This is a genomic window from Janthinobacterium svalbardense (assembly GCF_002327145.1).
GTDB classification, from domain to species: Bacteria; Pseudomonadota; Gammaproteobacteria; order Burkholderiales; family Burkholderiaceae_D; genus Janthinobacterium; species Janthinobacterium tructae.
Map to the genome: position 1 here is coordinate 3,952,304 of NZ_CP023422.1, position 57,671 is coordinate 4,009,974.

The following is a 57,671-nucleotide window of genomic DNA, read 5'->3' on the forward strand; positions in this document are numbered from 1 at the left end:
TTTCGCACGCACGCAGTGGCTGTACGCGCTGCTGCGCGACTTCCCGAGCATCGCCGTCAACCCCGCCCAGCCGCAGGCCAACATGCTGCACCTGCACTTGCCCGTCTCGCGCGAGCGGGCCATCGCCATCCGCAACCAGGTGGCCGAAGAACACGGCATCTGGCTGTTCGGCCGCGCCAGCCACGCCGCCCTGCCAGGGCACAGCGTGGTGGAATGGTATGTGGGGGATCAGTTGCTGGAACTGCCGGACGATAGCGTGCGGCGGGCCTTGACCTTGCTGGATCACGCCATGCGTATTAAAGCCTGAGCGGCGCAGGTCTTGGTAGGTCGGGGTAGGTCGGGTTAGCGCACAGCGTGTAACCCGACAGCTTCCGCGCTACCACAAAGCAAAACCCATGCACCAAAAAAAAGCGCCAGAAGGCGCTTTTTTCCTTTCATGGCGGCCGGGTTGGCCGCCACTACCTGCTTAGAACTTGTAGTTATAAGCGAGACCGATCAACTGCATGCGGGTCTTGAACAGGCCCTTGGTGGTTTCACCGTTGCCGGTGCAGCCAGTCTTGACAGGCGAGCAGTCGTTTGTATAGTTGACCTCAGCATCCTTGAAGTCGATGAAGCTGTAAGCCAGGTCCAGCGAGGAATTGGCGTTCAGTTTCCAGTTCGCGCCGATCGAGTACTGCATGCGATCGCTGTCCGGCAAGGCCGGGTGGCGCAGTTCCGCGCTGCGTACGGGCGCCTGGTCGTGCGCAATACCGGCACGCAGCATCAGACTCTCGCTGTACTTGTAGTTGGTGCCCAGCGAGACGCGGTAAGTGTCTTTCCAGTTCTGGCGAATGCGCTCGGCGCCTTCGGCCGTTGGCGGGAACTGGATATCCAGGTTCTCCAGGCGCGAAGTGCGGGTCCAGGTAACGTCGCCCATCAAGGCCCAACGATCATCCATCTGGTGGAAGGCGTTGACCGACAGGGTTTCCGGCGTGCGCAGTTCGACCAGCGCCTCGGAATTGACCTTGTTCGAGGCTTTGGCGATGAAGGCGTTCACGGCAGGATTGCTCGTCACTTGAGAGAAGTCCCAGATGGTGCTGCCCTTGAGCTTGTGCGAAATCGACGAGCGGTAAGCAATACCGAAACGCGTGCCTTCGTTCAGCTGGTACAGGTAGCCGAGGTTGAAGCCAAAGCCCCAATCGTGGCCGTCCATCGAAGCATGGCCATCCTTGATCGGGCCCTGCAGCGCGGCGCCGGCAGCCATTGCGGCAGGCACGCCTTGCGTCTTGAGAATGTTGTTGATGAACGCCTGCGATGCGGTTGGCGCAAATTTACCCAGGAAAGCAACCGAACCCGGCACGTCCACGCCCTGGCCCAGTTCCGCCTTCATGTATTCGGCCGTCACGCCGAAACCGAACGAGTGATGCTGGTCCAGCTTGAACGCCACCGAAGGATTCAGGGCGATGGCTTCGAGCTTGATATTGGTGATCGCATAACGACCATACCAGTCATTGCCGTAATCGAGCTTGGCGCCATATGGCACGAACAGGCCGGCGCCGACGGTCCACTGGTCATTGATTTTCTTGCTGGCGTACAAGGCAGGCGCGACCACGGCGTCCGGCGCGTAGTCCTTGGTTGCAGCGTAAGGCGTGCGATTGCCTGCGAAGAAAGGCTTCGAACCCTCATCCGTGTAGGTCGAATGTGGCACGACGATGGTGCCGCCGCCCACGAACTGCGTGCCTTCCAGGCGCGACAGGCCGGCCGGGTTGTAGAAAATGGTCGAAGCGTCGGCCGCTTCGGCGCCGCTGGCATCGGCCGTGCCCTGGGCGGAAACGCTTTGCGAGCCAAAACGGTAGCCCGATGCTTGCGCGGTGGAGGAGATGCCGGCGAACGCGGCAATGATGAGGAGGGGCAGATATTTATGTTTCAAGTTAGTCTCTCTTTATTATATGAAGTGTCTTCGTCACATTGTCTCGGGTAGCTCAACCTCACCCGTCTTGCACTGTTCTTGCCGCCGTGAACTCCAATTCACTGACGGCATGAGCGAAGCATATAATATTTTTTAAAAAAAAGCGAACGTTCGCTCTTTTTGTGAAACAGCGTTGTTTTCCGCGCCAATCACGGGGCTTTAAGGAGGCAGCACGGGCGCTGGAAGCGGTATCAGAAAGCGCTGCTGCATCAGCCCCAGCATCTGTTCGGCCGGCACGGGGCGTGAAATGAAATAGCCTTGCACTTCGTTGCATTGCAGCGCGCGCAGGATGTCGAGCTGCTCGCGCGTCTCCACCCCTTCGGCCACCACGCTCATGCCCAGCGCATGCGCCATCGACAGGATGGCGCGCACGAATACTTCACCCTGCTCCGAGCGCCCCAGTTCCATGGTGAAGGCGCGGTCGATCTTCAAGCCATCCATGGCGAACTTCTGCAGCTGCGACAGCGAAGAATAGCCGGTGCCGAAATCGTCGACCAGCAGGCGCACCCCCAGCGCGCGGATGGCCGACAACTGCTCCACGGCGCGGTTCTGCTCATCCATCATGGCCGATTCGGTGATTTCCACCTCGATCAGCCGTGCATCGATGCGGTGGCGCGCCAGCGCGGACGCCAGTACCTGGTGCACGTCGCCACGGCCGAACTGGCGCGCCGAGACGTTGATCGAGACGGGCACCATTTCCAGCCCGCTGGCCTGCCAGCGCGCCATTTGCAGGCACACCTTCTCGATGACGACTTCGCCCAGCTGCGAAATCAGGCCGCTGCTTTCGGCCACAGGGATGAATTCCAGCGGCGGCACCATGCCGTGCTGCGGATGCTGCCAGCGCACCAGCGCCTCCATGCTGCACAGCTGACCGCTCATGGCGTCGACGCGCGGCTGGTAGACGACAAGGAACTGGTCCAGCTCCAGCGCCGTCACCAGGCTTTGCTCCAGTTCGCGACGGTTGCGGATGGTTTCGAACAATTCCGGCTGGAAGAAGCGGTGATGGCCCTTGCCCGCCACTTTCACGGCATACATGGCGATATCGGCATTCTTCAACAGCACTTCCGTCTCGGCGCCATCGCGCGGATACAGACTGATGCCGATCGAAGCGCCCATCTTGTGGCGTTCGCTGCCCAGGTAAAACGGTTCGTCGAAGGCGATGGCGATGCGCTGCGCCACCTGTTCGGCACGGCTGTCGTCTTCCACCGGGTCGAGCACGACGACGAATTCATCGCCGCCCAGGCGCACCATGTGGTCGCCCGGCCGCAGCACGCCCTTCAGGCGCAAGGAGGCGGCGCGCAGCACTTTATCCCCCTCGGCGTGGCCCTGCGTGTCGTTGATATCCTTGAAACCATCGAGGTCGATGAACAGCAGCGCCAGCATGTGCCGCGCGATGGCGGCGCGGCCCAGGGCGCCGGGCAGGAATTGCTGCAGCCAGTAGCGGTTGGGCAAGCCCGTCAAGCCGTCTTCATTGGCCAGGCGGCGCAAGTCGCGCTCGTGCTCCTTGGCCGTGCTGATGTCTTGCAGGGTGACGGCCAGGCGGTCGCCGCTGCGCACCAGGCGCCGGCGTATCCAGCGCAGCTTGAACGGGTTACCTTCCGGCAACTCGATCTCTTCCTCGGAAAAGCCGGACTGCATGGCGGCCCGGTAGTTATGGATCAGGTCGCGGAAATACGGCTCGTGGGCGCGCGACTGCAGGCGCATGCCCAGCAATTGTTCGCGCCGCACGCCAAAGTAGCCGGCGCCCGGCTCGTTGCAGTCGACGATCTCGAAGTCGAGGATGCTGCCATCCGTGCCGCGCAAGGCGGCAATGATGTAAAAGCCGTCGCTGGTGCCTTCAGTGGCCATGCGGTAGGCGTTGCGCACGCCTTCGGACTGGTGGTGGCGCCACGCCAGGCGCAGCGACAGCACGGTGGCGACGGCGGCAAAGGCCAGCAGCAGCACGCTGACGGCCAGCGCGATGCCGATGTAAATGGTGCGCGTTTCTTCGTACGGGTGCAGCATTTCGCCGTCCGACAGTCCGACCACGGCCGTAAACGGATAGGCTTTCAGCGCCTGCCAGCCGACATAGCGGCTTTGCTTGTCAGAAAAAGCGATCCTGCCGCCAGAATGCATGGCGCCGCTCTCCGTTTCCAGGAAGCTGGTGTCGAGAAACGGCGTGCCTTCACCGTTCTGTGTCGGCAGGACGCGCGAACCGAGACGCGTGCTGAACAGTTCCCCCTCTTCGCCCACCATGGCGGACATGCCGAACTTGCCGAAATTGACGCTGTTGTAAAATTCGCAAAAATAGCTGGAATGAAGGGAAATGAGCAGCACACCGTCAAAATTGCCATCCTCGTCTTCCAGCCGGCGCGTGAAATGCACGAGGCTTTCGTCGGCGCCGGGGGGTGCCGGGGCCGCCTCGATGGCCCTCCCCAGCGCGATACGCAGCGCGCTGGAATTGCTGCGCCAGTGACGCAGCAGGAAATCGCTGCGCTCGTTAACCCGCAACTGCTGCAGCGGCGCCGTGGCCGTCACGGGGTGGCCCTTGCGGTCGAGGATGGCGACGATGGCAAATTGCGGCAAGGCATACATGCCCTGCGTCTTCAATTGATCGAGGCGCAGCTGGCCGCGCGAATTTTCCCACTCATACTTGAGCTGCAAGGTCAGCTGGTCCATCTGTTCCAGCGTGCGCAGCAGATACTGGCCATACGCTTTCGACAAGGAAGACACGCTGTCGAGCGCCTGCTGCTGCGCCACCTTCCTTTCCGCCTCCAGCTGCAGCAAGGTGGCCGTCCACAGTACCGCGCACAGGACCAGCCCCAGCAAGGGCCAGGCCAGGATCAGGCGCAGGTTGGCCTTGAGAAAATCGGCCCTGCTCATCTCCACCACGGCGGCGTTATTATTATTTACAAATTGTCGCAAGAACATGGTGCAGCATCTGCCGTTTCTATGTATTTCTTGAAGGACACACAAATTACCACAGAGTCATGTTTGCAGGTGAAACGGCAGCGCATTTATGTGTGCGGACGACAGCTCGCCTGTCGCGGCTGCGTTACAATCACCATCCTTACCGTTGGAGAAATACATGCAGCAATATCAAGATTTGATCAAGACCGTGCTCGAAACGGGCAGCTGGCAAGACAACCGCACGGGCATCCGCACCCTGAGCGTGCCGGGCGCCATGATGCGTTTCGACTTGGCCAACGGCAACTTCCCTGCCGTAACGACCAAGAAACTGGCTTTCAAATCCGTGATCGGCGAATTATGCGCCTTCCTGCGCGCCTCGCGCAATGCGGCCGAGTTCCGCGCGCTGGGCTGCAAGGTATGGGACCAGAACGCCAATGAAAACGCGCAATGGCTGGCCAATCCCTACCGCGAAGGCGAGGATGACCTGGGCCCCGTGTATGGCGTGCAATGGCGGCAATGGCCTGCCTACAAGCTGCTCGATGCCGACCAGACCGCGCAGATTGCCGACGCGCAAGCGAACGGTTTTACCTTGATCGCCCCCCTCGTCGAAGATGGCGTGCAAAAAGTGCTGATGTACAAGGCCGTCGACCAGTTGCGCGAGTGCCTCGATACCATCATGACGAACCCGGGCAGCCGGCGCATCCTGTTCCACGGCTGGAACCCGGCCGTGCTGGACGCCGTCGCCCTGCCCGCCTGCCACTTGCTGTACCAGTTCATCCCGAACGCCAGCACGCGCGAAATCTCGCTGTGTTTATATGTACGCAGCAACGATATCGGCCTGGGCACGCCGTTCAACATCGCCGAAGGCGCCGCCCTGCTGCACCTGGTGGCGCGCCTGACGGGCTACACGCCGCGCTGGTTCACGTATTTCATCGGCGACGCACACATCTATGAAAACCACCTCGACATGGTGGAAGAGCAACTCAAGCGCACACCGTTCCCGGCGCCGCGTTTCGTCATTTCCGAACGCGTGCCCGACTACGCCAAGACGGGCAAGTACGAGCCGGAGTGGCTGGAAAAGATCGAACCGTCGGATTTCTCGCTGGAAGGCTATGAACACCATGCGCCCATCAAGGCGGCGATGGCCGTTTGATGGCGGTCGCACCGCTGGCCGCCCTGCACCGCAAGCTGTTTGACGAAACGGACGGCAGCAAGTTTGCCAGGCTGAAAGAGCGGCTGCTGAAAAAGCATGCGCCCGACGACCGGCTGGCCGTGCTGGACATTTTGACGGCGTATGCGCGCGATGGGCAACTGCTGCACTGGCGCAGCTTTTTGATGACAGATATCGTGCACCTGGTGGAAGGCAGTCAACACGCGGCCTTTTTCGCCTGGGCACTGGAGCAGCCCACGCTGGCGTACTGGGGCGTCGATGGCTTGCTGAAAAGTATAGGCGTGGAGGCGTATGCGCCGCTGGTGGCGCTGGCAGCGTCCGGCGCCACCAGCCTGGAAGTGCGCGCCAAGGCGATCAAGAGCCTGGCCGTATTCAGCCGCCAGCCGTTTGACCAGGGCTTGCCGACCGATCCCGGCCACTGGAAGGCAGAACAGCTGCGGCTCGATGCCGTGCTGGCCTGGCAAGCGGACGGCTACCCTGATGGTGCCGGCTACAAGGCGCCCGCCACGCATGAGACGCTGACCCGGCCGCTGTCGCGCCTGGAAATGGCAGCCACCTTCCTCGATCGAAAACTGGCGCTGCGGCGCCAGCGCGAACAGGATCTGGCGCAACCGTCGAACTGGCTGACGCTCGCCAGCGCCGCGGACATGGCCGAGATCGAGGCGCACTGGGTCTTGCCGGAGATCTACCGCCGCTTCCTGGCCTGGTATTCACCGCTGCGCGTGCATGTCGACGGCAAGCGCTTCCCGCAGGGCCTGCATCTGTACGGCGCGGCCGAGCTGGTGAAGGCCCAGCACGGCTACTCGGTCGATGCCGTGCACCATCACACCATCGCGGCCTGGCCGCCGAAGCTGGTGGTGATTGCCGATGCGGGCGGCGACCCATACTGCGTGCACCTGGAAGAAAGAAGCATCGACGGCGACTTGCCCGTGTACCGCGCCAACCATGGCACGGGAGAATGGCGCTTCGAACTGCATACGGACGATTTCATCGACTTCCTGCACGAGATCGCGCTGGCCGCCTAGCCAGCTTCGCCTCCCGGCCCACCAGGGCCGGCGCCGCCTGGACCGCCTGGCCCGCGTCCCCCAGGCGGACCGAAGCGGGGTTCCCGTTCGCCCTCTTTCGCCGCCGAGGTGGCGCCGCCGAGGCGGTACGACAGCCCCACATAAATCATCCGTCCATCGAAGCGGCGCGTGCTCGTCTCGCGCAGGGAAGCACTATTGATGACGGTTTCCATCTTGTTGCTGCTGAATACATCGGTCACGTTCATGACCAGGCTCAGCTGCGGCGTCACCGTATGGCGCCAGCTCACATTCAAAGTGTTGTTCGGCGAGCGGTAGCCCTGCCCCGACAGCATCTTGCCTTGCATTTGCAGGGCCAGCTGCAGCTGGTTCGCCGCATCGAACTGGTAATTGAGGCGCGCGCGGCCGCTCAGGGCATTCGCCGTGCGCGTGCTGCGGTTGCCCAGGTCGTCGGAACTGGTTTGCTGGCTGCGCGCCAGGTTGCCGCTCGTATTCAGGGTCAAGGATGGGGTCAGCTTGCCGCTGACGCTGAACTCCAGGCCGCTCGAATGGCTGCCTGCGCCGTTTTCGCGCGTGGTCAGCAGCACATTGTCGCTGATAAAGTAGCGGTAATCGACGATGGCGTCCGTGTCGCGCCGGTGGTAGGCGCGCAAGCTGCTTTCCAGGCCGGCGATCTTCGTTTCATAGCCGATCTCGAACGAATCCGTCTGCGTGGGTTTCAGCCTCGGGTTACCGGCCGACACATTGAACTCGTCGCGGTACACCACGTACGGGTTCAGGTCACCCGCGCTGGGGCGGCGCAGGCGGTGCGCATAGCTGAAGCGCACATTGCTCTCGTCGCTGACCTTATACGTGGCGAACAGGCTGGGGATGTAGTTGACGTAATTGTTGCCGGCCTCGACGCCGCCCGTGATCTGGCGCACGTTCAAGTCCGTGTACTCGGCACGCAGGCCGGCCAGCGCGCCCCAGCGTTCGCTCAGGCGCATCTGCCAGGAGCCGTACAGCGCGATGGTGCGCTCGTCGAGCTCGAAACGGTTGCTGCGCATGGGGTTGACAGTTGCCGCCAGGCTGGCCGGGTTGATGTCCGTATATAAAGTGTCGAAACTGCTCTGGTTATCGGCCACCTTGTAGCCCAGTTTGGCCGTGCCGCCCGCCAGCGGACGCTCGTAGTCGCCGCTGAAGTCGACGAGGCGGTTGCCCGTCTCGCTGTGCTGGCGCGCGCGGCTATCGAAGGCATGCACGGGCGCAACCGTGTAGGTGTTGGCGTAATCGCTGTCGCTCTCATTGGTCGAGGATGACACGCGCAGGTCGATCTTCAACGATTCGCCCGGCAACTCGCCCTTGTGGTCGTAGCGCGCCCCCCAGCTGTAATTGCGGCTGTCGCCGTTGCGCACGGTGCTGCGCACATAGTCGCCGATGGTGCTGCCCGTGCTGTCGCCATTGATGTAGCGGTCGAGCGAACGCTGGTCGTTGCTGCGACCGTTATACGACACGCTGGCGGCCAGGGTGTCGTTCGTGTTCAGGTTGTAGTTCACGGTGCCGTGCAAGCCCAGCGAGTCGTTCAAGCCATTGCTGGCGGAGCTTTGGCTGCTGGGGGCGAATGCGCCTGTGCCACGCTCCAGGCGCTCGCGGCTGACCTCGCCCACGGAATTGCGGCCGTCATGGCGCACATTGATGCCGCCCTGATAGCCCCACGGCCCTTCGTTGTAGCTGCCGGAGACGGCACTGTTGTAGCGCCCAGCGATGCCCGCATTCGCGTTGACTGTAGCAAAGCCGCCCGGCTTGCGGTTGCGCCGCATCACCAGGTTCAGGATCGGGCCGCCACCGGCTTCGTTGCCGAACTGGGCGCCGGGATTGTTGATCACTTCCACCGATTCGATATCGTCGGCCGCCATGGCGTTCAGGGTGGCGCCGCGCGCATCGCCCTGCAGCATGGCCGACGGCTTGCCATCGATCAATATCTGCACATTGCTGCTGCCGCGCAAGGACACGGAACCGTCGGGATCGACGGCCACGGAAGGTACATTGTTGAGCGCGTCGGCCGCCGTGCCGTTGCTGCTGCCCACATCGGACTTGACGTCGTAGACTTGCCGGTCGATGCGGCCCGTGGGACGTTCGGCCGTCACGCTGACGGAAGGGGGAGCATCGGCGAGCGGTACCTTGGCCGATACGGGTGCTGCTGCGGGCTTGACGACGGCGTCGCCGGTGACAGTTTGCGCCTGGACAGGGGCGCCGGAGACCAGCAGGCTACCGCCCGCCAGACAGTGGAAAAGGATTTTATACATTTGGCTAAAAAATAATCGAGACGCTACGGATGAGGCGCTACGCCGCAGCGTGAGGGCACAGGTGTGGGCACAGTGAAAGCATGCCACGACTCCATTGAGCAAAGCAAATGCGAACCATTGTTATTTACTTCAATTTACAAATCTCTTCCACTTGTGGTCGTATAGCCTCATCCGATGAACTTTGCGCTACCTTTGCGCTATCTCAGCAAGCCCTGCCCCCGCGCCAGTTTCAGCCAGCCCGGATATTCCGTCATCAGCAAATCGTACAGCTCCGCATCGCTGTGCTCGTCGGGCGAGCTGACGGAAAAGTAATTGGCATTGTCGACCAAGCGTCCCTGCAATTCGTCGAGTTTTTCCAGGAAGGGAAAGTCGGAATCAGCAAAGGCGGCGAGAAACTTGCTTTTCGACTTGCGCCCCTTGCCGATGCCCATGAATTGCCAGAAGATGGGTTCATTGCTGGCCCAGCGCAATTGCTTCTCCGTTGTCGCCTGGTCGCTCGTGCCGCCATCGGTAACGAACATGACGTACACGGGTAATTCCGCCGCGACGGGCCGCGTGCGCTCGCCGCCGGCCTTGTCTGGGAAATAAAACGCGCGGATCGCCTGCATGGCGGCGCCATAGCGCGTATCGCCTTCCAGCGGATGGCGCTGTATGGCCTGGCCCACGTAGCTATTGCAGTTGCTCAAGGCCATGGGCGCCGGATGGTGGACGTTCTTGCCGAACAGGAAAACATCGATCTCGCCATCGTCGTCGAACTTGCAGCCCAGGGCCAGGATGCGCTCGGCAAAGCGCTGCACCAACCCCTCTTTATATAGCCGTCCCATGGAACCGGAAATATCCAGGCATAAACACACCTTGGCCCGGTGCTCGGATAGGCCCACTTTTTGCAGCGACACGCCCGCCTGCTTGACCAGGCTGACCAGTTGCGGCGCCTCGCGTTCGACTCTCTTTTCCAGGTTGATCTTCGCCTGCTGAATTGCCGAAGCCGCGGCAGGCGCGGCCTGGTCGACTTCGCCGCCAAAGTGCTGCACCAGCGCATCGAGGCCGCCATTAAAACCCTGGCCCACGGCCATGCAGCGCCAGCCGCCATCCTTGCGGTAAATTTCTGCCAGCATGACGGCTTTTTCTTGCGCGAAATCAGACCCGGCAAAGGCGAAGCGGGCCAGTTCGCGCCCGCCCGCCTGCAGGCGCACATGGCCAGCTTGCAGCTGCGACATCACACCGCCGCCATCGATGGAGGCCGTCACGACGAGCCGGTCTATGCCGGCCGGCAAGCGCGCCAGCTGCAAGGCAAACTCGGCCGTGTCGCCAGCGCTGCCGGCACGCGCTTCCACGCCGCCGCACGGCGTGCGCGGCTGGTTGAAAAAGGTCATGTAGCGCTCGTCGGACAGCTTGCCCGCCGCATCGAGGCCAAAACAGGCCACGTCGAGCGCCAGCCCCTGCGCGGCGACGCCGATCTGCAGCACGCCATCGGGAACGAGATTGGCCAGCGGCAAGCGCTGACCCTTGGACAAGGTTTCCATCAGTGTCTCCTAGGCGATGTAACGGCGCGGATTGTCCGCGTTAAAATCATCTTCGTCTTCCTTGTCCTCGCCCTTGAAGACGACGGGACCGTTGAAGGCCAGCTGCAGGTTCTCGCCCTGCCAGCTCAGCCACGGCGTCGCTTCGCTGCCCGGTTCCGACGTCTTGCCGGACGGCTCCAGGATGATGCTGTCGGGCGTGATGCGCGCCATGCCGATCACATAGGTGTAGACCGTATCGTCTGCGGCTGCCTTCGACAGGCGGAAGTCGAAGTCGCACTCGACGATCTGCTGGCCGTATTGCATGACCATTTTCGGGCGCATGGACGCCACCGGGACGGCACCATTGGCCAGCGCCGAATACACGCTGAAGACGAGGCCCACCGTGCCGCCGTAATGTTGCGCCAGCGCAGGATTGACTTCCACCGTTTCCGTGGCCGGCTCCTTGCCCGCCGCACCGGCCACGTCGCCCAGGTGGCGCACGAAGGGCATGGCGTCAAAGCTGCCTGCCGTGTCCGGCGCCTGGATGAAGCGCATCTGGCCATTCGGCAAGAGGATGCCGACTCTTAAATCGAGATCGTCGTTATCGTCGTCGCCATCGCCGTTATCGACCCAGGTAGCCTTGACGGTGAGTTTGCTCGGCGCGCCGGCGCCCTTTTCCAGCGACACCTTGTGCGTCTGGCCCGCCTTGGTCAGCGAAATTTTCGACAAGGAAATTTTCGGCGCCGCAGGTTCGGGAGCTGCCTGCGCCACTTCACCGCCGAAATGCGCGACCAGCGCGTCCAAGCCGCCATTAAAACCCTGGCCCACGGCCATGAAACGCCAGCCGCCATCCTTGCGGTAAAACTCGCCCAGCATGACGGCTGTTTCTTGCGAAAAATCAGCACCCGCATACGCGTAGCGGGCCAGTTCGCGCCCGCCGTCGAGCAGGCGCAGGTAGCCGCTGGCCAGCTGCGCCATGCTGGCCGCGCCATCGATGGCGGCCGTGACGACCAGGCGTTCGATGGAGGCAGGCAAGCGTTCAAGCTGGTAACTGAAACCGGCCGCATCGCCGCACGGCGCCGAGGTTTCCACACCGCCGCAGGGCGTGCGCGGCTGGTTGAAGAAAGTCATGTAGCGGTCGTCGGACAATTTACCGGCGGCATCGAGGCCGAAACAGGCAAAGTCCAGCGGCACGCCCGCGCTGGACAGACCCAGTTGCACGACGTTGCCCGTGACGAGGCCGGACAGCGCCAGGCGCTGCCCCTTGATCAGGTTTTCCATGGGATCAGGTAAATAAGAAGGGAGATACAAAGGAGAAGCAAAACCGGGCAGCGTGGCCGCCCGGCAAAGGTACGCCCTTTCAGGCGTCAACATGCTTTTTAAGCATTAATACCAAAAGAACGGGCCAGTGGACCCAGGCCGCCTTTGAAACCCTGGCCGATCGCCTTGAATTTCCATTCGCTGCCGGCGCGGTAGATTTCGCCGAAGATCATGGCCGCTTCCGTCGAGCCGTCTTCCGACAGGTCGTAGCGGGCGATTTCCGCGCCATTGTCGCCATTCAGGCAGCGGATATAGGCCTTGCCGACCATGCCGAAGTTTTGCTTGCGCGCTTCCGCGTCGTGGATGGTGACGGCCACGGCGATCTTGTCGATGTCGGCCGGCACGTTGGCCAGGTCGACGGCGATTTTCTCGTCGTCGCCATCGCCGCCACCGGTGGTGTTGTCGCCCGCGTGGACGATGGAGCCATCAACCGACTTCAGGTTATTATAAAAAATGAAATCGGCATCGGAACGGGCCTTGCCATCCGCTTTCAGCAGGAAGGCGCTGCCATCCAGGTCGAAAGCGGCGCCATCAGTGGCGCGCGGGTCCCAGCCCAGGCCAATCACGATTTTCGTCAAGCCGGGAGCTTCCTTGCTCAGGTTGACATTGCCGCCTTTTTGCAAACTGATCGCCATGGTAATTCCTCTTTAATGTGGGGGTTGCATTCGGTGTTTCAGGTCACGTCGCCGGCACGCCGGCTTGATGAGTCATGAGCCTACCATAAAGTTCCTGCTTGCCAGCCGCGCACTATTGAAAATAATGCCATACGGAAAATACCGTGCTGCGATCCGGATGCGCAAAATGACGGATAATGCCGCTCGACAAAAATTTTCACCATCCTGTACCAGGCTTGTCCTTGAACAATACAACGATACGACTCGTTTGCATCCCCGGCACCTTGTGCGATGAACGCCTGTGGTCGCGCCTGGCCCCTGCCCTGGGCGACGCCTTTCAGCTACAGCACGTGCCCCTGCATCAGGCGCGCACGCGCGCGCAGATGCAATCGATGATTGCCAGCCACAGCGCTCCGCAAGCCCACCTGGTGGGCTTTTCGCTGGGCGCCTACCTGGCGCTGGAACACGCGCTGGCGCACCCGCAGCGTGTGCAGTCTTTGACTTTGATCGCCAATTCCGCCCAAGGTTTGCTGCCGGCGGAAATTAGCGCGCGCCAGCGCATCGTCGCCATGCTTGAGCGCAATGCCTATGCGGGCATCACGCGCCAGCGCCTGCGCGAACTGCTGCACCCGTCGCACCTGGACGATACCGCCATCACGGGCCTGATCCAGCAAATGGGACTGGACCTGGGCAAGGACGTGCTGCTGGCGCAATTTCTCACCACCATCAACCGCCCCGACCTGATGGCGCGCTTGCCGGAACTCGATTTCCCCGTGCTGATCGTGGGCGCCGAAGACGACAAGCTCGTCCATCCCGACGACCTGCGCGCCATGGCCGCCCGCCTGCCGCAGGCTACCTTGCACTTACTAAAAGACAACACAGGCCACATGATTCCGCTGGAAGCGCCGGGCGCGCTGGCCGAAGCCATGCGTGCGCATCTGGAGGCGGCCGGCAATTTCAACGATAATGACGGGCATCGGGCCATGCCCCAACCCTTTTCACAGAACCCATGAGCCATTTGACCATCATCGTCGCCACCGACCAGCAAGGCGGCATCGGCATCGACAACACCCTGCCGTGGAAATTGCCGGAAGACCTCGCGCACTTCAAGCGCCTGACGACGGGCCACCCCATCCTCATGGGCCGCAAGACCTTCGATTCCATCGGCCGTCCGCTGCCGAACCGCCGCAACATCGTCATCACGCGCAACCCGGACTGGCGCCATGACGGCGTGGAAGCGGTGTCGTCGGTGCAAGCGGCCATCGCCCTGCTCGATGGGGCCGAAGGCTATGTCATCGGCGGCGCCGAAATCTACCAGCAATCACTGGCCTTGGCGCAGCGTTTGATCATCACGGAAATCGGCCAGACGTTTGACTGTGACGCTTTTTTCCCCGCCGTGGACCATGCCGTGTGGCAAGAAACCGCGCGCGAAGCGCATGTCTCGGAGAAATCCGGCCTGCCTTACGCCTTTGTCACCTTGCAACGCAAAGCCTGATAAAGTTGATATGCATACGGACAGAATGTTGCTGTAATACCCCTGTCACACCGTTGCGTCACGCTAGCGCATGCTGGTGACGCTTGGCTACGATATTTTTTTCCCGCAGACGCCGCATTTCTGCGAGAATCCCGTTCTTATTTTTTTTCTGCGGCTGCCGGGTTGTACTACCGCCTGACCGTCGCGCCCTAGTCCGCCCCTCCACATAAGTCAGGGGCGGCTTGCTTTTTTGGAGACATGCATGAAATTTCGTTTCCCCATCGTCATCATTGACGAGGATTTCCGTTCTGAAAATACGTCCGGCCTGGGCATTCGCGCCCTTGCCGCCGCAATGGAAAAAGAAGGCATGGAAGTGCTGGGCGTGACCAGCTACGGCGATTTGTCGCAATTTGCCCAACAACAATCGCGCGCATCGGCCTTCGTGCTGTCGATCGACGATGAAGAGTTCGGTGCCGGTTCCGTCGAGGAAACCGACCACGCCTTGAAATCGCTACGCGCCTTCGTCGAAGAAATCCGCTACAAGAACGCCGATATCCCGATTTATCTGTACGGTGAAACGCGTACCTCGCGCCACATTCCGAACGATATCCTGCGCGAACTGCATGGTTTCATCCACATGTTCGAAGATACGCCGGAATTCGTCGCGCGCCATATCATCCGCGAAGCGAAATCCTACCTCGATGGCCTGTCGCCGCCGTTCTTCCGCGCACTGGTGCACTACGCCAACGACGGCTCCTACTCGTGGCATTGCCCCGGCCACTCGGGCGGCGTCGCATTCCTGAAGTCGCCTATCGGCCAGATGTTCCACCAGTTCTTCGGTGAAAACATGCTGCGCGCCGACGTCTGCAACGCCGTCGAAGAACTGGGCCAGCTGCTCGACCATACGGGCCCTGTCGCCGCGTCCGAGCGGAATGCGGCGCGCATCTTCAATGCCGATCATTGCTATTTTGTCACCAATGGTACGTCCACCTCGAACAAGATGGTGTGGCACTCGACCGTGGCACCGGGCGACATCGTCGTCGTCGACCGCAATTGCCACAAGTCGATCTTGCATTCGATCATCATGTGCGGCGCGATTCCCGTGTTCCTGATGCCGACGCGCAATCACCTGGGCATCATCGGCCCCATCCCGCTGCATGAATTCACGCCGGAAAGCATTGCCCGCAAGATCGAGGCGAACCCGTTCGCACGCGAAGCGAAGAACAAGAAGCCGCGCATTCTGACCATCACGCAATCGACCTACGACGGCGTGATCTACAACGTGGAAACCCTGCGCGAAATGCTCGATGGCAAGATCGACACCCTGCACTTCGATGAAGCGTGGCTGCCGCACGCCACCTTCCACGATTTCTACAAGAATATGCACGCCATCGGCAAGGACCGTCCGCGCGCCAAGGAATCGATGATCTTCTCGACCCAGTCCACGCACAAATTGCTCGCCGGCCTGTCACAGGCTTCGCAAATCCTCGTGCGTGAATCGGACACGGTCAAGCTGGACCAGGACGCCTTCAACGAGGCTTACCTGATGCACACCTCGACCTCGCCGCAGTATTCCATCATCGCCTCGTGCGATGTGGCCGCGGCCATGATGGAAGCGCCGGGCGGCACGGCCCTGGTGGAAGAATCGATCATGGAAGCGCTCGATTTCCGCCGCGCCATGAAGAAGATCGACCAGGAATGGGGCCAGGACTGGTGGTTCCAGGTGTGGGGTCCGGACAGCTTCAACGACGAAGGCATGGGCCAGCAGGAAGACTGGATGATACGCGCCGAGGATGACTGGCACGGCTTCGGCGACCTCGCTCCCGGCTTCAACATGCTCGACCCGATCAAGGCGACCATCGTCAACCCGGGTCTGTCGCTGGACGGCCAGTTCGGCGAGACGGGCATCCCCGCGTCCATCGTCACCAAATACCTGGCCGAGCACGGCGTCATCATTGAAAAATGTGGCCTGTACTCGTTCTTCATCATGTTTACCATCGGCATCACCAAGGGCCGCTGGAATACCTTGCTGACGGCCTTGCAACAGTTCAAGGACGACTACGACAAGAACCAGCCGATGTGGCGCATCCTGCCGGAATTTGCGGCCGCCAACCCGCGCTACGAAAAAATGGGCTTGCGCGACCTGTGCCAGCAAATCCACGATTTCTACAAGGCCTATGACGTGGCGCGTCTGACGACGGAAATGTATTTGTCGGACATGATCCCCGCCATGAAGCCGTCGGACGCGTTCGCCAAGATGGCGCACCGCGAAATCGAGCGCGTGGCCATCGACGAACTGGAAGGGCGCATCACGTCCATCCTGCTGACGCCATATCCACCGGGCATTCCGCTCTTGATCCCGGGCGAGCGCTTCAACAAGACCATCGTCGACTACCTGCGCTTCGCGCGCGACTTCAACGAGCGCTTCCCCGGCTTCGAGACGGATGTGCATGGCCTGGTGAAACGCGAAGTCGATGGCAAGCGTGGATATTTTGTGGATTGCGTCAAGTTGGATGAGAACATCTAAAAACATCGCCGTTCCTTGAACTGCGCTCATGAACGCCGCCTGATGCAGATCAGGCGGCGTTTTTCATTCTGGGCTACCGCGCACGCTTGCGCCAGATCAAACGGCTGGGGTATCGGGCTTCTAAGATAGGCGACTCGTGCCCTCGTGATGGCAGGCATATGACGCTCAAGGTGTGGCTGGAAATCGTGCAGCAGGCGGCGGCTGGCAGTGGCGCCTTGCTGATGACGGCCTTGAAGCAGGCTCAGGTAACTGTAGAGCGGCGGCACGATGGCGAGGTCGCTAGCGCGGGCATCGTGCTGTTTGCCGAGACCGATGCCGCGCTGCTGCACGCGCTGCCGGTCCTGTGCCGGCACGCCTCCGTGCTGGCCATTGCCGCCTGCGGCCGGTCACCCAGCTGCGCGCAACAGCGCGCCCTGATGGCGGCAGGCGCGCTCGATGTGCTGCGGTGGCCGGACGGCGCCATTGACGCGGGCCCGGTGCTGGCGCGCCTGCAGCGCTGGCAAGCCGTGGCGCAGCTGCTGGCATCAAACGCCGTGCGCCAGCAGTTGGTGGGCGACAGCGCGGCCTGGACGGCCTTGCTGCACCATGTGGTGGAAATGGCCGCCTTCAGCCAGGCCTCGGTGCTGATCACGGGCGAAACGGGCACGGGCAAGGATTTATTGGCGCAACTGGTCCACCGCCTCGGCAATTGCCACGGCGGCTTCACCATCCTCGACTGCACTACCCTGTCGCCGGAACTGGCTGGCAGCGAACTGTTCGGCCATGAACGGGGCGCCTTTACGGGGGCGTCTGGTGCGCGCGACGGCGCTTTTGCCCTGGCCGACGGCGGCGTGCTGTTTCTCGACGAAGTGGGCGAACTGTCGCTGCCCCTGCAGGCGCAGCTGCTGCGCGCCATCCAGGAACGCCAATACAAGCGCGTGGGCGGCAATACCTGGCAACCCACGCAATTCAGACTCGTGTGCGCCACCAACCGCGAACTGGAAGACGAAGTGGCGCGCGGCGCCTTCCGCGCCGACCTGTATTACCGTATCGCCGGCTGGCGTTGCCAGACGCCGCCCCTGCGCGAACGCCAGGACGATATCCTGCCTCTGGCCCGGCATTTCCTCGCCGAGCTGGGGCAGCGGCCTGCGCCACCGCTGGACGCCGCCGTGCGCGAATACCTGCTGCTGCGCGACTATCCGGGCAATGTGCGCGAGCTGCGCCAGACCGTCACGCGCATCTGGCACCGCCATTGCGGCCCCGGCCCCATCACCATCGGCGCCCTGCCGCCCGAAGAACGGCTGCTGGCGCCGCCCTGGCCCGACCCGTATTTTGAAGCGGCCGTGCGGCGAGCCCTGAGCCTGGGCCTGAATCTGTCGGACATCACGCGCTGCGCCAGCGACCTGGCCATCCGCCTGGTGCTGGCCGAGGAACACGGCAACAACCAGCGCGCCGCCGCCCGGCTGGGCGTGACCGACCGCGCCCTGCAGATACGCCGCAAGGCGGCCGCCTGCGCGGCAAGCAGCCTCACGCCAGCCCCGCCAGCCGCAAAAAATTGCCACCCATAATCAGCGCCGCATCCAGCGGCGGCAAGCCCAGCAGCTGAACCTTGTGCAATTCCAGCCCCGGATGCAGCCAGGGGCCATCCGAACCGAACAAGACCTTGATCAGAGTGAAAGGTGGCGAACAGCACGCTGCGGGCGATGCCGGCCGCCTGCGCGCGGCGTAAATATGCATTTAGCGGCGCAGCGCTGTCCCACGGCCCACTCAAACCGTCGCCGGTGCCAGCGTGGCAATGACAATCGATGACCAGCGCCATGGCCGCCTCCCTGCGCTCAGCTCCAGTCGCCCATGACGACGATGCGGTTGCCGCGCCGGCGCCAGCGCCCACTTTCCTCTTCCTGCTGCGGCGCGGGCGAACGGAAGTGCGGCAATTGCTGGTGCAGGGCCCGCGTCAGCGCGCTTTCCACGGCGCGCGCGCTGCCATCGCCATCGGCCGCCAGGCGCGCCGCCTGCCCCGCGATGCGCACGAAGCGGCGCGCCAGCTCCAGCTCGCGGTCGGCCGGCGCTTCGCTCTCCATTTCCAGCTCCAGCGCATTGCTGGCCGCGCGCCCCAGGGCTGAACCGAGCGCCGTGCCCACGCCCGGTATGGGGATCATCGAACCGAGGGCGCCGCCGACAAATGGCAAGGCCGTCTTGGCCACGGCCTTCAAGGCGCCGCCCAGGGGCTTGGCCACCTTGGCAAGGGTCGATCCCACCTTCTTGACGCCCTTCCACACGCTCTTGAAGACATTGCCGAGAAACTGCTCGAGTTCTTCCTCGCTGGCCACTTCCAGCAATTCCGTGGCGAGCTGCAATTCTTCCTCTTCGCCGAAGATGGCCGGCGCCGTGCCCTTGCCGGGCCAGTCGTGGCCGAATTCCAGCACTTCAAACGCGGCGCCGGCCCGCTGCCGGCATTGCGCGCATGCGCATTCGAGTTGATGCATGATGTTCTCCTTCGCCGTCATCCTGTTGTCGTCAGCCCCACATTTCGCCCAGCACGGCCAGTTCCAGTTCGCGCCGCTGGTTGGTCAGCACGCCGCGCTGATTGGCGAGCATGTCGTCGTGGATGCGCTGTTCGATACGGCGCCGCTGCGCCGCCGAGGACAGGGGCGCCACGTACACCTGGTGCCCGCTCAGGTCGACGCCCATCATCTGGCCGCACAGCCGGTGCTGCAGCAAACGCCGGTGCAGGTCGTCCGTCTGGCCGCTGTAGGCGCGGCGCCGTCCGCCCGCATCGAACTCGATCACATACAGGCCCGGCCCCCGGCCATGCGGGTCGCGCAGGGCATTGGCGAGCGTACCCAGCGCCAGGTAATTGAGGGCGGCCGCTTCCGGCACCCGACCCATGGTGCCGGCCAGGGTAGGCGGGATTTCGCCCTGCATCTGGCCATCGTCCTGCCCCTGGTCTGGTCCCTGGTCTGGTTCCTGGTCCTGTCCCTGGCCAGCATCCGGCTCCTGCCGGTCGCCAAAAGCCGGTTCCACCACGGGATAGGGCGCCGGATAAATCGTCGGATAGATGGCCGGATAGCCGCCCCAGCCCCGGTAGCGCGGCGGCGCGGGACGGCGCTGTCCGCGCAACGGTGGCCGGGCGCGCAGCCCGCCGCCGCGCATGCCGCCGCGAGCGCTACCGGGACGCGGGCGCTCGCCCTCCCATTCGGCCTTGTCCTCCCCTTGCCACTCCTGCGACCATTCCTGTGACCATTCCCCCTGCCATTCCTGTTCGCCGGCCACTCCTGGCTGCCCCGCAAAGGGCAACACTTCAAACGCGTCGTGCATATCGCCTCCTGATGTGATGTTCAAGCAAATCCATCGCCTGCTCCAGTTGCCCGGGCGTCTGGTCGGCCCGCAGCATAAAAGTCAGCGCGCCGGGGCCATCCCCCGCTTGCGCCAGCGCCAGCACGCCCGCTGCGTGCAAGGCTGGCTGCAAATGGGCGCACCCTGGCAGGCGCTGCACGGGGAAGCTGCCGCCCCGGCAAGCGATGCCGGCCGCCGCCATCCCGCTGCGCCACTGCGCCACCCGGTCGGACAGCCTGGCGCGCAGGGCGTCGCCATGCTGCGCATTGAGCGTCAGCGCGCGCCGCGCCGCTGCCAGCACGGCGGCCGAAGGCGGACTGGCATGCACGCGCGTCTGGCTGTGCGCCGCGAAGCGCCGCAGCAGGCCGTCGCTGCCGGCCAGCACGGCCAGCGGCACGCCGAAACCCTTGGCCAGCGAAGCGCCGATGATCAGCGATTCGCCAGGCAAACCATGCAGCCGCGCCGAGCCGCCGCCCTGTGTACCCATTACGCCCAGCACCTGCGTGTCGTCCAGCAGCAGATAACCGCCGCCCTGGCGCGCCAGGGCCGCATAGCAGGCCAGCGGCAAGAGCTGCTCGCTGCCCGGCACATAGCCGTCGGCCAGGATCAACGGGCGCCGTCCCTGCCTGCCCCAGGCCGCCACCAGGCGCCGCAGCGCCGCCACCTCGCCGCTGGGAAACACTTGCTGCGGCAAGCCCAGCGCCTGCGCCCGCTCGGCGCCCCAGCGCGCGATGGCGTAACTGCCGCCATCGACGAGGATCACCAGGCGCTCGGCAGCCAGCATGCCGAACAGGTCCCAGAACAAATGCAGGGTCGACGGCAGCACGCAGGCCGCTTCGCAGCCTTGCAGCGCGGCCAGGTCCGCTGCCAGCGCTGGCGCGCCCGGTGGCTCGCGCAGCGCCGCCGGCTGCCCCAGAGTCAGGCTGCTCCATGGCGCCAGCTGGGCCGCCGGATGGCGCATGCCCAAGTACAGGGCACTGGTAAAGTCGAGCATGCACGCGCCCCGCTCCCGCCCTAGACGCTGCGCAGCTGCTGGCTCAGGCGCTGGCGCAGCAGCACCGAGGGCATGGTCGCTTCGATCGCGGGGTCGCTGCTGTCGACGGACAAATCCACCCCCGTGGCGGCGCGGTAGCCGTGGATGTAACCCTGCACTTGCGGGCGCCAGAAACGTGCCCAGTTGAAAGCCTGGGTGGGCTCATAGATATCGCTCCAGTTGCCGTAGCGCACGGAGAGCAGCAATTGCTCGCCAAAGATGGCCAGGTTACGGAAATGCATCACGCTCGTATCCGTCCAGCCCTGCAGTTTCTTCATGGCATCGACACGGTCCATCCACGGTTCCGGATACGCCACCATCACGCGCGTGGGCAAAAATTCGCGGAATTCCGGCCGCGCCAGCATCCATTGCTGCATCAGCATCTCGATGCGGGCCGTCGACGGCAAGTCGCCAAACTGGTTGTGCGCGCCCTGCGAGAGGATCAGGTGTATCTCTTTCAATGCATTCAGCACGGGGAAGGCGTCCGCCTTGACGGTGGTGTCGTCGTCCTGCTTGTAGAACGAAGTCAGCAGGCGCAGCAAATGGTGGAACGCTTCGAGGAATTTCGAGCGGCTGTCGGCTGGCCGGAAGTGCTGTACCGCCTTGCCATCGAGACGCACGCCGTAATGGTGGTCGTACTCGTAATTGCGGCGCACCACGGTCAGCCGGTGCTGCTCATCTTGCGTGTATCCCCACAGCAAATTGTTCAGCGGACGCAACATGTCGATTTCCGTGTTCGACAGGGGATCGAGGCCGCTGCCCGGCGCGCGCAGGTTCTGGAAACGCTGCGTGATGGCATTCATGGTTTGCACCAGCATGCCCTCTTCGTGCCAGTACGACCAGATCAGTTCCAGCAGGCAAGGATTGGCCAGCTTTTCCTGGATGATGCCAAAGCACAGGTCCACCTCACCTTCCTGGCCGCGCGGGAGACTGATGGGGATGTCGGGCAGCTTGCGGCGGATCACGGCCAGATACGGCAAGGTCTGGAAGCCATCGATGTTTTCCAGGTAATCGTTGCGCAGCACGGTTTCCAGGTCGCGTCCCTGGGGAATGTCGCGCCGGTCCAGGTAGGCGTTGTCCTCGGCCGGATTGAAGGCCAGCGGCTGGTTCAGCACGCCGCAATTGACCATCACGAACGCTTCCGTCGCCACTTTCAGCATGCGGTAGGAATCGGCATCGGAAAACGGCAGCGCGCGGCGCTGCTTGAGCTGCTGGAACATGTCGGCCTTCTTGACGAAGCGTTCCTGTTCGAAGCCGCGTACATTCGCCAGGTCGCCGCAAAACAGGCTGTCCATGAAATGCAGGTAATTCGTAAACGACATCGCTTCGGTGCTGTTGCGTATCAAGGTCCACAGCGGCAAGTCTTCCGTCGGCTCCGTTTCCGTGCGCGTCAGCGATACGCCCACATTGCCGGAGATGGGCTGCGGCTGGCGCTCCTCCGTCTCGTATTCCGCATCCACGGCCAGCATGGCGTTCGGGCTGAGGCCTTCCGGCACGGGCAAGGCGTTGCGCAGTTCGGGCCGCTGCGACAGCATCATCTGGCCCATGAAACGGTGCATGCCGGCGCGCCGCACGGGCGTGGAAAAGGTATTTACGGCACCGCGCATGGGCACCCATGGCGAGGCGGCCAGCACCTGCACCTGGTCGCGCCCGTCGGCGCTTTGATCGCCGTCAAACGCGACGCTGGCGACAGCGCGGTCGCCCACCCTGCCGAACTGACAATCGCTGGGATGGCAGTCAGGCGTTTCAAACACCAGCGCCACCTGCGGATTGAGCTGCGGCTTGAAGCACAGCACGGCGCTGCAGCCCGCCTGCACCGTCACGCACTGGGGCGCGGTGGCGGGGAAATTGCCATACACGCCCACGTAGCTGCCCGTCGCCAGGTCGGCAAACACGGTGCAGCCGCGGCCATCCGTCCAGCGCACGCCCACCAGCATGGCGGGATCGGCTACCCAGGTGGCGGGATTGAAATTATGGCAATCGGCCTCGGCTCCCCGGTACAGGCTGATGGCGGCATTGACGACCATGATCCCGCTATCGTGCTCGTGCACGGTGACCGCGATGCTGCCGCCGTGCTGTCGCGGACCCGCCTGGCCCGCCGCCCCGCTTTTGCTACTCCTATTGCTGCTCATCTTGCTGCTCATGTCATTCTCCTCAATGGATAATCAAACGCCCTGCCGGGCTGGCGGCCATGCCGCACGACATCGGCGCACAGCTCCGACGTGTCCAGGGTGCTGCGCAGGGCCCAGTGGGTCAGCAAACGCCCCAGCAGCTCGCTTTCGTCTTCCGGGCTCAAGGTGCCGCTGGCGCGCGCCTGTCCCAGCACGGCGAACACCAGGGTGGGCGTGGCCTCGTACATCTGCGCCGGCGCCAGGGTCCAGCTGCGAAACAGCTGCGCCAGCATGGCCGGCTGGCGTGTGTGCACGGCCATGGCCTCGGCCAGCGAGCCGCCGCGCAAGGCCGGCGGCCGGTGCTGCACCAGCAAGCCCACCAGGGCCGCCATGCTGGCCTGCAACTGTTCCAGCAGTCGCTGCTGCCCCAGGGGCAGGCCCGCCAGCGGGTAGTACGACAGCCACAGCTGCTCCAGCCGGCTCCATTGCGGATGCGGATACAAGGCCCGTCCCATGGCGCAGCTCAGGCGCACCCGCAGCCATGGCACCGGGTGGGGATCGTCGATATTGAGTCGGAAGACAAACACGCGCGGCAGGCTGACCACGCCGATCAGGCCCAGGGTAGCGGCCACGCCGACGCGCGCCAGCGACCAGAAATCGGCCACGATTTCGGAAATCCACCGCTCCCACAGCTGCCACACATGCACCAGGCCGCTGCCGCCGTGCTGCATCGCTTGCAGCATGGGCCGCAGGGACGCCACCAGGTCCAGCAGGGCCGCGCCCTGATGCCCCACCTCGTGCACCAGCGACGAGGCGATGCTGCTGCCGATCATGCGTTCGCGCGGCAAACGGATGATGGCGACGGGATTGTCGCCGCCGCCCGGCAGGCGCGTACGTGCGCGGCGGATGGCGGCGCCCGGCCCCCGGTCCAGGTAGCAGATCACGGGTGGCGCCTGGTACACATTGCCGGGCAGCGCCAGCGCGTCGGCGGCAACGATGTCGAGGCCCGCCAGCCACACGCCCGTCTTGTGCTCGCTGCGCTGCGTGATGACTTCGTTGAACAGGTCGAACTGGGTCAGCGCGGCGTTGAATTTCAGGCGCAGGAAGGTGAAGCGGCGCTGCGCCTCGGCGGCGCTGGCCATGCTGGCGCCATCGGCGGCTTCGCGCCGCAGCCAGGCCTGGAAATGAACCACCATGCGCCGCAATGCGCGCCGGCCCTGCACCAGCTGGCTTTCGATGGCCGACTGGGCACTGGGCATCAGGGCGGCCGCCAGCACCGTCGGCTCGATCAGCGCGAACGGTTCCAGCCGCGCCAGCCGCGTCAGCAGCGAGCGCGCCTCCTGCGCCAGCATCCAGGCAGCGTAAGCGCCGATGGCCATGATGTCAGACGCCGTACAGGACGATTTTATGGCCCTGGCGCGCCCAGCGCCCGCTGGCCGGGCGCATGCCGCCCTGGCCGCGCGCGCTGCCCTGCGCCATGGCGCCGGCGCCATTGCCATTCTGTGTGGCGACCTGGCCGCCGGGACGACCCAGCAGGCCGGGCGCGAACTGGCGCGCCGCCGCGCTGGCCGCCGCCTGGGCGATGGCGCGCGGGTCGCCCGAACCGCGCGCCTGCGCGGCGCGGTTGACGGTGTCGGCCGCCAGGCGCACGAACTGCTTGGCGCCCTCGAATTCGCGGTCCTCGTTCGATGACGCTTCCGCTTCCAGCCCCAGCGCACTGCCGGCGGCCGAGGCCAGGCCGCTGCCGATCTTGGCCCCCAGCGGACCGCCGAAATAGCCGCCGATGGCGCCGCCGGCCAAGGGAATCGCCTTTTTCGCCACGCCCTTGAGCACGCCACCGATGGCTTGCCCCACGGGCGACTTGATGATGCCACCCGCCACCGAGGCGGCCTTGCGCAGGAAATTGCCGAGAAACTGTTCCAGCTCGGCCTCATTGCTCACCGACAGCAATTCATTCGCCAGCTCCATTTCCTCGGCCTCGGAAAACATGGCGTTCGCGCCGCCCTCGCCACTCCACTCGCCCTGGCCAAACTCGAACTGTTCCGCTTCAAAACCGGACATCTCCTGCCCGTATTCCAGGGTCGTACGATCCATGTCATGCATGATGAGCTCCTCAAAGTTAACACCTCGGTTGACACCTCAGTTTGGATTACCTTGCCGGACAGCCTGGCCATCCGGCTAACAATCGAGCACCACGATGTGCCCGCCCTCGCGGCGCCAGCGGCCAGCGTCCCGTCCCGGCGTTTGCGCCGCCTGCCTGAGCAAGCCTGGCGCCACGCTGCGCGCCACTTGCAGCAGGGCCGCCTCTACCCGCGCGCCGGGCGCGCGCGCGTCCATGCCGCCGTCCTGCGCCAGTTCCGTGTTGACGGCATCGATCAGATGCACGACCTGGCGCGCCAGTTCGAATTCCTTGTCTTCCGGGCTCAATCCTTCCAGTTCCATGCCGAAGATGCCGGCGGCGCGCCGCTTGAGCGCCTGCGGCGAACCACCATGCAGGGGCAGCAGGGGCGCCACCACATTGCCCAGCAGCTGGCGCAGCGGGCCTTCCAGCGGCGTGCCGCGCACTTGCCTGCCCACCACGGTGGCGCCCAGCTGGCGCGCCAGGAAAGCGTCGAACTGGGCCGGCGCCTGCAATTCCAGCAAGCGCGCCGCCAGGGCCAGCGCATCTTCCTGCTGCAAGGGCGGCATGGCTGGCGCATCAGGCAATTCCATCTCGGGACGATAGGCGAGCAGGCGGCTGGTCATGACAGGCTCCGGTGAAAGAAGGGCGGGTGGTCCATGCCTCCCTGACGCAAGGGCCATGCCAGCCATATGCGAGGAAAGGACGCGGGGGAAGAAAGGGACGCCACGGCGAACGGTGTTTCGCCGATAGCGTAAAAACCATCGTTTCCGGCGAAGCGAGTTTCGTTGTCAAGATGAGCTTTCAAACAAGCTTAATTGGCAGGAATGATTACGTAGCCTATCCGCCACAGTGCGCGTCATCAGCAAAAAATATTTTCCATTTTCAAAAAACAAACTTCGCGCTACTTCGACAAAAAAATCCTCAATGACACGCCAACGCCCATTAAAAATAAACGTAGCCAACATGCAAATAGCTAATTGGAAAGAAGATTCTGGTAAGCAAGCCCTACAATTAACGGGCCATGTTTTGATTGCCTGAAAGAAATTAAATGACTGACCCTACTTTGCGCCACTTACTGGCCATCACATTGCTCAGCCTGCTATCCGCCTGCGGTGGTGGCAGCGACAGCAAGACCGGCGCGCCCCAGACCCCGGACGTTTCGGTCGTGCCGCCGCCGTCCACCGCCCCCGGCACCACGCCGGGCGACACTATTCCACCGCCGCCCCTGACCACGCCGCCGGTCAAACAAACGGCCACCTTCACGCGCCAGGAAGCGTCGCGCTTCCTGGGCCGCGCCACGTTCGGACCGGACATGGCGGCCATCGAGGCCCTGGCCGCCAGCGATAGCGATGCCTGGTTCCGCGCGCAGTTTTCCAAGCCGCAAACCTTGCACCGGAAATATATCGACGCCAAGTATCCGGCTGCAGGCACGGCGGCCACCAAGGCCGTGTCAAACGACTTTTATGAGTCGTTCTGGCAGCAAGCCGTGCGCGGCGACGACCAGTTGCGCCAGCGCGTGGCCTTTGCCCTGTCTGAAATCTTCGTCGTCTCCACGCAAAACGCGGCCGTAGGGCCGCAAACGCGGGGCCTCGCCAGTTACTACGATATGCTGGGACAACAGGCGTTCGGCAACTTCCGCACCCTGCTGCAGGGTATGGCCACGCACCCGATGATGGGGCTGTACCTGTCGCACCTGCGCAACCAGAAGGAATCGGCCACGCGCACACCCGACGAAAATTTCGCGCGCGAAGTCATGCAGTTATTTACCATCGGCCTGTACCAGCTGAACGCGGATGGCTCATTGAAACTGTCCGGTGGCAAACCCATCGACACCTACACGCGCGACGATGTGAGCGGCCTGGCGAAAGTGTTTACGGGCTGGAGCTGGGCCGGCCCGGACCAGGACGCGAAGCGTTTTTTTGGCAGCCTGGCCGATCCGGACCGCGACTGGAAACCGATGCAGAACTATGCGGCGTTTCACTCCACCAGCGAAAAGCGCTTTCTCGGCGTGAGCGCGGCCGGCGCCGGCGGCGGCGAAGCGGACATGGCACTGGCCCTCGACACCCTGTTCAATCATCCGAACGTTGGACCTTTCTTTGGCCGCCAGCTGATCCAGCGCCTGGTCACCAGCAATCCCGGCCCGGCCTATGTGGCCCGGGTCGCGGCCGCCTTTGCCAACAATGGTGCGGGCGTGCGCGGCGACATGCAGGCCGTGATCCGCGCCGTGCTGCTGGACCCCGAGGCGCTGGCGCCAGCCGGCAGCACCCTGCGCACGGGCAAACTGCGCGAACCGCTGGTGCGTCTGGGCAACTGGATGCGCGCGTTTAGCGCCAAGGATGCTGCTTTGCAGTACCGCATCTATTACCTCAGCGATCCGCTGTCGGGACTGGGCCAGAACCCCATGAACGCGCCGTCCGTCTTCAACTACTTCCGTCCCTCCTACGTGCCGCCCAATTCCGCGCTGGCAACGGCGGGCCTGGTGGCGCCGGAAATGCAGATCACGTCTGAGCCATCCGTCACCGGTTACCTGAACTTCATGCAGGATGCCATCAGCGGCGGCGTGGCGGAAAGCCGTGCCGTGCGGGCCGACTACTCGGCCGAACTGGCCCTGGCCGAGCAGCCTGCCGCCTTGCTGGAGCGGGTCAACTTGCTGCTGATGTCGGGCAATATGTCGTCCCGGCTGCGCAGCAAAATCCTCTCGGCCATCACCAGCATCGCGATACCCGCCGCCAGCGGCAGCAATGCCGCACAAGTGACGACGGCGAAAACCAACCGCGTGCACCTGGCCATTTTCCTGGCCATGGCCTCGCCTGAATACCTGGTTCAAAAATAAGGAAGCTGCATGACTACCCCCTCCTACCCCTCCCACTTCTCGCGCCGGCGCTTCCTCGGTTCCATGCTGGGCCTGGCCGGCAGCACGGCTGCGCCATTCGCCCTCAACCTGGCCGCCATGGGCCAGGCCGCAGCCCAGTCGGCCGACGACTACAAGGCTCTCGTGTGCCTGTTCATGGCCGGCGGCAACGATACCTTCAACACGGTGCTGGCCACCGACACGCCATCCTGGAGTGAATACTCGCGGTTACGCAACACGGGCGGCAACGATTCGATCCACCTGCCCGGCGTGGGCGAAACGGGCGGCGTGCTGCCGATCGTGCCCGCCACGGCGCAGGCAGGCCGCAGCTTTGCGCTGCATCCCGCCCTCGCCCCCGTGAAAGACCTGTTCGACGGCGGCCGCGCCGCCATCCTTGCCAATGTGGGCACCCTGATCCAGCCTGTGACCCTGGCGCAATACAAGGCGGGCAATGTGGCCCTGCCGCCGAAACTGTTTTCGCATAACGACCAGCAATCGACCTGGCAATCGGGCTTGCCGGAAGGCGCCAGCGTGGGCTGGGGCGGACGCCTGGGCGACCTGCTCGGCACGGGCAACGGCTATGCCACGTTTACGGCCATCTCGGCCGCGTCGAACGCGCTGTTCCTCAGCGGGCGCCAGGTGCGCCAGTTCCAGGTGGGCCAGGCGGGCGCCGTACCGATCCGCCATATCGGCAGCGGCTATCTGTTCGGTACCACCCAGGGCGAGACCGCCTTGCGCGACATCATCAGCACGGCGGGCGACGACCTGATGGAGCAGGAACACGTGGCGACGGTGCAGCGTGCCATTTCCAGCCAGGGCGTACTGAGCGGCGCCATGCTGGCGGCCGGCGCGGGCGGCGTGCCGAATCCGCCGCCCTATGTCAACCCGAACACGGGCGTGTCCGGCGTCAACCAGCTGGCCGTGCAATTGCAAACCGTGGCGCGCATCATCGGCGGGCGCGGCGCCCTGGGGGCGAAACGGCAAGTGTTTTATGTGACCCTGGGCAGTTTCGACACGCATGACCGCCAGAAGGAGTTGCATGGCGACCTGATGGCGCGCCTGGCGCACGCGCTGGTGTATTTCGACGCCAGCCTGGCGGCCCTGCAGGGCGCCGACCTGCGGCGCCAGGTGACGACGTTTACGGCGTCGGACTTCGGCCGCACCTTCAGCAGCAATGGCGACGGCACGGATCACGGCTGGGGCGCGCACCACTTTGTCGTGGGCGGCGCCGTGAAAGGTGGCGACATCTACGGCGCCTTCCCAACCACGGGCCTGGGCCATGCGCTGGATGTGGGTTCCGGCGCCCTGCTGCCGACCACCTCCGTCGACCAGTACGGCGCCACCCTGGCCAAGTGGTTCGGCGTGGCCGACAGCCAGTTGGCCGAGGTGTTCCCGAACATCGGCAACTTCAGCCGGCGCGACCTGGGGTTCATGACGGCAACTTAACCGTTCACGGCGATAGCCAGGGTGACGACATAGCCCTGCGTGGCATTGCCCGTCACCGTGGCCATCTGCAAGCTGGCGCCGTCGGCAAAGACGTTGTCGGTGGCGTAGCGGATCAAGGGCAAGGTGGCGGCGCGGGCCAGCAGCCAGCGCAGCAATTGCCGCCGCTCAGCGGCCTGGTGCCGCGTCATTTCGAGCGCGGATGCCAGACCGTGACCAGGTAGTTCCACATATATTCCAGCAAGTGGGGCAAGCCCGCCAAGGCGGGATTCAGGCTGGCGCACAGGTACAGCGCCTGTGAAGCATGTCGCGAGAGCGCCTGCAAGCTGCTGCCCGGACGCAAGGCATGGATGCGCATGCTGACTCTCCCTGTGCTCGCGCCTGCCGCTTACTCGGCGCGCTCGAGGTGGCGCGAATCCTGGCGCGGACCCTGGCGGCTGTCGTGCCGCTTCTGCACCTGCTGGCGCTGTTCCGGCGTCAGCACGGCCAGCAATTGCTGCTCCAGCCGCGCATGCAGCAAGCTGATCTTCGCCATGGCTTGCGCCGCCGTATTCGCCAGCGCGCCAGCCTTCGCATCGTCGTAGGCGCTGGATGCAGCCAGCTCGCGCAGCTGCGCATGGGCCTTGAAAGCGATCTTTTCCTGTTCCCGCAGCAAGGGCGCCTGGGCGTAGGTGGCGGCGAAGACCTTATCCTGCTGCGCCTCGCTCAACTCGATACCGTGCAGAAACGGCGGCAAGCCGGGCGGCGGCCCCGGCATGGCGCGCGCTAGCGGGCCGTCCGGCGCAGATTCTTGCTGGGCCAGTGCCAGCAGCGGCATGCTGCAGGCGGACAGCAGCAACAGGGATACGGCAATACTCAGATGTTTCATCGGACTTTCCTTTCGTGGCGATCAGCCCTGATTGTCGGCGTCTGGCGTGTAAAGCAACGTTAGGGTGGCGTAAAAGCGTGTAAAGGAAGCGGCGAAAATGTAAGCAGACGTATGTAAAAGCGGGTAAAACCGCTCTGAATCGCCCCTGTTGACTGCTATCATCGGGCGATATTCACCCGAAAAAAGCACAGGCATGAGCAAGGTTTTGTTAATCGATGACGACGTGGAACTGGTCGGCATGTTCCAGGAATACCTGACGCAGGAAGGTTTTGACGCCCGCGCCGTGCATGACGGCGAAAGCGGCGCGGCCGAAGCGCTGACGGGCCTGTACGCCATCGCCGTCCTCGACGTCATGATGCCGCGCATGAATGGCCTGGAAACCCTGCGCCGCATCCGCGCCGGCAGCAACCTGCCCATCCTGATGCTGACGGCGCGCGGCGACGACACGGACCGCATCGTGGGCCTGGAGCTGGGCGCCGACGATTACGTGACCAAGCCGTGCACGCCGCGCGAGCTGACGGCGCGCATCCGCGCCATCCTGCGCCGTTCGCAAGCGGCGCCGCACGACAGCTCGGGCCTGGCGCCGCTGGCCGTTGGGCAACTGACGATGTGGCCGGAACAGCGCCGCGTTGCCTGGGCCGGTGCGCACCTGGAGCTGACGAGCACGGAATTCAATCTGCTGGAAGTGCTGGTACGCCATGCGGGCAAGCCCGTGAGCAAGAATCAATTGTCGGAACTGGGCCTGGGCCGGCCCATGGCGCGCTTCGACCGCAATATCGACGTGCACTTGAGCAGCCTGCGCCGCAAGCTGGGCAGCCTGGCCGACGGCCGCTCCTGCCTGCAGACCGTCTACCGTCTCGGCTACCAGCTGATCAAGGAGTAAGCGTGGGCCGTTTGTTCTGGAAGTTTTTTCTGTGCATCATGCTGGCGCAGGTAACGGCCACCATCGGCATCGGCGGCACTTTCTGGCTGAAAAACCGGGCGGCACAGCAGGAACGCGCCCTCGACATCGACACCAGTCCGCCCGCGCAAATGATCATCGAGGCCGCCAGCGCCACCGTGGAAGCGGGCGGCAGCCAGGCCTTGCGGCAATTCCTGGGCAAGCTCGAACGCATGCGCGTGTTTGCCGTCGATGCCAAAGGGCAAGAGCTGATGGGCCGCAGGGTCCATCCGGCCATACTCCACAAGGCGCGCGCGCTGCTGGCGCAAGGCGCGCCCCATGCCGTGGTACGTGAGGTGATCAGCAGCGACGGCGTGCGCTACCTGCTGTTCCTGCCCTCGTCCGAGCGCTTTCGCACTGGCGAGGCGGGCGCCGCGCGCGACACGCTCAACGCCGTCACTCTGAGCGGCCCGCACGGCATGGGAGCCGGTCCACGGCCCAGCGAAGCGGGCGCCCCGCCGCCACGCGGCGACTTCGGCCGCGGCATGCCGCCCGGACCGCGCATGGACAGTCCCTACCGCACCTTCATTCCCCTGGCCGCCGCCATCGCCGCCAGCCTGCTGTTCTCCTTCTTGCTGGCCTGGTATTTTGCGCGTCCCATCCGCGACCTGCGGCAAGCGTTCGAGGCCGCCTCGCATGGCGACCTGGCGCCGCGTTTTCACGCCAGCGGCAAGCGCGGCGATGAATTGACGGACCTGGGCCGTGATTTCGACCGCATGACGGGCCGTTTGCGCAGCCTCATGGAAAGCCAGACGCGCTTGCTGCATGATGTATCGCACGAACTGCGCTCGCCGCTGGCGCGCTTGCAAGCGGCCATCGGTCTGGCGCATCAACAGCCGGACAAGATGGACGCCTCGATGCAGCGCATCGAACGCGAAAGCGAACGCATGGATAAGCTGATCGGGGAACTGCTGACCCTGTCGCGGCTGGAAGCGGGCGCCGCCTCTCCCCTCAGCGAAGACGTCGACATCGCCGACCTGTTGCACGACATGATGGAAGACGCCCGCTACGAAGCGAAGGCGCGCCAGGTGGGCATCGCCCTGGCGGGCGACGCGGCCATCGCCGACGCCGCTGTCACGGGCCGGCCGGAACTGCTGGCGCGCGCCGTGGAAAACGTGGTGCGCAATGCCGTCAAGCACAGCCCCGACGGCGGCACGGTGGAAGTAAATTTATCGCGCCTGCACGACGGCAAGCAGGATCTGCTGCGCATCGCCGTGCTGGACCGGGGCCCCGGCGTGGCCAGCGCCGACCTGGCCAGCATCTTTCAACCGTTCTTCCGCGCCAGCCATACCCAGCACAGCACGGACGGTCATGGCCTGGGCCTGGCCATCGCCCAGCACGTCATCAGCGCCCATGGGGGACGTATCGGGGCCAGCTTGCGCAGTGGTGGCGGGCTGTGCGTGGAAATGCTGTTGCCCGTCAAAACGCCAGGCTGACCTGTCGGCGAGCCTGGTGTTTTGATGCACGGATATGCTGTTACGCCTGCGTATCGATGATGCTGCCCAAGGTAGACGAGGTCGATTGGGCCGGACTCGTCGCCGTATCGGCGCTGCTGGCCGTCTGAGAAGCTTGCTGCGCCGCCTGTTGCGCGGCGGCCGCTTGCAGTTGCGCAATTTGCGCCTGCAAGGCCTGGATTTGCTGTGCCAGCTGCTGTTGCAGCTTTTGCGACGCCTCCGTCTGCGTGCCCTTTTGTGATTCCGTCAACTCTTTTTGCGCCGCCGTGATCTGCTTTTGCAGCGCCGCGATCTGCGAACTGCTGCCTGAACTGGCGCTACTGGCCGCGCTGACTGCGCCGCTTGAACCGATTGCCGCTACCATGATGCCTCCCGAATGTGTCGATACCAAGGTTAACGGCAGGCAGGGGCGCGGATGTAGGGCGGCAGGTGTAAAGGCAGGTAAAGACAGGGAAAGACGGCTGGCGCCCCACCCTTCCAGCGATCAGGTCTTGGGCAAGGTCACGCCAACCTGGCCCTGGTATTTGCCGCCGCGATCCTTGTACGAAGTTTCGCACACTTCATCCGATTCGAAGAACAGCACTTGCGCCACGCCTTCGTTGGCGTAGATTTTCGCCGGCAACGGTGTCGTATTCGAAAACTCCAGGGTCACAAAACCTTCCCATTCCGGTTCGAACGGGGTGACGTTGACGATGATGCCGCAGCGCGCATAGGTGCTCTTGCCCAGGCAAATCGTCAATACATTGCGGGGAATGCGGAAATACTCGACCGTGCGGGCCAGTGCAAACGAGTTCGGCGGGATGATGCAATAGCCTTTGCCGGACACATCGACGAAGTTATTCGCGTCAAAATCCTTGGGATCGACGATGGTGGTGTTGATGTTGGTAAACAGCTTGAACTCGTCGGCGCAGCGGATGTCATAGCCATAGCTGGAGGTGCCATAGGAAACGATGCGGTTACCGTCGCGTTCCTTGACCTGGCCCGGTTCGAACGGCTCGATCATGCCCGTTGATTCAGCCATGCGGCGTATCCATTTGTCGCTTTTAATCGTCATCGCAGAGGGTTCTTTCTAGAATATCGGAATGGCGGGGGCCGCACGCCTGCTGCAGGCGCGGCCCGAATGGCAGGATTTTACGCGAAAATCCGCCACTGTTGGCCCTTGCAAGATGAAAATCGTTGGTCTCAGGCTACTGTTTCGCCAGCAATGCAGTGATCATCTCGCGCACCACTTGCGCCGTCAGTTCAGGGTTTTCCATGGGAAACAGATGGCCGCCCGGCACCTGGCGGAAAAACTTGCCGACCAGCTTGCGCGTGGCCTTCAAGCCCGCCTGGCGGCATTCCACCGATTCCGTGCCACCGATAAAGCCGATGGGCACCTGCAAACCATCCTTGACGAGGCCGCCGATGTGATGCGGCAAGCTGCGGTAGACATCCGTTTCCACTTCGCGCGTAAAGCGCAGCTGCACCCCGTCCGGATGGGGAACCAGGCCGCTGTCGATGTAGTCGCGCAACACCTGCGGCGCCCAGATGGCAAACATGTCCTTGGCGGCAAAGTGGGTATACGCGGCTTGCGCATCGGGCCACAGCTTGCGCCGCCGGGCGGAAAAGCGCGACGGCGAAAACCGCTCGCCCAGCGCCGTATTGCGCGCCAGGCGCACCAGCAAGGCGCGCCAGCCCGCCACCACGGGCGAATCGAGCAAGACCACGCAGCGCACCAGGTCGGGCCGCTGCTTGGCCACCATCACGCTGAGCATGCCGCCCAGCGAATGGCCGACCAGGATCACGGGCGCGCTGTAGCGGCGTTCCAGGTCATCGATATACTCGCGCACCAGCTCGGGCCAGCCCGTGCTGACGGGGTAAGCGGGGTCGTGCGCATGCATGTCGAGCGCCTGCACGCTGTAGTGCTGGCCCAGCAGGCCGAACAGCTTGCGGTAGGTGCCTGCAGGATAGCTGTTGGCATGGGCAAAGTGCAGTTGCGGGAGTGTCATCGTGGGATGGTGCCGGTGAATGCGATAGGCAATTGTAATGGCATGCCGGCAAGCCGTATCAGAGGAAGGCCTCTAATTGCCCCCGCGCCTGGGCCATGCCGGGCACGAACGAGGCCAGCACCGCGCCCAGCTCGGCGCTTGATTCCACCACGCAAAAGGCATCGTCGAACGCATGCTCGCGGTTCATGTGATTGCGCACGATGATGCATTCCAGCCCGGCGGCCCTGGCGGCGCGCAAGCCGCGCGGCGAATCTTCCACCGCCACGCACTGGGCGGCGGACAGGCCCAGGCGCTGCAAGCCCAGCTGGTAGCCGTCGGGGGCAGGCTTGCTTTCGCCATACATTTCACGCGTCAGCACGAAGTCGAAGTGAGGCAACATGCCCGTGGCCGCATGGCTGATCTGGAAATGCTGTGCATAGGCGCTCGTCACCACGCCCATGGCCACATGCGGGCGCAGCGCAGCCAGCACTTGCCCGATGCCGGGCATGGCAAGCCCAGGCGCCTGGCGCAGCCGTTGCGCAAACAGCACGGTACGCTCGGCGCGCAGGCGCTCGACCAGTTCGATGGCGTGGCCCTGCCCCAGCAGCACATGCCAGGCGCCGTAGTTATTGTCCAGGAACCAGTCAAAGAATTGCTTTGGCGTCAGGTCTATGCCGAAGGGCGAGAGCAAGTCGCGGTTGCTTTCGTAAAACAGCTGCTCGGTGTTGACCAGCACGCCATCGTTATCCCACAGCACGCCCTGGATGGTTTTCATGGCTTGTCGTCGTCTAAAAACTTACTTGAAGAAAATGTCGTAGGACAACTTGAAGATCAGCAGCACCAGCAGCACGAGGAAGAGGATGCGCACGAAGGCGGCGCCGCGGCGCACGGCGATCCAGGTGCCTGTCAGGGCGCCCAGGATATTGCACACGGCCATCGGTGCGGCCACCGCGTACACCACGTGGCCAGCGGGAATGAAGAAAGCCAGCGCGGCCACGTTGGTGGCGATATTCACCAGTTTCGAGCAGGCCGAGGCGAGGATGAAATCGAAGCCGAAGACGCGGATGAAGAGGAAAATCAAAAAGCTGCCCGTGCCTGGCCCGAAGAGGCCGTCATAAAAGCCGATGGCGCCGCCGATGACGATGGCGAGGATGCGTTCGCGCGGGCCGATGGGGCGCGCTTCGCGCGTCGTGCCGAAATCCTTCTTGATGAAGGTGTAGATGGCCATGATGATGATCAACACCAGCACCATCGGCCGCACCACCTGCTGCGGCACATACGATACGGCGGCCGCGCCGAGGAAGGACATGACGAAGGCGCTGGCCACGGCGGGCAGCACCAGCAGCCAGGGGATGTGCACCTTGCCGACAAAGGAACGGGCGGCAAACGTGGTGCCGCAGGCCGACGCCAGTTTATTCGTGCCCAGCAAGGACGTGGAAGCCATGTTCGGCATCAGATTGAACAGGGCCGGCAGCTGTATCAGCCCGCCCCCGCCCACGGCGGCATCGATCAGGCCGGCAAAGAAGGCAAATAAACACAGCAGCGAGATGGTCAGCATGATAGGCAATGAGGAATGGGCGACAGCGGCAGTATAGGCGCCGTGGATTTTTCCGGATGCAACTTCAAATTGCGGAAAACGCAATCGGGCGTAACGCTTGACGGAATGCGCTCCGTGCGGTCTACTGGCCACTTTTGCCGGGAGTCACGCGATGTCGATGAAACTGATGTGGGAGATCCGCGCCTTTTGCACCGTGGTGGAAAAGCGCAGCTTCATCCACGCGGCGCGCATGCTGGGACGCTCGCCATCGGCCGTCACGCGCGCCATCCAGTTCCTCGAAGACGCCATCGGCGCCGAGCTGATCCTGCGCACGCAAAAGCAGTTCACCCTGACGACGGCCGGCGAAACGTATTACGCGTCGGCCAAGCACTTGCTGGAAACGCAGGCCGAGGCGGAAGACCAATTGGCGGAATTGAGCAACTCGCCGCAAGGCTGGGTGCGCCTCTCGGCGCCGGAAATCCTCTCGCTGGGCTTCTTGCCGAAGGTGGTGGCGCAATTTTCGCGCGATTATCCGAACGTCTCGGTGGACATCCATTTCTCGGACAAATCGATCGACCCCATCCAGGAAAAGCTGGACTTCGCCATCCGCGGCGCCTTCCCCCAGTCGAGCGAGCTGATCGGCTATCCCCTGTGGAACTACCGCCGCTACATGTACGCCTCGCCCGACTATATACAACGCATGGGCGCACCCGACGAACCGGAAGAACTGGCCGGCCACGACATCATCATGCACTCAGCCCCGCGCATCCTGCGCGACTGGCATTTTGTCTCCACGGAACGCAACGTGCGCTACCAGGTGCAGCCGCGCTTCCGCTTCACTTCCGGCATCGCCACTTTTCAAGCAGCCCTGGAAGGCGCCGGCATCGTGCGCCTGGCCAGCTGGCTGGCCGAACCGGCCGTGGCTGCAGGAACGCTACGCCGCGTCTGCACGGCGTACCGGCTGACGTCGTCCAAGGAGCTCGATCCCAGCATCCATGCCGTGTATGGCACCTCGCGCATGGCCAAGGGGGCAAGGCTATTTCTGGAGTATGTAAAGAAGCGAGGGATGGAGATACCGGATGAACGGCTAACTAGCATCTGACAGGGCCTGCTGGAAGCGTTAGCGCCCATGCCAGTAACGCGGCCGGCTCGCGCGATACTGCGTCACCTCAATATCCGTTCCAAACTCCAGCACTACCGCCCCTTCCACATCCGTGCGCAGCCGCGTGATCCCCATGTCGCCATAGCGCGCATACACCTGCGCCTTCGGATGTTTATAGCGATTGCGGTGCCCGACCTGGAAGATCGCCAGACCGGGATGGACGGCGTTCAAAAATGCCTGTGTCGACGAAGTACCACTGCCATGATGGGGCGCCAGCAGCACATCGGCCGCCAGCTCGCCGTCTGCCGAGCGCGCCAGCAATTGCGCTTCCTGCGCCGCTTCGATGTCGCCGGCCAGCAAGATCGCATGCTTGCCCGCCGTGATTTTCACGGTGCAACTGCGGGCGTTCGGTTTCAGTGCAATGTCCGTGTGGCTGGCGGGCAGCGGATGCAGCATGGCGAAGTGCACGCCTTCCCAGCTCCAGCGCTGGCCCGCCATGCAGTGCAGATACGGACGCCGGGCTTGCCGCCGGGCATCGACGGCCGGGTGGCCGTCGAACAGCGACGAGGCCAGCCAGCCTACGTCTATGTTTTCCAGCAAGGATACGGCGCCGCCCGCGTGATCGAGGTCGCTGTGGGAAATGATCACGCCGTCAAGCCTGGCTATGCCGCGCGCGCGCAAGTAAGGCACGATGACCCGGCTGGCGCCATCGGAGTCGAGGCTGTAGGCGGGTCCCGTGTCGTACAGCAGGCGGTGAGCGTGCGTTTCCACCAGCACGGCCATGCCTTGGCCCACGTCAAAGGCCGTGACCCACATCTGGCCAGGTGGCGGGCTGGACGGCAAGGCCGTCAGCAGGGGCAGCCAGCCCAGCATGCCGGCCCAGCGATGGGGCCATCCGCGTGGCGCCAGCAGCCAGGCCGTGCCAAACAATGCCCAGCAAAAACTCCAGATTGGCGGCGCGGGCGCCGCCCACACGGCAAAGCGGCGCGCCCCCAGCCACTCCAGCACCTGCGCCAGCATCTGCACGATGGCGTGCGCCAGCAACAGCAACCCGTCAGACAGGGGCGCGGGCAGCAGGCTGCCCACCAGGGACAAGGGCGTGACGACCAGGCTGATGACGGGAATGGCCAGCGCATTGGCCACGGGGCTGACCAGCGAGACTTGCGAGAACAGCAGCATCGTCAAGGGCACCAGCCCCACCGTCACCACATACTGCGTATGCGCGCCCAGCGCCACAGCCGCGCGCAAACGCCGCCAGCGGCTGGCGCCCTGCGGCAAGGGCGCCGTGGTGCGGCCCGCCGTCGCGTACAGCATGCTGGCGACGGCGCCGAATGACAGCCAGAAACCGGGCCACAGCACGGCCCACGGATCGAGCACCACCACCACACCCAGCGCCAGGCACAGCACGTGGACTATGCTGGTGATGCGCCCCAGCCACAAGGCCAGCGCCACCACCAGCAACATATACAAGGTGCGCTGCGCGGGCACACCGAAGCCCGCCAGCAGCACATACACAAATGCCGCCAGCGCGCCGGCCAGGGCAGCCACTTTTTGCGCCGGCAACAGCAAAGGCAGTTGCCGCTCCGTGAAAAACGAGCGCCGCCACAGCGCGCCCGCGCCCAGGGCGAACAGTCCCGCGATCATGGTGATGTGAAGACCCGATATCGAGATCAAATGGCTCACGCCCGTGCGGTTGAACACTTGCCAGTCCGACTGGGGGATGGCGCGCTGGTCGCCCACCACCAGTGCCACGATCACGCCCGCATACTGCTTGCCTTCCAGGCTGCGCAGTATGCGCGCGCGCAACGCCGCGCGGCTGGCCTCCACCACGTTGCCGAAGCCGGGCACGAAGGCCGCCAGGCGCACGTTCGGCGTATCGGCGCGCGGCTGCGGCCGCACATAGCCCGTGGCGCGCACGCCCTGCTCCAGCAGCCACGCCTCGTAGTCAAAGCCCATGGGATTCGCGTTGCCATGTGGACGCTGCAGCCGCACCGTCAGGCGCCAGCGTTCACCCGGCTGCACGTCGCCCACCTCGTTCGTCACTTCGTCACGAAACCCCGCGTACCAGGACAGCGCGATCAAAGGCGGCACCTGCGCGCCAACTGCCTTGTCCACAGAAAAATTGAAGCGCACGCCCTGCTCGAAACGGTACGGCAGGCTGGCCACCGTGCCCGTGACGATGATGTCCTGCCCCTCGTCGGCCAGCGCCAGTTGCGGCGCCATGGCGGCCTGGGCCAGCCAGGCGGCCCAATAGAAGCCCAATCCCGCACCAGCGGCAAGCGCGACAAAGCAGCGCCAACGCGCGTGGCGGCGCAGCGCCAGACCAACCATGAACCCTGAGCCAGCGATCAGCCACAGCAGCACGCCAGCATGGGGCGGCAAACTGGCCTGCGTTTGCAGCCAGGCGGCGCCAGCGGCAAAGCCGAGTATCAGGGTGCGCATAAGAAGGCAGGATCAAGGCAAAATCCGCTCGCTGCGAAAGGGGCTCAGATACTGTGATCGCTTTCCACTCTTTACCGTCTGATCTGGCGCAATGGTGCGTGGATAAGAACGCGCATGCACGCCATCCGCCACCACCGCAGGCGACACTTTCCTCATGCTAAGATGACCACCCGGCGCCAGGGCGCCACGACTTTACGGACCTTGCATGACCCCACTGACAGCGGCGGAAACCTATTTGCAAGACTTTCATCAGCGGCAAGTCGGCGTGACCAGTGCCGCGTTTGCCCATCTGCCGGCCCACTCCGCCGCCGGCAGCTGGGCCTCGTCCTATGACGTGCTGGCCAGCCTGATACCGGCCATCGATACGCCCTTGAGCGTGCTCGACCTGGCCTGCGGCGATGGTCATTTGCTGGGATTGCTGGCCACCCGGCAACAAAACGGGCTTCAACTGCTCGGCGTCGACATGAGCGAGGCCGAACTGGCTGTGGCGCGCGCCGCCCTGCCCCCGTCAGTACGGCTGCTGCAAGGCCGCGCCCAGGCGCTGGACGTGCCATCGGCCAGCGTCGACTATCTCGTCTCGCACATGGCGCTGATGCTGATGGACGACATTGAACAGGTCATGCAGGAAATCCGCCGCGTGCTGCGCCCAGGCAGCCAGTTTGCGGCCATTGTCGGCCGCACCTTCCTGTTGGGCGAAGTGAACGACGTTTTCATGCGCGTGTTCAAGGCCATCGCCAGCGACGCGTTGCCGCCGCTGCGTTTCGGCGACCGGCGCGCGGGGTCGGAAGCGGGCTGGCGCGAACTGCTCGATGCCGGTTTCGCAGACGTTGAATTCGACGACATCAACGTGCCATGGACGCCCACGCCGGCCGCACTGTGGGCCGCCCTGCTTGACACCTACGATATCGACCGCCTGGACGACGAGGACAGGCAGCGCCTGCGCAGCGCGTTCCTGGATGCCGTGACGCCGCTGCAAGCCGGTGACGGGACAATCGCTACCGGCTGGGGCCTGCGCCTGGTGCACGCACGTGCAGCCTGAACATGCAAACGCCGAGGCTGGCGCCACCACCGCCCGTCCCCATCGACGGTATAATCGGCCTCGCTTACTTCATCACCCAGGCACGACATGACTTCCTCCGCACTTCCTCCCGACACTTCCAGCGACATTTCCGACAGCACCGAAGACAATAACGACGCCACCCTGGTCGCGGAACTGGGGGAACTGGCCGAACATATCCGCCTGGTCAAGATGGAAGGCCGCGTCTTCGTGCGCTTTTCCGGCACGGTCAAGGCCGGGCATCTGCTGGTGCCGTATGCGCTGGTGCCAGCACAGGGCGTGCTGGCGCGGCCGGCCAAGTGGCGCAAGATGGACCGCGAGGCCAAACTGGCCCTGGTGCGCGAACGGGCCAGCGCGGCCGTCTTCGAGGAGCTGCGCCAGCATGTGATGGATTTCGTCGCCGATATCGCGGGCCTGAGCGAAGACGTGGACACGGACCCGATGGTTTTCCTGCACACCTTGGCCGACATGCAGACGTCCGAGCCGGCAGGCATGGTCTTCGACCGCATCCGCCAGCGCTTCAATCACGCCATCGAGCGCCAGCAGGAAGAACAGCATGCGGCGCGCACGCGCCAGAGCATCAACCTGGCCGAGTATCCGGCCTCGTTCGAGATGGCGCGCCGCCTGCCGCGCCGCTTCATCGCCCTGCTCGGGCCGACCAATTCCGGCAAGACGCACCGCGCGATGGAAGCGCTGGTGAAAGCAAAAAGCGGCATTTATCTGGCGCCATTGCGCTTGCTGGCCCTGGAAAACTACGAACGCCTGCAGGAAGCCGCGCCGCACGGAAAACCCTTGGCCGTGAGCCTGATCACGGGCGAGGAACGCCGCGTCGTCGACGGCGCCACGCACGTGGCCAGCACGGTGGAAATGCTGGACACGAAAACCGTCGTCGAGGTGGCCGTTATCGATGAAATCCAGATGCTGGCCGACCCGGACCGGGGCGCTGCGTGGACGGCGGCCGTCTGCGGTGCGCCGGCCCACACCGTCTACCTGGTGGGCGCGCCGGAAGCGCGGCGCGCCATCGAGGCGCTGGCCGAGCGCCTGGACTGCCCCCTGGAAGTGCACGTTCTGAAACGCATGGCGCCCCTGTCGATGGAGCCGAGCGCCGTGCGCAAGGTGCGCAACCTGCGCCGCGGCGACGCCGTCATCGCCTTTTCGCGCCGCGAAGTACTGATGTGGCGCGACATGATCACGGAAACGGGATTGTCAGTGGCCACCGTCTACGGCAATCTGTCGCCCGAAGTGCGGCGCGCACAGGCGCAGCGCTTCCGCGACGGCACGGCCGATATCGTCGTCGGCACAGATGCACTGGCGATGGGCCTGAACATGCCGATCGCGCGCATCGTCATGACCACCTGCGTCAAATACAATGGCCGCGAAGAGGAAGAGATTTCGGCCGCGCTGGCGCGCCAGATCGCCGGGCGCGCGGGCCGCTATGGCGTGCATGAAGAGGGACTCGTGGCCGGCTACGACAACGAGACGCATGAAGTGATGCGCGCGCTGCTGAAGGAAAAACTGCATCCGCTGAACACCAGCGGCTTTGCCGTGGCGCCCTCGCTGGAACATTTGCACCGCATTTCGTCGGTGACGGGCGAACTGTCGCTGTCAAAACTGCTGCGCCGCTTCATCCACAACATCGACGTGCCGGACGGCTTCTTCTTCCCCCGCATCACGCAAGACCAGCAAGACCGTGCCGTCTGGCTCGACACATTACCCCTGTCCGTGGCCGACAAGTTCACCCTGTCGCTGGTGCCGATATCGAGCAAGGTGCCGTCCTTGCAAACGGCGTGGGAACACTGGTCGAAGAATCTGTCGCAGGGAAAAACCAGCACCTTGCGCCAGCATGCGTACGGCGGTGGCACGCAAAATCTGCAGCAAGTGGAAGACACTTGCCGCTACTACTCGGCGTATGCGTGGCTCAGCTACCGCCTGCCCGAATTCTTCCCCGATATCGCCGTGGCGCAAAACCTGTCGCGCGATGCGTCGGAGCGGGTCGACTCCATCCTGCGCGCGCACAATGCGGCTTCGCGCGGACGCTCCAGCAAAAAGTTCAAATAAGCGTCAACCGAGTGGCCAGAACCAGACCTCGCCACAATCCCAGTAGCATTCGCTGCCGCAGGCCTTCACGCCGACGGATGGCAGCAGGATGTCGATATGCCCGCCCGCGCCGCCCAGGTAGCCCGGGATGCGGAAGAAGGCGACCAGGCCCTGGCGCTGGCCAACGCCGGCCATGGCGGCATCCCTGGCGAATTTCTCAGGCGCGCCAAACATCGACGGGCTGGCCAGCATGTGCGCCAGCTTGGCTTGTCCCGGTTCGATCAGCGCACCCTTGAATGGCCCCCTGCGGATGGCCATGCGACCTTTCAGCGCGATGCCCGCCTTGATCAGCGCCAGGCTGACGCGGATGGCGCAAGTGTTGGCAAAGCTGTCCTTGCCGATCAGATCTTCCCAGCCGATTTCGCCGAACAGGGCCGCCTGGTCGACGGCCGCCACGCTCGAATAATTTTCACGCAAATTGGTGAATGCAGGTTTCACGTCAGCCTCCCGTTGCCCCTGCTCGACAGGGAACATCAGGCCGATTGTAAGAAGATGCGGCGGCCCCGCACTGAGCGAAGTCAAGCGATATGCATTACGGTTTGACCACCTCGAAATGCAGTTTGAGCACCAGCCCATTATGGTCGTCGGCCATATAGATATCGCCATCCTGGCCCTGCTTCACGTCGACGGGCGCGCCCCTGCCCTGCTTGCCCTTGCGTTCCCAGTTGCCGATCAATTCGACGGACTTGCCCAGCGGCGCCCCCGCCTTGTCGGGCAGCAGGGCCACCAGGCGATGGCCGTTGCTGCGGTAGCCGTGGTAGCCGACGATCAGGCTATTCTTGTACAGTTCAGGGAAACGGCTGGCCGTGTAGAACGTCATGCCCAGCGGCGCGGCGTGGCCGGGCAGCAGGCGCTGTGGCGCCGCGTATTGGGCGGAGCAAGCCGTCTTCGGATATTCAGGACTGGCGACGTTATCGTCGTAGCAGTACGGCCAGCCGTAATGCCGGTCGGCCTTGATCAAATTGAGTTCTTCCTGCGGCAGGTTCTCGTCGCTTTTCAGTTGCGGCATGGCGGCCTGGATGGCGTCGCGCGCATTTTCCGCCTGCCACAGCTCGCCCGTAGCCGGGTGAAAAGCCAGCGCCATCGAATTGCGCAAGCCGCGCGCATGCGTGCGCCAGCTTGTCACCGTGCCGGCCGGCCAGGCCATCGTGTATTCGCGGATGGCGCCCAGCGCTTCCGGGCCTTCCGCCGAAGCACAGGCCTTGGCCGGGTCGGGCGCCTTGCCATCGTTCTCGCAGTGGTCGGTGCTCGAGCCCACGTTCACATACAGATCGCCCTTGGGGCTGAAACGCATGGTCGTCAGCAGGTGCAAACCGAGGCCCGGCAGGCGCGGCGTCTTCGCCGTGCCGCCGATGATGTCGGTGAGGGCACGCGATGGATCGCGCAAGTCGAAGCGGAAGATGCGTCCCACCTCGCCCACGTAGACCATGCCGTCCGGTCCCTGCACGATGCCGTTCGGGCGATCGAGCTTGTCGAGCAGCAGCTTGCGCTCATACCCGGGACCGGCCGCCTTGCGCTGCAACAGCCACAATTTGCCCAGCTTCGGCGCCCATCCCGCCATGTCCGTGACGAGGATATCGCCATTCGTCAGCGGCAGCACGCCACGCGGGAATTTCAAACCGTCGGCCAGCACGGCCACGCAAAAGCCGGCCGGCGTCGTGACGTCCAGGCGGGGAAAGCCGTCGCATTGGCCAGCGGCCATGGCCGGTGCCATGCCGGAGGCCAGCGCGGCCGCGAGTATCGTTTTTATCATTCTCATGCTTCCATCAAAGGTAGTCGGGGCAGCACGGCGCGCGCGTTGACGCTGGTCGCAGCCGCCACTTGCGAAATTTCCAGGCCGCGCAATTCGGCCAGCACGGCGCCGATGCGCGGCAATTCTTCGGGACTGTTGCGGCCCGGGTGGAGCCAGCTGGGGGAAATGTCGGGCGCATCTGTCTCCAGCACGATGGACGCCAAAGGCAGTTCCGTGGCCATGCGGCGTATCTGCAGCGCGCGGGTAAACGTCATGGCGCCGCCGAAACCGAGCTTGAAACCGAGATCGATATAACCCTGCGCCTGCTGGAAGCTGCCATTGAACGCATGCGCGATGCCGCCGTTCGGACGGATCTGGCGCGCGTGCTTGAGGACGATGTCCTGCGAGCGGCGCACGTGGGTCAGCACGGGCAAATCGAAGTCGCGGGCGATCTTCAGCTGTTCGCGCAAAAAATGCTCCTGCCTGGCGCGCATGGCCGGTTCGCACAGCATGGGGATGAAGAAATCGAGGCCAATCTCGCCGATGGCGACGAAACGCGGGTCATGCATGGCCTGCGCCACGGCTTCGCGCAGGGCGATCAAATCGTCGTCGGTGGCGTGCGGCACGTAGATCGGGTGGATGCCGAGCGCATAGCAAGCGTTGGGCGCCGCTGCCGCCAGGTCGCGCACGATGGCGAAATTGGCCCGTTCGACGGCGGGAATGACGATCATGCCCACACCCTGCTGCTGCGCGCGCGCCGCCACCTGCAGCGATTCGCTGCCGAATTCATGCGCGTCGAGGTGGCAGTGCGTGTCGATCCACAGCATGGCAGCTCCTTAATATTGCTCAGTATTGATAAGGCTGCAGCCCTTCGTCCGTCAGGCGCAGCACGCGGTCGCAGCGCTTGGCCAGTTCGATATCGTGCGTGACGATGACGAAGGCCGTGCCCAGGGTGCGCGACAATTCCAGCATCAGGTCAAAAATCTGTTCGGCCGTGGCGTGATCGAGGTTGCCCGTCGGTTCATCGGCCAGCACGCAGGCCGGCTGCGTGACGAGCGCGCGGGCCAGGGCCACGCGCTGGCGCTCGCCGCCCGACAATTCGCCCGGCGTGTGCGTGACGCGCTTGGCCAGGTTCACGCGCGTGAGAATCTGCTGCGCCAGGTCGGTGGCGGGCGCGCGCTTCATGCGCCGTATCATCAGCGGCATGGCGACGTTGTCGAGCGCGGAAAACTCGGGCAGCAAGTGGTGGAACTGGTAGACAAAGCCCAGCGAGGCGTTGCGCAAGTCGCCGCGCGCCTTTTCGCTGAGGGTGGCGAAATCCTTGCCCAGCAGGGTGACTTTGCCGCTGGTGGGCGTATCGAGGCCACCCAGCAGGTGCAGCAGGGTCGACTTGCCGGAGCCCGAGGCGCCGACGATGGCGACGCGCTCGCCACGGTGGACGTCGATGTCGATGCCGGCCAGCACCTGCACCTTGTAGCTGCCCTGCGTGAAAGTCTTGCCCAGGCCACGGCAGGACAGCACGGTGGCGCCGCTGTTGGAGGCAGGTTTGTTCAGATCGGTCATGGTAGTAGTCATAGGATTATTCATAGCGCAGGGCTTCCGCAGGTTTGACGCGGGCAGCCCACCAGCTTGGGTACAGGGTCGCCAAAAAGGCGAGGATCACGGCCAGCACGCCGATCTTGCTGACGTCGGGCCAGCGCAGGTCGGACGGCACGGTGCTGATGAAGTAAATATCCTTGGAGAGGAACTGCACGCCCAGCAGGTGCTCGATGAAGGGCACGATGACGTCGATATTCATCGCCACCAGCACGCCGCCGCCCACGCCCAGCAGCGTGCCCAGGATGCCCACCAGCGCGCCCTGGATCATGAAGATTTTCATGATGGAGCGGGGAGAAGCGCCCAGGGTGCGCAAAATGGCGATATCGGCCTGCTTGTCCGTCACCGTCATCACCAGGGTCGACACCAGGTTGAACGCGGCCACGGCGATGATCAGGGTCAGGATGATGAACATCATGCGCTTCTCCGTCTGCACGGCGGCGAACCAGTTGGCGTTCAGCTTGGACCAGTCGCGCAGCCACAGGTCGCCCGGCATGGATTTTTTCAATTCGGCTGCCACTTGCGGCGCCTGGTTCATGTCGACCAGGCGCAAACGCAGGCCGGACGGGCCGTCGAGGCGCAGCAAACGCTGGCCGTCTTCGATATTGATGAAGGCCAGGCCGGCGTCGAATTCATTGTGGCCCGCCTGGAAGATGCCGCTGACGGTAAAGCTGCGCATGCGCGGCAGCACGCCGGCCGGCGTGACCTGGCCCTGCGCCAGCATCAGCGTGACCTTTTCGCCAAGGTTGACGCGCAAGGCGCGCGCCAGCTCGATGCCCAGCACGATATTGAAGGTGCCCGGCTGCAGCGCCTTGAAGCTGCCCATGCGCGTCTGGCCGGCCACGTCGGACACGTTCGGCTCTTCCTCGGGCAGCACGCCGCGCACGATGGCGGGACGCAGCGCGTCGTCGCGCAGCAGCATGCCCTGCGTTTCCACAAACGGCGCGGCGCCTTTCACGGCCGGATTCTTGAACGCCTGCGCCGCTTCGGCGCGCCAGTCCGGCATGCTGCCGCTGTTGTCGAACACTTCCACGTGGGCCAGCACGGACAGCATGCGGTCCGTCACTTCCTTCTGGAAGCCGTTCATCACGGACAGCACGACGATCAGCGCCGCCACGCCCAGACCGATGCCGGCCATGGAAATGAGGGAAATAAAAGAGATAAAACTGTTGCGGCCACTGCGCTTGCCGGCCCGCGTGTAGCGCAGGCCGACCAGCCATTCGAAGGGAATATTTTTTAACATGCTTGTGATGTGATTAATTCTTGTGTAAGCGACATGCCACCGTGCTGACCCAACGGCGAAGTGCCGGGGTCGGACCCTGAGGGTCCGACCCCAGGTTCTGCCTTGGGGGTAATTTTCTTACTCATAGCGCAGCGCCTCGGCCGGCTTGACTCTAGCGGCGCGCCAGCTCGGGTAAATCGTCGCCACCAGCGCCAGGCCAAAGGCGATCAGGCCGATCTGCGCCACGTCCAGCCAGTGCACATCCGACGGCACGGCGCTGATCTGGTAGATTTCCTTGGAGATGAAGTGCAGGCCGAAAATGCCTTCGATGAAGGGCACGATGACGCCCACGTTCAGCGCCAGCACGACGCCACCGATCACGCCCAGCGCACTGCCCAGCAAGCCCACCAGCGCGCCCTGGATCATGAAAATCTTCATGATGGAAAACGGCGAGGCGCCCAGCGTGCGCAGAATGGCGATATCGGCCTGCTTGTCGGTGACCGACATCACCAGGGTCGAGACCAGGTTGAACGCGGCCACGGCGATGATCATGCTGAGGATAATGAACATCATGTTCTTCTGGCTTTGCACCAGCGCATACCAGCTGGCACTGGCGCGCGACCAGTCGCGCATCCACAGCTGGCCCGGCATAGACGCTTTGAGTTCGCGCGCCACCTGCGGCGCCTGGTTCATGTCATGCAGACGCAAACGCAGTCCGGACGGGCCGTCGAGCTGCAGCAGCTGCTGCGCATCAGCCATATTGACGAAGGCCAGGCTGCCGTCAAGTTCATTATGGCCTGCCTCGAAGATGCCGGCCACCTTGAGCGCGCGCATGCGCGGCATGACGATGCCATTGGCAGGGTCGCCCGCCCTTGGCTCGCGCTCCAGCATCAGGGTCACGTTCTGCCCCACTTTCACGTCGAGCGCCTTGGCCAGGTCGATGCCCAGCACGATGTTGTACGAGCCTGGCGTGAGATCCTTGAAACTGCCCTGCTTCATCTGACTCGCCACGCTGGAGACGGTCGCTTCCTGCTGCGGCAGTACGCCGCGCACGATGGACGGGCGCATGGTTTCATCGTTCAGCAGCATGCCCTGCGTTTCCACGAACGGCGACACTGCCTTGACTTGCGGGTTGGCGTAGGCGGCGCGCTCTTGCGCCTGCCAGTTTGGCATGGAACCGCTGGTATCGAACACCTCGACGTGGGCCAGCACCGACATCAAACGGTCGGTGACTTCCTTCTGGAAGCCGTTCATGACGGAGAGGACAACGATCAGGGCGGCCACGCCCAGGCCGATACCGGCCACGGAAATGAGGGAAATGAAGGAAATGAAGCTGTTGCGGCCACTGCGCTTCCCGGCGCGCGTATAGCGCACGCCGACCTGCCACTCGAAGGGAAATTGTTTGATGATGCTCATGCGCTCCCGCGACAACGTAATATGCGAGCGCGCAGTGTGCCACACAATGGGCTTTTTATGCATGAAACTATGTGTGCAGCGCCGCACCCCCGCAGCAATTTTCCTATTGCGCCAGGCCGAATACCTGCAACAGCTGCCCGGACAAGGCGTACTGGCGCATCTGCGCCAGGGTCAAACGGTGTATCTGGTCGATGCGCCGCTGCTGTATCGTGAAGTAGCTGTCGCGCGTCTGGATGATCTGCTGCAGGTTGCGCCGGCCCGCCTCGTACTGGATGGTCCCGCCGCGCACGACAAAGGCCATCTTCTTTTCCTGCTCTTCCAGCAAGGCCAGGGTGCGCTGCGCATTGGCGATACGGGGCAGCATGCTGGCCAGGTCGGCGCGCGTGCCCTGCTCGGCGCGGAGCACATCCGCGTCGGCCGCCTGGGCGCGGCTGATGCTCTCATCGCGCTGCGCCAGGCTGCCGCCGCCCAGCGGAAACTCCCAGCTCACGCCCACCGACCAGCCACGCTGCTGGATGGTCGATGGCGGCGGCGTGGTCTTGTTATTCAACAGATGGCTGACATCGAGGTCCACTTTTGGCGCCAGGGTGGCGGCCACGCTGCGCACGCGTAGCCGGGCGGCAGCGGCGCGTTCGCGCGCGGCGCGCAATTGCGCCTGCTGCGTGTCGGCGTTTTCCAATGCCTGCGCGGGCAGCGGCGCAAACGTGAAGTCGGCAAACTGCGCCACCGGCTCGAAAGCCAGCGCTTCAAGCTTGATCTGCGCGGCCAGACGGTCCGTCAGCAAGCCGTCGTGCACCAGTTCCGCATCGAGCTGCGAGCTTTGCGCCAGCTCGCGGTCCACTTCCGATGCCTTGCCCAGCTCAGCCTGGCGCATCACCTGCTGCACCAGCTGCGTCACGTCGCGCAACCGCTCCTGCGACTGCAGCAGGCTGCGTTCCAGGCGCTGCATGTCGAAATAGGCTTCGGCCAGCTTTTCCGCGCTGTCCGCCCTTGCCCGCTGCACGTCGAAGGCGGCGCCCGCCACCTCGCGTCCGGCCGCATCCATTTCGGCGCCGTCGGCGCCGCCGTTGTACACATTCCAGCGCAGGCTGGCCTCCACCTGGTGCGTGCGCCGTTGCACGTCCAGCGTGCCATCGAGGTCGTTGCTGCGCCCGCGCGTGGCCTGCAGCGCCGCATTCGGAAACAGGCGCGAACGGGCCTGTTTGTAGCGCGCCTCGGTGGCGGCCAGCGCCGCCTGCGCGGCGATCACTTGCGGATCGCGCGGCACGGCGCGCGCCAGCAAGGCCGGCAAGCCGCGCATGGACTGCGCCTGGAAAGTGGCCGGCGGCGCGGATTGCGCCGCCGCGTTCGCGCAGGCGAATGCCATGCAGAATAACAAGGCACGCATCAACGCTCCTGCAGGGAAGACTGCAAACCGCGCAGCACGGGCTTGAACACATATTGCATCACCGAGCGGCGTCCCGTCAGGATGCCCACGTCGACCGGCATGCCGGGCGTGACCGGCAGTACCTTGCCATGCGCCGTCAACTGGCGGCGGTCGGTGCTGAGCTGCACCTCGAAATACGGCTCGTTGCGCTCGTCGGGAATGGCGTCGGCGCCCACGCGCACCACCTGCGCCTTCATGCGGCCATAGGTGGTGGCGTCATACGCCAGCACATTCGCCGAGGCGCTCTGCCCCACATGGATAAAGCCGATATCGGATGGTTTCACACGCACGGAGATGAGCACCTCGGAGTCGGCCGGCACGATTTCCAGGATAGGCTTGCCAGGCTGCGCCACGCCGCCGACGGTGGCCACCAGCACGCGGTTGACGACGCCGTCGACGGGCGCCGTGATGTCGCGCCGGTTCACTTGATCCTGCTGGCCCCTGACCGTGCTGGCCAGGGCGCCCGCCTTGGTTTCGTATTCGCTGCGCTGCGCGCCCCACTGGCCGCGCATGCGCGCTTCGACTTCGCCGGCCTGCGCCTGCGCTTCGGCCAGGGTAGCCAGCAAACGCGGTACGGAGCTGCGCAGGCCGTCGAGTTCCGTGCGCTGCTGCTGCACGCGCTGCTGCGCATTCAGATAATCGCCGCGCGAACCGGCGCCCTCTTTGAACAGCCGCTCCTCGATCGCCAGGCTTTCCATGCCGATCTTGAGACCCGTCTCGAGCTGGGCGATGCGGCTGTGCGCCTCGGCCAGTTCGCCGCGCCGGCGCGTCACGCCTTCGCGCGCGGCCGCCGTGGCGGAGGCAAATTCGCGCTGGCCGTCGCGCCACAACTGCGTTTCCTTGGCGATCAGCTCGGGCGCTTCTTGCTGCCATGCCGGCTCGAAGCGGGGCGTGCCGCCCGTCAGCAGCGCATCGAGGCGCGCCCTGCCCGCCAGCGCGGCCAGGCGGTTCTGCACGCTGGCGCCCAGGTTGGCGTCATACTGGGCGGTGTCCAGGCGCAGCAGCAAATCGCCGCGATGCACCTGCTGGCCAGGTTGCACCAGCATCTCGCGCACGATGCCGCCTTCCAGGCTTTGCACTTCCTGCAGGTGCGATGGCGGCGTGATGGCGCCGCGGCCATTCACGGACACGTCGAGCTGGGCGAACGTGGCCCAGGCCAGCGTCAGCACCACCAGCACGGCGATCAGCGCCAGCATGCGGATGACGAGGCGCCGCGGCTCGCGTTCCGGGTCGGGGTGCGCCTGCGGCAAGGGACGGGCATTCAAGGCGCTCATGCCGGCGCTCCCGTCGTATTTTCAACGGCGGCGGCAGGCTTGGCGCCCTGCCCGTTCAAGACGCGCAGCACCTCGTCGCGCGGGCCGTCGGCCACGATGCGGCCACGGTCGAACACGATCAGCCGGTCCACCAGCGCCAGCATGGCCATGCGGTGCGTGACGAGCACGATGGTGGTGTCCTGCAAGGTGCGCAGGCGCACGATCAGGCGCTGTTCCGTGGCCGGATCAAACATGCTGCTCGGTTCATCGAGCAGCAGCATGGGCGGCTTGACCAGCAGCGCGCGCGCCATGGCCACGGCTTGCCGCTGGCCGCCGGACAGGCGCTCGCCCCGCTCGCCCACTTCCGTCGCCACGCCGTTGGGCAACTGGGTGATGATGTCGTCCAGGCAGGCCAGGCGGATGGCGTCGAGCAGCTTGGCGTCATCGGGCTGGCTGCGGCCCAATTCGATGTTGTCGCGTACCGTGCCATGGAACAGGGTCACGTCCTGCGGCACATAGCCGATCTGGCGGCGCAAGCTCAAGGGTTCGAGCTGGGTGCTGGCCAGGTCGTCGAACAGCACGCTGCCGCTTTGCGGACCGTACTGGTTGAGCAGCAAGCGCAGCAAGGTGCTCTTGCCGGAACCGAGCTTGCCGATCACGCCCACTCTTTCGCCGGCGCGGATATGCAGGTTGAGTTTATCGAGCAGCGGCGGCGAGTGCGGATACGCAAACCCCACGTCGCGAAATTCGATGCGTCCGGACAGGGGCGGCGCCTGCAGGCTGGCCGCATCGTCGTCGGTGGGTGCTTCCATGATTTTATTGAGTGCGTGATACGACAGCTTGGTCTGCTCCCAGCGCATGATCAGGCCCGCGATCTGGCTCACAGGCGCCAGCGCGCGGCCCGTCAGCATGCTCACGGCGATGATCTGGCCCAGGGTCAGCAGGCGTTCGCCCATCAGCAAGGCGCCGACGGCCACCACGGCCGTGCCGGACAGGGCCAGCACGGCCGTGTTGATGTAATTGACGCGGCTGACGATTTCGCGCGTCTCGACGCTGTTGGCGGCGATCGCCACGGTCAGGCTTTCCCATTTGCGGCGGCTCCACGCCTCGGCGCCCAGCGCCTTGATGGTGTCGAGGCCATTCATGGTTTCAAACAGGTGCGCCGTGCGCTGGCCACTTTCCTGCATCGAGGCGGCCACATGGCGCGCCAGCGCCGCGCGCGAGGCGAAAGCGACCAGCAGCAGGATGGGAATGGCCGCCAGCGGCACCAGCACCAGCCAGCCGCCGACCAGGGCAATGACCAGCAGGAACAGCAGCAGGAAGGGCAAGTCGCCCAGCGTGGTCAGGGTGGTCGAGGCGAAGAACTCGCGCACCGATTCGAAATCGCGCACGGTATTGGCCAGCGTGCCGCCCGAGGCGGGGCGGCTGGCCGCGCGCAGGCGCAGGCACTGGGCGAAGATGCTCGACGAGAGGGCCACATCCATGCGCCGCGACGCCGTTTCCACCAGTTCGCCGCGCAGCAAGCGCATGGCCAGTTCAAAACCGGTCAGCGCTACCACGGCGATCGTCAGCACCCACAGGCTGGAGGTGGCGTTGTTCGGGATCACGCGGTCATACACGGCCATCGCGTAGAACGGCACCAGCGCGCTGATGATATTGAGCACCAAAGTGCCCAGCAAGGCCCAGCGAAAGACCCAGCGGTTGCGGTTGAAGACATCCCAGAACCAGCGCCCCGCCGCCGGCATGCTGTAGAGCAGGCTGCGCTGGTCGAAGAACATCACCGGACGCACGGCCACCCAGCGCCCGGCGGGCACTTCCTGCGCCAGCATGGCCGCGTCCAGCCAGGAACTGCCTTCGATGCCGGGCACATGGCATTCATACTTGCCGTCGGCGATCGTCAGCACCACCAGCGCCTGCCCCGCGCCATTCAACAGCAGGGCCGGCATTTCCGTGGGGCGACGCGGCTTATCCACCGGCAGCGGCGTGCCGGCCAGGCTGCCATGGGCCAGCGCCTGGTCGAGGAAGCCGGCGGCGGCCGGGTCGCCATGCGCGAGCACGCTGGCGCGCAGGCGTTCGGCCTGCACGGCCGTACCGAAAAAGCGCGCCAGAAACACCACCGCCTCGGCGATGCTGTCGGCGGAGGAGATGGAGGGAGTAGCGTCGGCGGCGTGCGCGGCAGAAGGTGGCGTCATGATGAGCTCAAGTCCGATCTCAGGCAGTTGCAATGAACAGTGAGAAACTATTGTCAAGGTCGCGCGGCGATGGCCTGCAAAAACATTGTGCCATAGTAATATCGGCTATTCAGATAGGTGTTGTAAAAATAAAAAACTGCGGCGCGTCGTGACAGACGCGCCGCAGCAGTTACAGCGGGCTAGCGACTACTGCTTCAGAGTTGACCGGCTTTGCGGCGGCGCGCCATGAAGCCCAGCAAGCCCAGGCCGGCCATCAGCATGGCCCAGGTTTGCGCTTCCGGCACCGGCGACACGCTCAGCAGGGTTTGCGAAGCGGGGTTGACGCTGCTCAGACTGGTGTAGTTGTACAGGTTCTTGATGCTGCCGTCGCCTGTCGCCACGCCCAGCATGGCGTTCGCTTCGCTGACGACTACATTGCTCAGGTTCCTGAAGCGCAGCTCACCCGTCGACAGATTGCTGTTGTCATTATTCAATTCCCACAGCGCCAGCTGGAAGGCGGCGGCACTGTTGGCATTGGTCGACACATTCGCGATGGACGAGGCGTAATAACCCTCGTACAGGCGCTTGACGGCGTCGCTGGCAGCAAAGACGCCACTGCTGTAGTTGTTCGAGACGTTGCTCAGCCCGACATGGGGATCGAGGCAAAAGGCCAGGAAGGTATTGCTGTCGTACTTGACTTGCCACAAGGTCGGCGAAATGCTGCTGCCGGCGCCGAAAGCACCGCCGCTGGCCGTAAACACACTGACGCTATGCGAGTCGACGACTTGCAGATTGGAGGCGGCCAGGGCGCTGCCGCTGGCGAGGGTGAAAACAGCGGCTGTGATGGCGGCGCGGACGATCAGGTGCATGGATTGTTTCATGGTGTATTCCCTGTGATTTATTAAATGTGGAGAGCGCCGGGCAGGATTACGGCCCGGCAAGAGACATCAGGCAGCCATTTCCTGGGGCTGTGCGGTGGTGTGTGCCATGGCGCGGCGCAAGACCTCCGCCATCTCGCACTGGGCCTGGGCTTCGACAGCGGGAGCAGCCGGGGCTGCAGCCACCGTGGCGACGCTCGCATCCTGCCCCAGCGCCGTGTCGAGCGCATGGTCGTCGCGCAGCAGGTCGGCCATGCTTGGCAGCGATACGCCGGCCTTGGCCGCATCCTTGGCATCGACGTTGAAGTACACGTCCGTCATGTCGACCGTCTTGCCGTTGGCCAGGGTGGCGCTGCTGCGCTCCAGGTGCAGGTTGTCGTTGGCGTCGAGGAAAGGCAGTGCCGTGTAGGACACCGTCAGGCTGGCGACGCCGGCGTCGTGCAGCGACATCAGTTCGCCGTCGTCCGTCACGCCATTGCTGTTGGCGTCGCGCCAGATGCGCAGTTCGGCAAACTTGTCATCTTTCGCGTCGACCACGCCGTCGCCGTTCGAGTCATAGCTGGACAGCTTGGCAAAGCCCGTGCCCTTTTCATTGCCGCCAAACAGTTCGGAGATGTTATCGATCTTGCCATTGCCATTGCTGTCGATGGCCAGCAAGCCATCGTGGGCCGAGACCCAGCCCGACTGGATGGCGCTGCCCGTGCCCAGCAAATCGAAGCTGCCATGGAAATCGGCGCGGGCGATGGTATGCACGCCGTCGCCGTTCAGGTCGATCACGATAGGCGTGATGGCGGCATCCCAGCTCATGTCGTTCTGGCCCGAGGCCAGTTTCAGGATATCCGTGTAGACCACGTTGGCATACGAGCCATTGCTGTTGACATCGGAATCGATGTTGTCGTTCGAGCCCACGTTCTTCACGCCCCAGCGCCAGCTATCCATGGCGTAGCCGGCGTGATACACGCCCGATTTGTCGAACTTGAGCGAGTAGCTGCCCGGATCGAGATCGGCAAACTTGTAGTTGCCATTCGAGTTGGTGTAGGTGGTAGCCAGCAGCGCGCCACTGCCCGAAAACAGTTGCACCTTGATGTTGGCGATGCCCGCTTCGTTGCTATCCTGCACGCCGTCATGGTCGGCGTCGCGCCACACCTTGTCGCCCAGGCTGGCCTTGCGGTAGATGCCCGCATCCCAGCTCATGTCGTTCTGGCCGGCGGCCAGGTTGATCAGGCCGGAACGGCCCGTGCTCGTGTCGACATCGGAATCGCTGGCGTCATTGCCGACATTCGCCTTGGTGTAATAGAAACCCGATGGACGCACGACTGCCACCTTGTAGCTGCCGGCGACGAGATTGTCGAACAGATAATTTCCGCTGGCATTCGTCGTTGTCGTGGCAATGATCTGGTTGCTGGCATTGAGCAGGTTGACTTTCACACCCGCCACGCCCAGTTCGCCCGCATCCTGCACGCCATTGTAGTTATTGTCTTCCCACACGCGATTGCCGATGCTGCCGGTAACAGGCGCGCATTTGACCAGGCCCGCATCCCAATCGAGCTGGACGTCACCCGATTTCAGCGCGATCATGGTGGTGGTCAGACCTGTGGCCGGATTGACATCCGAATCGGTGGCGTAGCCGCCCACGTCGGCCTTGGTGAAATTGTAGCCGGCTGGTGGCACGAAACCCAGGAAGTAGTTACCAGGCACCAGGTTGCTGAACAAGTAATGGCCAGTGGCATCCGTGGTGGCGCTGGCCACCACGGCGCCTGCGGCGTTGTACAGATTGACTTTCACGCCCCCCATACCCGCTTCGCCTGCATCTTGCGTGCCGTTGCCGTTGGCGTCAAGCCACACGCGGTCGCCAATGCTGGCTGTTTTATACAGGCCGGCATCGAGGTCCTTGTAGTTCTGGCCGGCGGCAACGGTCACCAGGGCGCTCTGACCCGCTGCGTTGATATCGCTGTCGAGCGCATCGTTGCCACCCGCATCCTTGACCGTGCTCAAATAGCCTGGCGGCGCGACGACGGCGACGGAATACGTGCCGGCATCGACGCTGAAATTGTAATAGCCGGTGGCATCCGTGACGGTCGAGCCGATCACGCTGCCGGCTGCATTTTTCAGCTGCACCGTGACGCCGCTGATGCCCGCTTCGCCCGCATCCTGCACGCCGTTCAAGTTGGCGTCATGCCAGACGCGGTCGCCCAAGGAGGCCGGCAAGGCCACGATGCCCGCATCCAGGCTATGGTTGCTGTCGCCGGAAGCGAGCAGCACTTGCGCCGTCTTGCCGTCGATGGCGCTGGCGTCGGAATCGCGCTGCTCATCGCCGCCCTGGTCCTGGCCCGTAAAGGCATAGCCGGCAGGCAAGCTGGTCTTGTCGAACTGGACGCTGTAGGCGCCCGGCTTCAGATTCGTGAACAGATAATTGCCATTCGCGTCCGTGACGAGCGGACTGCCGACGGCGTTGCCCGACGCATCGAGCAAGGTCACTTTCACGCCGGCCACGCCCGCTTCGCCCGCATCTTGCACGCCGTTTTTGTTGGCATCGAACCAGACGCGATCGCCCAGCTCGGCGGCGCGGTACAGGCCCGCGTCCAGGCTCGAATTGGTCTCACCCGGCGCCAGGGTGACGGGCGCCATGTTGCCGGCCGCATCGATATTGCTATCCTTGGCCGCGTCGCCGCCCTGGTTGGCTGCCGTTGCCGTGTAGCCATTCGGCGTGACGACGGTGACGGAATACGTGCCGGGATTGACATCGAAGTGGTAGCCGCCATTCGCGTCGGTGGTGGTCGATGCCACCACGCCGCCGTCCGCGTTCTTCAGCTGCACGGTGACGCCGGCGATGCCCGCCTCGCCCGCATCCTGCACGCCGTTGGCATTCTTGTCTTCCCAGACGAA

General features: G+C 64.1%; 49 protein-coding genes (2 of these 49 running past the window's edge). 14 read left to right on the top strand and 35 right to left on the bottom strand.

Going from position 1 to position 57,671, the window contains the following annotated elements:
* Positions 1-307: the 3' portion of a threonine aldolase family protein gene (locus CNX70_RS17540; RefSeq protein ID WP_096235763.1), read on the top strand. It extends 785 nt beyond the left edge of the window; only the last 307 of its 1,092 coding nucleotides appear in the window; its start codon lies beyond the left edge, outside the window; it ends in the stop codon at positions 305-307.
* A gap of 159 nt (positions 308-466) precedes the next feature.
* On the opposite strand, the gene CNX70_RS17545 is transcribed toward CNX70_RS17540, so the two are convergent.
* A complete protein-coding gene (locus CNX70_RS17545) occupies positions 467-1,909 on the bottom strand; it encodes an OmpP1/FadL family transporter (RefSeq protein WP_096235764.1) in 1,443 nt (480 codons plus the stop codon).
* 198 nt (positions 1,910-2,107) lie between these two features.
* Positions 2,108-4,858: a bifunctional diguanylate cyclase/phosphodiesterase gene (locus tag CNX70_RS17550; RefSeq protein WP_096235765.1), complete on the bottom strand. Its 2,751-nt coding sequence runs from the start codon at positions 4,856-4,858 to the stop codon at positions 2,108-2,110.
* Positions 4,859-5,015: 157 nt separating this feature from the next.
* On the opposite strand from CNX70_RS17550, the gene CNX70_RS17555 reads away from it, so the two are divergent.
* Together CNX70_RS17555 and CNX70_RS17560 are read left to right on the top strand one after the other, a co-directional pair.
* Positions 5,016-5,990 (top strand): thymidylate synthase, encoded by a 975-nt coding sequence (locus CNX70_RS17555; RefSeq protein ID WP_096235766.1) that lies wholly within the window; start codon positions 5,016-5,018, stop codon positions 5,988-5,990.
* Positions 5,990-7,033 (top strand): SMI1/KNR4 family protein, encoded by a 1,044-nt coding sequence (locus CNX70_RS17560; protein ID WP_096235767.1) that lies wholly within the window; start codon positions 5,990-5,992, stop codon positions 7,031-7,033. The genes CNX70_RS17555 and CNX70_RS17560 overlap by 1 nt, the downstream gene beginning before the upstream one ends.
* Here the strand turns inward: CNX70_RS17560 and CNX70_RS17565 are convergent.
* The 4 genes from CNX70_RS17565 to CNX70_RS17580 all read right to left on the bottom strand — a co-directional run bounded on the left by CNX70_RS17565 (position 7,030) and on the right by CNX70_RS17580 (position 12,772).
* Positions 7,030-9,315: an outer membrane beta-barrel family protein gene (locus CNX70_RS17565; protein WP_096235768.1), complete on the bottom strand. Its 2,286-nt coding sequence runs from the start codon at positions 9,313-9,315 to the stop codon at positions 7,030-7,032. The two genes, CNX70_RS17560 and CNX70_RS17565, sit on opposite strands and share 4 nt — an antisense overlap.
* A 197-nt stretch (positions 9,316-9,512) precedes the next feature.
* On the bottom strand, positions 9,513-10,838 hold the full coding sequence (locus CNX70_RS17570) for a VWA domain-containing protein (protein ID WP_096235769.1): 1,326 nt from the start codon (positions 10,836-10,838) through the stop codon (positions 9,513-9,515).
* A 9-nt stretch (positions 10,839-10,847) separates the two neighbouring features.
* Entirely contained in the window at positions 10,848-12,098 is a 1,251-nt protein-coding gene (locus tag CNX70_RS17575) for a TerD family protein (protein WP_096235770.1), read from the bottom strand.
* A 98-nt stretch (positions 12,099-12,196) separates the two neighbouring features.
* Positions 12,197-12,772, bottom strand: coding sequence for a TerD family protein (locus CNX70_RS17580; protein ID WP_096235771.1), 576 nt, complete (start codon positions 12,770-12,772; stop codon positions 12,197-12,199).
* Between the two features lie 176 nt (positions 12,773-12,948).
* Between CNX70_RS17580 and CNX70_RS17585 the strand changes: the two genes are divergently transcribed.
* From CNX70_RS17585 to CNX70_RS17600, 4 genes are all read left to right on the top strand, one after another.
* Complete coding sequence (locus tag CNX70_RS17585) at positions 12,949-13,764, top strand: alpha/beta fold hydrolase (RefSeq protein ID WP_096235772.1); 816 nt, start codon at positions 12,949-12,951, stop codon at positions 13,762-13,764.
* Complete coding sequence (locus CNX70_RS17590) at positions 13,761-14,246, top strand: dihydrofolate reductase (protein ID WP_096235773.1); 486 nt, start codon at positions 13,761-13,763, stop codon at positions 14,244-14,246. The genes CNX70_RS17585 and CNX70_RS17590 overlap by 4 nt, the downstream gene beginning before the upstream one ends.
* A gap of 241 nt (positions 14,247-14,487) precedes the next feature.
* The gene (locus tag CNX70_RS17595; protein WP_071076848.1) at positions 14,488-16,752 is read left to right on the top strand and encodes an arginine/lysine/ornithine decarboxylase; all 2,265 of its coding nucleotides are present in this window, start codon (positions 14,488-14,490) and stop codon (positions 16,750-16,752) included.
* Between the two features lie 158 nt (positions 16,753-16,910).
* Positions 16,911-18,299 carry a sigma 54-interacting transcriptional regulator gene (locus tag CNX70_RS17600; RefSeq protein ID WP_096235774.1) on the top strand — a complete coding sequence of 463 codons (1,389 nt, stop codon included), beginning with the start codon at positions 16,911-16,913 and terminating at the stop codon, positions 18,297-18,299.
* Here the strand turns inward: CNX70_RS17600 and CNX70_RS28575 are convergent.
* The 9 genes from CNX70_RS28575 to CNX70_RS17640 all read right to left on the bottom strand — a co-directional run bounded on the left by CNX70_RS28575 (position 18,259) and on the right by CNX70_RS17640 (position 25,956).
* Positions 18,259-18,468 carry a hypothetical protein gene (locus tag CNX70_RS28575; protein ID WP_208624440.1) on the bottom strand — a complete coding sequence of 70 codons (210 nt, stop codon included), beginning with the start codon at positions 18,466-18,468 and terminating at the stop codon, positions 18,259-18,261. The genes CNX70_RS17600 and CNX70_RS28575 overlap by 41 nt on opposite strands.
* A gap of 98 nt (positions 18,469-18,566) precedes the next feature.
* Entirely contained in the window at positions 18,567-19,217 is a 651-nt protein-coding gene (locus CNX70_RS17610; RefSeq protein WP_096235775.1) for a hypothetical protein, read from the bottom strand.
* 31 nt (positions 19,218-19,248) lie between these two features.
* Positions 19,249-20,049: a GIY-YIG nuclease family protein gene (locus CNX70_RS17615; protein ID WP_096235776.1), complete on the bottom strand. Its 801-nt coding sequence runs from the start codon at positions 20,047-20,049 to the stop codon at positions 19,249-19,251.
* Positions 20,033-21,061 carry an aminotransferase class I/II-fold pyridoxal phosphate-dependent enzyme gene (locus tag CNX70_RS17620; protein WP_096235777.1) on the bottom strand — a complete coding sequence of 343 codons (1,029 nt, stop codon included), beginning with the start codon at positions 21,059-21,061 and terminating at the stop codon, positions 20,033-20,035. Before CNX70_RS17620 ends, CNX70_RS17615 begins: the two co-directional genes overlap by 17 nt.
* Positions 21,062-21,081: 20 nt before the next feature.
* The gene (locus CNX70_RS17625; RefSeq protein ID WP_096235778.1) at positions 21,082-23,244 is read right to left on the bottom strand and encodes a hypothetical protein; all 2,163 of its coding nucleotides are present in this window, start codon (positions 23,242-23,244) and stop codon (positions 21,082-21,084) included.
* The gene (locus CNX70_RS28945) at positions 23,241-24,560 is read right to left on the bottom strand and encodes a hypothetical protein (protein ID WP_425269257.1); all 1,320 of its coding nucleotides are present in this window, start codon (positions 24,558-24,560) and stop codon (positions 23,241-23,243) included. The genes CNX70_RS17625 and CNX70_RS28945 overlap by 4 nt, the downstream gene beginning before the upstream one ends.
* Positions 24,533-24,598 carry a GlyGly-CTERM sorting domain-containing protein gene (locus CNX70_RS29285; protein ID WP_197678704.1) on the bottom strand — a complete coding sequence of 22 codons (66 nt, stop codon included), beginning with the start codon at positions 24,596-24,598 and terminating at the stop codon, positions 24,533-24,535. Before CNX70_RS29285 ends, CNX70_RS28945 begins: the two co-directional genes overlap by 28 nt.
* Positions 24,595-25,314: a hypothetical protein gene (locus CNX70_RS17635; RefSeq protein WP_096235780.1), complete on the bottom strand. Its 720-nt coding sequence runs from the start codon at positions 25,312-25,314 to the stop codon at positions 24,595-24,597. The genes CNX70_RS29285 and CNX70_RS17635 overlap by 4 nt, the downstream gene beginning before the upstream one ends.
* A gap of 75 nt (positions 25,315-25,389) precedes the next feature.
* A complete protein-coding gene (locus CNX70_RS17640; protein ID WP_096235781.1) occupies positions 25,390-25,956 on the bottom strand; it encodes a hypothetical protein in 567 nt (188 codons plus the stop codon).
* Between the two features lie 425 nt (positions 25,957-26,381).
* Between CNX70_RS17640 and CNX70_RS17645 the strand changes: the two genes are divergently transcribed.
* Both CNX70_RS17645 and CNX70_RS17650 read left to right on the top strand, forming a co-directional pair.
* A complete protein-coding gene (locus tag CNX70_RS17645) occupies positions 26,382-28,166 on the top strand; it encodes a DUF1800 domain-containing protein (RefSeq protein WP_096235782.1) in 1,785 nt (594 codons plus the stop codon).
* 9 nt (positions 28,167-28,175) lie between these two features.
* Positions 28,176-29,630 (top strand): DUF1501 domain-containing protein, encoded by a 1,455-nt coding sequence (locus CNX70_RS17650; RefSeq protein WP_096235783.1) that lies wholly within the window; start codon positions 28,176-28,178, stop codon positions 29,628-29,630.
* Here the strand turns inward: CNX70_RS17650 and CNX70_RS28720 are convergent.
* Genes CNX70_RS28720 through CNX70_RS17660 form a run of 3 tightly spaced genes read right to left on the bottom strand, consistent with a single transcriptional unit; the run spans position 29,627 to position 30,495 of the window.
* Positions 29,627-29,818: a hypothetical protein gene (locus CNX70_RS28720; protein WP_096235784.1), complete on the bottom strand. Its 192-nt coding sequence runs from the start codon at positions 29,816-29,818 to the stop codon at positions 29,627-29,629. The genes CNX70_RS17650 and CNX70_RS28720 overlap by 4 nt on opposite strands.
* Positions 29,815-29,985 (bottom strand): hypothetical protein, encoded by a 171-nt coding sequence (locus CNX70_RS28270; protein WP_157751094.1) that lies wholly within the window; start codon positions 29,983-29,985, stop codon positions 29,815-29,817. The genes CNX70_RS28720 and CNX70_RS28270 overlap by 4 nt, the downstream gene beginning before the upstream one ends.
* A 30-nt stretch (positions 29,986-30,015) precedes the next feature.
* Entirely contained in the window at positions 30,016-30,495 is a 480-nt protein-coding gene (locus CNX70_RS17660) for a Spy/CpxP family protein refolding chaperone (RefSeq protein WP_096235785.1), read from the bottom strand.
* Positions 30,496-30,688: 193 nt separating this feature from the next.
* On the opposite strand from CNX70_RS17660, the gene CNX70_RS17665 reads away from it, so the two are divergent.
* Together CNX70_RS17665 and CNX70_RS17670 are read left to right on the top strand one after the other, a co-directional pair.
* Positions 30,689-31,378 carry a response regulator transcription factor gene (locus CNX70_RS17665; protein WP_071076833.1) on the top strand — a complete coding sequence of 230 codons (690 nt, stop codon included), beginning with the start codon at positions 30,689-30,691 and terminating at the stop codon, positions 31,376-31,378.
* Positions 31,379-31,380: 2 nt separating this feature from the next.
* Positions 31,381-32,871: a sensor histidine kinase gene (locus tag CNX70_RS17670; protein ID WP_096235786.1), complete on the top strand. Its 1,491-nt coding sequence runs from the start codon at positions 31,381-31,383 to the stop codon at positions 32,869-32,871.
* Positions 32,872-32,911: 40 nt separating this feature from the next.
* Here CNX70_RS17670 and CNX70_RS17675 read toward each other — a convergent pair whose 3' ends face one another.
* The 5 genes from CNX70_RS17675 to CNX70_RS17695 all read right to left on the bottom strand — a co-directional run bounded on the left by CNX70_RS17675 (position 32,912) and on the right by CNX70_RS17695 (position 36,414).
* Positions 32,912-33,253 carry a FlxA-like family protein gene (locus tag CNX70_RS17675; RefSeq protein ID WP_096235787.1) on the bottom strand — a complete coding sequence of 114 codons (342 nt, stop codon included), beginning with the start codon at positions 33,251-33,253 and terminating at the stop codon, positions 32,912-32,914.
* A gap of 120 nt (positions 33,254-33,373) precedes the next feature.
* Entirely contained in the window at positions 33,374-33,943 is a 570-nt protein-coding gene (gene dcd, locus CNX70_RS17680) for a dCTP deaminase (RefSeq protein WP_071076830.1), read from the bottom strand.
* A gap of 133 nt (positions 33,944-34,076) precedes the next feature.
* A complete protein-coding gene (locus CNX70_RS17685; protein ID WP_096235788.1) occupies positions 34,077-34,877 on the bottom strand; it encodes an alpha/beta fold hydrolase in 801 nt (266 codons plus the stop codon).
* Between the two features lie 58 nt (positions 34,878-34,935).
* Positions 34,936-35,631, bottom strand: a complete 696-nt coding sequence (locus CNX70_RS17690; protein WP_096235789.1) for an HAD family hydrolase — start codon at positions 35,629-35,631, stop codon at positions 34,936-34,938.
* A gap of 21 nt (positions 35,632-35,652) precedes the next feature.
* Positions 35,653-36,414, bottom strand: coding sequence for a sulfite exporter TauE/SafE family protein (locus CNX70_RS17695; RefSeq protein WP_071076827.1), 762 nt, complete (start codon positions 36,412-36,414; stop codon positions 35,653-35,655).
* A gap of 151 nt (positions 36,415-36,565) precedes the next feature.
* On the opposite strand from CNX70_RS17695, the gene CNX70_RS17700 reads away from it, so the two are divergent.
* Complete coding sequence (locus CNX70_RS17700; RefSeq protein ID WP_096235790.1) at positions 36,566-37,495, top strand: LysR family transcriptional regulator; 930 nt, start codon at positions 36,566-36,568, stop codon at positions 37,493-37,495.
* An 18-nt stretch (positions 37,496-37,513) separates the two neighbouring features.
* Here the strand turns inward: CNX70_RS17700 and CNX70_RS17705 are convergent, their stop codons facing one another.
* Positions 37,514-39,937, bottom strand: coding sequence for a DNA internalization-related competence protein ComEC/Rec2 (locus CNX70_RS17705; RefSeq protein WP_096235791.1), 2,424 nt, complete (start codon positions 39,935-39,937; stop codon positions 37,514-37,516).
* Between the two features lie 205 nt (positions 39,938-40,142).
* Between CNX70_RS17705 and CNX70_RS17710 the strand changes: the two genes are divergently transcribed.
* Positions 40,143-40,976, top strand: coding sequence for a class I SAM-dependent methyltransferase (locus CNX70_RS17710; RefSeq protein WP_096235792.1), 834 nt, complete (start codon positions 40,143-40,145; stop codon positions 40,974-40,976).
* 87 nt (positions 40,977-41,063) lie between these two features.
* Positions 41,064-43,052: a helicase-related protein gene (locus CNX70_RS17715; RefSeq protein ID WP_096235793.1), complete on the top strand. Its 1,989-nt coding sequence runs from the start codon at positions 41,064-41,066 to the stop codon at positions 43,050-43,052.
* 3 nt (positions 43,053-43,055) lie between these two features.
* On the opposite strand, the gene CNX70_RS17720 is transcribed toward CNX70_RS17715, so the two are convergent.
* The 11 genes from CNX70_RS17720 to CNX70_RS17770 all read right to left on the bottom strand — a co-directional run.
* Positions 43,056-43,529 carry a T6SS effector amidase Tae4 family protein gene (locus tag CNX70_RS17720; RefSeq protein WP_157751096.1) on the bottom strand — a complete coding sequence of 158 codons (474 nt, stop codon included), beginning with the start codon at positions 43,527-43,529 and terminating at the stop codon, positions 43,056-43,058.
* Positions 43,530-43,623: 94 nt separating this feature from the next.
* Positions 43,624-44,850, bottom strand: a complete 1,227-nt coding sequence (locus CNX70_RS17725; protein ID WP_244198841.1) for a PQQ-dependent sugar dehydrogenase — start codon at positions 44,848-44,850, stop codon at positions 43,624-43,626.
* Complete coding sequence (locus CNX70_RS17730) at positions 44,847-45,647, bottom strand: TatD family hydrolase (RefSeq protein ID WP_096238525.1); 801 nt, start codon at positions 45,645-45,647, stop codon at positions 44,847-44,849. The genes CNX70_RS17725 and CNX70_RS17730 overlap by 4 nt, the downstream gene beginning before the upstream one ends.
* 22 nt (positions 45,648-45,669) lie before the next feature.
* On the bottom strand, positions 45,670-46,410 hold the full coding sequence (lolD, locus tag CNX70_RS17735; RefSeq protein WP_425269190.1) for a lipoprotein-releasing ABC transporter ATP-binding protein LolD: 741 nt from the start codon (positions 46,408-46,410) through the stop codon (positions 45,670-45,672).
* Positions 46,403-47,662 (bottom strand): lipoprotein-releasing ABC transporter permease subunit, encoded by a 1,260-nt coding sequence (locus tag CNX70_RS17740; protein WP_096235796.1) that lies wholly within the window; start codon positions 47,660-47,662, stop codon positions 46,403-46,405. The genes lolD and CNX70_RS17740 overlap by 8 nt, the downstream gene beginning before the upstream one ends.
* A 117-nt stretch (positions 47,663-47,779) precedes the next feature.
* Complete coding sequence (locus CNX70_RS17745; RefSeq protein WP_096238526.1) at positions 47,780-49,057, bottom strand: lipoprotein-releasing ABC transporter permease subunit; 1,278 nt, start codon at positions 49,055-49,057, stop codon at positions 47,780-47,782.
* 103 nt (positions 49,058-49,160) lie between these two features.
* The gene (locus CNX70_RS17750; protein ID WP_244198842.1) at positions 49,161-50,444 is read right to left on the bottom strand and encodes a TolC family protein; all 1,284 of its coding nucleotides are present in this window, start codon (positions 50,442-50,444) and stop codon (positions 49,161-49,163) included.
* Positions 50,444-51,757, bottom strand: coding sequence for an HlyD family type I secretion periplasmic adaptor subunit (locus CNX70_RS17755; RefSeq protein WP_096235797.1), 1,314 nt, complete (start codon positions 51,755-51,757; stop codon positions 50,444-50,446). Before CNX70_RS17755 ends, CNX70_RS17750 begins: the two co-directional genes overlap by 1 nt.
* Positions 51,754-53,928 (bottom strand): type I secretion system permease/ATPase, encoded by a 2,175-nt coding sequence (locus tag CNX70_RS17760; RefSeq protein WP_244198843.1) that lies wholly within the window; start codon positions 53,926-53,928, stop codon positions 51,754-51,756. The genes CNX70_RS17755 and CNX70_RS17760 overlap by 4 nt, the downstream gene beginning before the upstream one ends.
* 194 nt (positions 53,929-54,122) lie before the next feature.
* Positions 54,123-54,788, bottom strand: coding sequence for a thioester domain-containing protein (locus CNX70_RS17765; RefSeq protein WP_096235799.1), 666 nt, complete (start codon positions 54,786-54,788; stop codon positions 54,123-54,125).
* 66 nt (positions 54,789-54,854) lie between these two features.
* A protein-coding gene (locus CNX70_RS17770) for an SdrD B-like domain-containing protein (protein ID WP_096235800.1) crosses the window boundary here: on the bottom strand, positions 54,855-57,671 show its 3' portion. 696 nt of this gene lie beyond the right edge of the window; the window shows 2,817 of its 3,513 coding nt (coding positions 697-3,513); the start codon falls outside the window, past its right edge — the gene reads right to left on this strand; the stop codon is at positions 54,855-54,857.

Excerpts from the sequence above, each read along its gene's own strand:
- CNX70_RS17565 (WP_096235768.1), bottom strand. The coding sequence starts at position 9,315 with ATGTATAAAATCCTTTTCCACTGTCTGGCGGGCGGTAGCCTGCTGGTC.
- CNX70_RS17550 (WP_096235765.1), bottom strand. The coding sequence starts at position 4,858 with ATGTTCTTGCGACAATTTGTAAATAATAATAACGCCGCCGTGGTGGAG.
- CNX70_RS17765 (WP_096235799.1), bottom strand. The coding sequence starts at position 54,788 with ATGAAACAATCCATGCACCTGATCGTCCGCGCCGCCATCACAGCCGCT.
- CNX70_RS28575 (WP_208624440.1), bottom strand. The coding sequence starts at position 18,468 with ATGCATATTTACGCCGCGCGCAGGCGGCCGGCATCGCCCGCAGCGTGC.
- CNX70_RS17600 (WP_096235774.1), top strand. The coding sequence starts at position 16,911 with ATGACGCTCAAGGTGTGGCTGGAAATCGTGCAGCAGGCGGCGGCTGGC.
- CNX70_RS17640 (WP_096235781.1), bottom strand. The coding sequence starts at position 25,956 with ATGACCAGCCGCCTGCTCGCCTATCGTCCCGAGATGGAATTGCCTGAT.
- CNX70_RS17585 (WP_096235772.1), top strand. The coding sequence starts at position 12,949 with ATGCCGCTCGACAAAAATTTTCACCATCCTGTACCAGGCTTGTCCTTG.
- CNX70_RS17660 (WP_096235785.1), bottom strand. The coding sequence starts at position 30,495 with ATGAAACATCTGAGTATTGCCGTATCCCTGTTGCTGCTGTCCGCCTGC.
- CNX70_RS17620 (WP_096235777.1), bottom strand. The coding sequence starts at position 21,061 with ATGCTCGACTTTACCAGTGCCCTGTACTTGGGCATGCGCCATCCGGCG.
- dcd (WP_071076830.1), bottom strand. The coding sequence starts at position 33,943 with ATGACGATTAAAAGCGACAAATGGATACGCCGCATGGCTGAATCAACG.
- CNX70_RS17650 (WP_096235783.1), top strand. The coding sequence starts at position 28,176 with ATGACTACCCCCTCCTACCCCTCCCACTTCTCGCGCCGGCGCTTCCTC.
- CNX70_RS17755 (WP_096235797.1), bottom strand. The coding sequence starts at position 51,757 with ATGAGCGCCTTGAATGCCCGTCCCTTGCCGCAGGCGCACCCCGACCCG.
- lolD (WP_425269190.1), bottom strand. The coding sequence starts at position 46,410 with ATGAATAATCCTATGACTACTACCATGACCGATCTGAACAAACCTGCC.
- CNX70_RS17745 (WP_096238526.1), bottom strand. The coding sequence starts at position 49,057 with ATGAGCATCATCAAACAATTTCCCTTCGAGTGGCAGGTCGGCGTGCGC.
- CNX70_RS17705 (WP_096235791.1), bottom strand. The coding sequence starts at position 39,937 with ATGCGCACCCTGATACTCGGCTTTGCCGCTGGCGCCGCCTGGCTGCAA.
- CNX70_RS28720 (WP_096235784.1), bottom strand. The coding sequence starts at position 29,818 with ATGACGCGGCACCAGGCCGCTGAGCGGCGGCAATTGCTGCGCTGGCTG.
- CNX70_RS17555 (WP_096235766.1), top strand. The coding sequence starts at position 5,016 with ATGCAGCAATATCAAGATTTGATCAAGACCGTGCTCGAAACGGGCAGC.
- CNX70_RS17635 (WP_096235780.1), bottom strand. The coding sequence starts at position 25,314 with ATGCATGACATGGATCGTACGACCCTGGAATACGGGCAGGAGATGTCC.
- CNX70_RS17595 (WP_071076848.1), top strand. The coding sequence starts at position 14,488 with ATGAAATTTCGTTTCCCCATCGTCATCATTGACGAGGATTTCCGTTCT.
- CNX70_RS28270 (WP_157751094.1), bottom strand. The coding sequence starts at position 29,985 with ATGCGCATCCATGCCTTGCGTCCGGGCAGCAGCTTGCAGGCGCTCTCG.
- CNX70_RS17715 (WP_096235793.1), top strand. The coding sequence starts at position 41,064 with ATGACTTCCTCCGCACTTCCTCCCGACACTTCCAGCGACATTTCCGAC.
- CNX70_RS17590 (WP_096235773.1), top strand. The coding sequence starts at position 13,761 with ATGAGCCATTTGACCATCATCGTCGCCACCGACCAGCAAGGCGGCATC.
- CNX70_RS17625 (WP_096235778.1), bottom strand. The coding sequence starts at position 23,244 with ATGAGCAGCAAGATGAGCAGCAATAGGAGTAGCAAAAGCGGGGCGGCG.
- CNX70_RS17610 (WP_096235775.1), bottom strand. The coding sequence starts at position 19,217 with ATGCATCAACTCGAATGCGCATGCGCGCAATGCCGGCAGCGGGCCGGC.
- CNX70_RS17570 (WP_096235769.1), bottom strand. The coding sequence starts at position 10,838 with ATGGAAACCTTGTCCAAGGGTCAGCGCTTGCCGCTGGCCAATCTCGTT.
- CNX70_RS17695 (WP_071076827.1), bottom strand. The coding sequence starts at position 36,414 with ATGCTGACCATCTCGCTGCTGTGTTTATTTGCCTTCTTTGCCGGCCTG.
- CNX70_RS17725 (WP_244198841.1), bottom strand. The coding sequence starts at position 44,850 with ATGAGAATGATAAAAACGATACTCGCGGCCGCGCTGGCCTCCGGCATG.
- CNX70_RS17675 (WP_096235787.1), bottom strand. The coding sequence starts at position 33,253 with ATGGTAGCGGCAATCGGTTCAAGCGGCGCAGTCAGCGCGGCCAGTAGC.
- CNX70_RS17740 (WP_096235796.1), bottom strand. The coding sequence starts at position 47,662 with ATGTTAAAAAATATTCCCTTCGAATGGCTGGTCGGCCTGCGCTACACG.
- CNX70_RS17580 (WP_096235771.1), bottom strand. The coding sequence starts at position 12,772 with ATGGCGATCAGTTTGCAAAAAGGCGGCAATGTCAACCTGAGCAAGGAA.
- CNX70_RS17560 (WP_096235767.1), top strand. The coding sequence starts at position 5,990 with ATGGCGGTCGCACCGCTGGCCGCCCTGCACCGCAAGCTGTTTGACGAA.
- CNX70_RS17760 (WP_244198843.1), bottom strand. The coding sequence starts at position 53,928 with ATGACGCCACCTTCTGCCGCGCACGCCGCCGACGCTACTCCCTCCATC.
- CNX70_RS17685 (WP_096235788.1), bottom strand. The coding sequence starts at position 34,877 with ATGACACTCCCGCAACTGCACTTTGCCCATGCCAACAGCTATCCTGCA.
- CNX70_RS17575 (WP_096235770.1), bottom strand. The coding sequence starts at position 12,098 with ATGGAAAACCTGATCAAGGGGCAGCGCCTGGCGCTGTCCGGCCTCGTC.
- CNX70_RS17690 (WP_096235789.1), bottom strand. The coding sequence starts at position 35,631 with ATGAAAACCATCCAGGGCGTGCTGTGGGATAACGATGGCGTGCTGGTC.
- CNX70_RS17700 (WP_096235790.1), top strand. The coding sequence starts at position 36,566 with ATGTCGATGAAACTGATGTGGGAGATCCGCGCCTTTTGCACCGTGGTG.
- CNX70_RS17645 (WP_096235782.1), top strand. The coding sequence starts at position 26,382 with ATGACTGACCCTACTTTGCGCCACTTACTGGCCATCACATTGCTCAGC.
- CNX70_RS17615 (WP_096235776.1), bottom strand. The coding sequence starts at position 20,049 with ATGCACGACGCGTTTGAAGTGTTGCCCTTTGCGGGGCAGCCAGGAGTG.
- CNX70_RS17665 (WP_071076833.1), top strand. The coding sequence starts at position 30,689 with ATGAGCAAGGTTTTGTTAATCGATGACGACGTGGAACTGGTCGGCATG.
- CNX70_RS17750 (WP_244198842.1), bottom strand. The coding sequence starts at position 50,444 with ATGCGTGCCTTGTTATTCTGCATGGCATTCGCCTGCGCGAACGCGGCG.
- CNX70_RS17710 (WP_096235792.1), top strand. The coding sequence starts at position 40,143 with ATGACCCCACTGACAGCGGCGGAAACCTATTTGCAAGACTTTCATCAG.